At 60.7% G+C, this 55,526-nt stretch carries 58 protein-coding genes (1 of these 58 running past the window's edge); 33 read left to right on the top strand and 25 right to left on the bottom strand.

The genetic code is table 11. From position 1 onward, the window contains the following. From hpsA to NW804_RS04545, 5 genes are all read right to left on the bottom strand, one after another. Positions 1-528: the start of a hormogonium polysaccharide biosynthesis protein HpsA gene (gene hpsA / locus NW804_RS04525; protein ID WP_414422963.1), read on the bottom strand. Its footprint begins 6,903 nt before the window's first position; 528 of the gene's 7,431 nt are visible here — the first part of the coding sequence; it begins with the start codon at positions 526-528; its stop codon lies beyond the left edge, outside the window. Positions 529-629: 101 nt separating this feature from the next. Continuing rightward, positions 630-1,226: a response regulator transcription factor gene (locus NW804_RS04530; protein WP_414419907.1), complete on the bottom strand. Its 597-nt coding sequence runs from the start codon at positions 1,224-1,226 to the stop codon at positions 630-632. 86 nt (positions 1,227-1,312) lie between these two features. Then, positions 1,313-1,909: a pentapeptide repeat-containing protein gene (locus NW804_RS04535; RefSeq protein ID WP_414406267.1), complete on the bottom strand. Its 597-nt coding sequence runs from the start codon at positions 1,907-1,909 to the stop codon at positions 1,313-1,315. Between the two features lie 36 nt (positions 1,910-1,945). Next, positions 1,946-2,779, bottom strand: coding sequence for a DNA-formamidopyrimidine glycosylase (locus tag NW804_RS04540; RefSeq protein WP_414422964.1), 834 nt, complete (start codon positions 2,777-2,779; stop codon positions 1,946-1,948). A 14-nt stretch (positions 2,780-2,793) separates the two neighbouring features. After that, positions 2,794-3,015 carry a photosystem I reaction center subunit IV gene (locus tag NW804_RS04545; RefSeq protein WP_414395781.1) on the bottom strand — a complete coding sequence of 74 codons (222 nt, stop codon included), beginning with the start codon at positions 3,013-3,015 and terminating at the stop codon, positions 2,794-2,796. A 519-nt stretch (positions 3,016-3,534) separates the two neighbouring features. Here NW804_RS04545 and NW804_RS04550 point away from each other — a divergent pair. Continuing rightward, positions 3,535-3,690 carry a chlorophyll a/b-binding protein gene (locus NW804_RS04550; protein ID WP_414395779.1) on the top strand — a complete coding sequence of 52 codons (156 nt, stop codon included), beginning with the start codon at positions 3,535-3,537 and terminating at the stop codon, positions 3,688-3,690. Between the two features lie 56 nt (positions 3,691-3,746). Here NW804_RS04550 and NW804_RS04555 read toward each other — a convergent pair whose 3' ends face one another. After that, positions 3,747-5,417, bottom strand: a complete 1,671-nt coding sequence (locus NW804_RS04555; protein ID WP_414422965.1) for an NAD+ synthase — start codon at positions 5,415-5,417, stop codon at positions 3,747-3,749. A 53-nt stretch (positions 5,418-5,470) separates the two neighbouring features. After that, positions 5,471-7,354, bottom strand: coding sequence for an excinuclease ABC subunit UvrC (gene uvrC / locus NW804_RS04560; protein WP_414422966.1), 1,884 nt, complete (start codon positions 7,352-7,354; stop codon positions 5,471-5,473). Positions 7,355-7,509: 155 nt separating this feature from the next. Between uvrC and NW804_RS04565 the strand changes: the two genes are divergently transcribed. From NW804_RS04565 to NW804_RS04575, 3 genes are read left to right on the top strand one after another with little or no spacing between them, the layout of a single operon-like run. Continuing rightward, complete coding sequence (locus NW804_RS04565; protein ID WP_414422991.1) at positions 7,510-8,610, top strand: quinone-dependent dihydroorotate dehydrogenase; 1,101 nt, start codon at positions 7,510-7,512, stop codon at positions 8,608-8,610. A 22-nt stretch (positions 8,611-8,632) separates the two neighbouring features. Then, positions 8,633-9,523, top strand: coding sequence for a photosystem I biogenesis protein BtpA (gene btpA, locus NW804_RS04570; protein ID WP_414406263.1), 891 nt, complete (start codon positions 8,633-8,635; stop codon positions 9,521-9,523). A gap of 19 nt (positions 9,524-9,542) precedes the next feature. Next, positions 9,543-10,643, top strand: coding sequence for a diguanylate cyclase (locus tag NW804_RS04575; protein ID WP_414422967.1), 1,101 nt, complete (start codon positions 9,543-9,545; stop codon positions 10,641-10,643). A gap of 6 nt (positions 10,644-10,649) precedes the next feature. On the opposite strand, the gene NW804_RS04580 is transcribed toward NW804_RS04575, so the two are convergent. The 6 genes from NW804_RS04580 to NW804_RS04605 all read right to left on the bottom strand — a co-directional run bounded on the left by NW804_RS04580 (position 10,650) and on the right by NW804_RS04605 (position 16,309). After that, the gene (locus NW804_RS04580) at positions 10,650-12,275 is read right to left on the bottom strand and encodes a peptide chain release factor 3 (RefSeq protein WP_414419911.1); all 1,626 of its coding nucleotides are present in this window, start codon (positions 12,273-12,275) and stop codon (positions 10,650-10,652) included. Positions 12,276-12,330: 55 nt separating this feature from the next. Further along, positions 12,331-13,515, bottom strand: a complete 1,185-nt coding sequence (locus NW804_RS04585) for a pyridoxal phosphate-dependent aminotransferase (protein ID WP_414395767.1) — start codon at positions 13,513-13,515, stop codon at positions 12,331-12,333. Between the two features lie 42 nt (positions 13,516-13,557). Continuing rightward, a complete protein-coding gene (locus NW804_RS04590; RefSeq protein WP_414422968.1) occupies positions 13,558-14,118 on the bottom strand; it encodes a hypothetical protein in 561 nt (186 codons plus the stop codon). 88 nt (positions 14,119-14,206) lie between these two features. Further along, the gene (locus tag NW804_RS04595) at positions 14,207-14,866 is read right to left on the bottom strand and encodes a DUF2232 domain-containing protein (protein WP_414406259.1); all 660 of its coding nucleotides are present in this window, start codon (positions 14,864-14,866) and stop codon (positions 14,207-14,209) included. Positions 14,867-14,902: 36 nt separating this feature from the next. Then, positions 14,903-15,187, bottom strand: a complete 285-nt coding sequence (locus tag NW804_RS04600; RefSeq protein WP_414395762.1) for an RNA-binding S4 domain-containing protein — start codon at positions 15,185-15,187, stop codon at positions 14,903-14,905. A 63-nt stretch (positions 15,188-15,250) separates the two neighbouring features. Then, entirely contained in the window at positions 15,251-16,309 is a 1,059-nt protein-coding gene (locus NW804_RS04605) for a serine hydrolase (RefSeq protein ID WP_414422969.1), read from the bottom strand. Between the two features lie 248 nt (positions 16,310-16,557). Between NW804_RS04605 and NW804_RS04610 the strand changes: the two genes are divergently transcribed. From NW804_RS04610 to NW804_RS04620, 3 genes are read left to right on the top strand one after another with little or no spacing between them, the layout of a single operon-like run. Next, a complete protein-coding gene (locus NW804_RS04610) occupies positions 16,558-16,785 on the top strand; it encodes a hypothetical protein (protein WP_414410399.1) in 228 nt (75 codons plus the stop codon). A gap of 1 nt (position 16,786) precedes the next feature. Continuing rightward, the gene (gene mutY, locus NW804_RS04615) at positions 16,787-17,968 is read left to right on the top strand and encodes an A/G-specific adenine glycosylase (protein WP_414422970.1); all 1,182 of its coding nucleotides are present in this window, start codon (positions 16,787-16,789) and stop codon (positions 17,966-17,968) included. A 28-nt stretch (positions 17,969-17,996) separates the two neighbouring features. Next, positions 17,997-18,272 (top strand): hypothetical protein, encoded by a 276-nt coding sequence (locus tag NW804_RS04620; protein ID WP_414410397.1) that lies wholly within the window; start codon positions 17,997-17,999, stop codon positions 18,270-18,272. Positions 18,273-18,297: 25 nt separating this feature from the next. Here NW804_RS04620 and folD read toward each other — a convergent pair whose 3' ends face one another. The 3 genes from folD to xseA all read right to left on the bottom strand — a co-directional run bounded on the left by folD (position 18,298) and on the right by xseA (position 20,783). After that, positions 18,298-19,167 carry a bifunctional methylenetetrahydrofolate dehydrogenase/methenyltetrahydrofolate cyclohydrolase FolD gene (gene folD, locus NW804_RS04625; RefSeq protein WP_414422971.1) on the bottom strand — a complete coding sequence of 290 codons (870 nt, stop codon included), beginning with the start codon at positions 19,165-19,167 and terminating at the stop codon, positions 18,298-18,300. Between the two features lie 106 nt (positions 19,168-19,273). Further along, complete coding sequence (gene xseB / locus NW804_RS04630) at positions 19,274-19,513, bottom strand: exodeoxyribonuclease VII small subunit (RefSeq protein WP_414395752.1); 240 nt, start codon at positions 19,511-19,513, stop codon at positions 19,274-19,276. Then, positions 19,494-20,783: an exodeoxyribonuclease VII large subunit gene (gene xseA / locus NW804_RS04635; RefSeq protein WP_414410395.1), complete on the bottom strand. Its 1,290-nt coding sequence runs from the start codon at positions 20,781-20,783 to the stop codon at positions 19,494-19,496. The genes xseB and xseA overlap by 20 nt, the downstream gene beginning before the upstream one ends. 73 nt (positions 20,784-20,856) lie before the next feature. Here xseA and NW804_RS04640 point away from each other — a divergent pair, with 73 nt between their 5' ends. The 5 genes from NW804_RS04640 (at position 20,857) to mraY (ending at position 27,247) form a co-directional block, all read left to right on the top strand. Beyond that, entirely contained in the window at positions 20,857-22,008 is a 1,152-nt protein-coding gene (locus NW804_RS04640) for an AI-2E family transporter (protein ID WP_414422972.1), read from the top strand. Between the two features lie 88 nt (positions 22,009-22,096). After that, entirely contained in the window at positions 22,097-22,471 is a 375-nt protein-coding gene (locus tag NW804_RS04645; protein ID WP_414395746.1) for a DUF1257 domain-containing protein, read from the top strand. Between the two features lie 18 nt (positions 22,472-22,489). Next, a complete protein-coding gene (locus tag NW804_RS04650) occupies positions 22,490-23,593 on the top strand; it encodes a pentapeptide repeat-containing protein (protein WP_414422973.1) in 1,104 nt (367 codons plus the stop codon). A 99-nt stretch (positions 23,594-23,692) separates the two neighbouring features. Then, entirely contained in the window at positions 23,693-26,068 is a 2,376-nt protein-coding gene (locus NW804_RS04655) for a phosphoketolase (protein ID WP_414422974.1), read from the top strand. Between the two features lie 102 nt (positions 26,069-26,170). After that, on the top strand, positions 26,171-27,247 hold the full coding sequence (gene mraY / locus NW804_RS04660; RefSeq protein WP_414422975.1) for a phospho-N-acetylmuramoyl-pentapeptide-transferase: 1,077 nt from the start codon (positions 26,171-26,173) through the stop codon (positions 27,245-27,247). A gap of 6 nt (positions 27,248-27,253) precedes the next feature. Here mraY and NW804_RS04665 read toward each other — a convergent pair whose 3' ends face one another. The 4 genes from NW804_RS04665 to NW804_RS04680 all read right to left on the bottom strand — a co-directional run bounded on the left by NW804_RS04665 (position 27,254) and on the right by NW804_RS04680 (position 30,553). Then, positions 27,254-27,769 (bottom strand): hypothetical protein, encoded by a 516-nt coding sequence (locus NW804_RS04665; RefSeq protein ID WP_414421244.1) that lies wholly within the window; start codon positions 27,767-27,769, stop codon positions 27,254-27,256. A 143-nt stretch (positions 27,770-27,912) separates the two neighbouring features. Next, on the bottom strand, positions 27,913-28,530 hold the full coding sequence (locus tag NW804_RS04670; protein ID WP_414421243.1) for an Npun_F5749 family FMN-dependent PPOX-type flavoprotein: 618 nt from the start codon (positions 28,528-28,530) through the stop codon (positions 27,913-27,915). Between the two features lie 49 nt (positions 28,531-28,579). After that, a complete protein-coding gene (locus NW804_RS04675) occupies positions 28,580-29,797 on the bottom strand; it encodes a GNAT family N-acetyltransferase (protein ID WP_414422976.1) in 1,218 nt (405 codons plus the stop codon). Between the two features lie 102 nt (positions 29,798-29,899). Then, positions 29,900-30,553 (bottom strand): DUF3386 domain-containing protein, encoded by a 654-nt coding sequence (locus NW804_RS04680; RefSeq protein WP_414395733.1) that lies wholly within the window; start codon positions 30,551-30,553, stop codon positions 29,900-29,902. Between the two features lie 359 nt (positions 30,554-30,912). Here NW804_RS04680 and murA point away from each other — a divergent pair, with 359 nt between their 5' ends. Next, positions 30,913-32,232, top strand: a complete 1,320-nt coding sequence (murA, locus tag NW804_RS04685) for a UDP-N-acetylglucosamine 1-carboxyvinyltransferase (RefSeq protein WP_414395920.1) — start codon at positions 30,913-30,915, stop codon at positions 32,230-32,232. Positions 32,233-32,291: 59 nt separating this feature from the next. After that, entirely contained in the window at positions 32,292-33,422 is a 1,131-nt protein-coding gene (locus tag NW804_RS04690; protein ID WP_414422977.1) for a geranylgeranyl reductase family protein, read from the top strand. Here NW804_RS04690 and NW804_RS04695 read toward each other — a convergent pair. Further along, positions 33,419-33,898, bottom strand: a complete 480-nt coding sequence (locus tag NW804_RS04695; RefSeq protein ID WP_414422978.1) for an ATP-binding protein — start codon at positions 33,896-33,898, stop codon at positions 33,419-33,421. The two genes, NW804_RS04690 and NW804_RS04695, sit on opposite strands and share 4 nt — an antisense overlap. Positions 33,899-34,094: 196 nt before the next feature. On the opposite strand from NW804_RS04695, the gene NW804_RS04700 reads away from it, so the two are divergent. From NW804_RS04700 to NW804_RS04730, 7 genes are all read left to right on the top strand, one after another. Further along, positions 34,095-34,370, top strand: a complete 276-nt coding sequence (locus NW804_RS04700; RefSeq protein ID WP_414422979.1) for a hypothetical protein — start codon at positions 34,095-34,097, stop codon at positions 34,368-34,370. 84 nt (positions 34,371-34,454) lie between these two features. Continuing rightward, complete coding sequence (gene ndhC / locus NW804_RS04705; RefSeq protein ID WP_414405908.1) at positions 34,455-34,817, top strand: photosynthetic/respiratory NAD(P)H-quinone oxidoreductase subunit C; 363 nt, start codon at positions 34,455-34,457, stop codon at positions 34,815-34,817. After that, entirely contained in the window at positions 34,808-35,548 is a 741-nt protein-coding gene (locus tag NW804_RS04710; RefSeq protein WP_414395725.1) for an NADH dehydrogenase subunit K, read from the top strand. Before ndhC ends, NW804_RS04710 begins: the two co-directional genes overlap by 10 nt. A 1-nt stretch (position 35,549) precedes the next feature. Further along, positions 35,550-36,095: an NAD(P)H-quinone oxidoreductase subunit J gene (locus tag NW804_RS04715; protein ID WP_414395724.1), complete on the top strand. Its 546-nt coding sequence runs from the start codon at positions 35,550-35,552 to the stop codon at positions 36,093-36,095. Between the two features lie 244 nt (positions 36,096-36,339). Next, positions 36,340-37,596: a class I SAM-dependent methyltransferase gene (locus NW804_RS04720; RefSeq protein WP_414422980.1), complete on the top strand. Its 1,257-nt coding sequence runs from the start codon at positions 36,340-36,342 to the stop codon at positions 37,594-37,596. A 24-nt stretch (positions 37,597-37,620) separates the two neighbouring features. Beyond that, positions 37,621-38,592, top strand: coding sequence for a LysR family transcriptional regulator (locus NW804_RS04725; RefSeq protein ID WP_414421237.1), 972 nt, complete (start codon positions 37,621-37,623; stop codon positions 38,590-38,592). Continuing rightward, on the top strand, positions 38,589-39,629 hold the full coding sequence (locus NW804_RS04730) for an anthranilate phosphoribosyltransferase family protein (protein ID WP_414422981.1): 1,041 nt from the start codon (positions 38,589-38,591) through the stop codon (positions 39,627-39,629). The genes NW804_RS04725 and NW804_RS04730 overlap by 4 nt, the downstream gene beginning before the upstream one ends. Before the next feature lie 38 nt (positions 39,630-39,667). Here the strand turns inward: NW804_RS04730 and glgP are convergent, their stop codons facing one another. Next, positions 39,668-42,274 carry an alpha-glucan family phosphorylase gene (gene glgP, locus NW804_RS04735; RefSeq protein WP_414422982.1) on the bottom strand — a complete coding sequence of 869 codons (2,607 nt, stop codon included), beginning with the start codon at positions 42,272-42,274 and terminating at the stop codon, positions 39,668-39,670. 135 nt (positions 42,275-42,409) lie between these two features. Here glgP and mnmE point away from each other — a divergent pair, with 135 nt between their 5' ends. The 4 genes from mnmE (at position 42,410) to gpmI (ending at position 46,635) form a co-directional block, all read left to right on the top strand. Continuing rightward, the gene (gene mnmE / locus NW804_RS04740; protein WP_414405913.1) at positions 42,410-43,789 is read left to right on the top strand and encodes a tRNA uridine-5-carboxymethylaminomethyl(34) synthesis GTPase MnmE; all 1,380 of its coding nucleotides are present in this window, start codon (positions 42,410-42,412) and stop codon (positions 43,787-43,789) included. A 106-nt stretch (positions 43,790-43,895) separates the two neighbouring features. Then, positions 43,896-44,396 carry a DNA starvation/stationary phase protection protein Dps gene (gene dps / locus NW804_RS04745; RefSeq protein ID WP_414395712.1) on the top strand — a complete coding sequence of 167 codons (501 nt, stop codon included), beginning with the start codon at positions 43,896-43,898 and terminating at the stop codon, positions 44,394-44,396. A gap of 23 nt (positions 44,397-44,419) precedes the next feature. Further along, a complete protein-coding gene (locus tag NW804_RS04750) occupies positions 44,420-44,944 on the top strand; it encodes a tetratricopeptide repeat protein (RefSeq protein ID WP_414395710.1) in 525 nt (174 codons plus the stop codon). 98 nt (positions 44,945-45,042) lie between these two features. Beyond that, entirely contained in the window at positions 45,043-46,635 is a 1,593-nt protein-coding gene (gene gpmI, locus NW804_RS04755) for a 2,3-bisphosphoglycerate-independent phosphoglycerate mutase (RefSeq protein ID WP_414410380.1), read from the top strand. A 13-nt stretch (positions 46,636-46,648) separates the two neighbouring features. Here the strand turns inward: gpmI and NW804_RS04760 are convergent, their stop codons facing one another. Beyond that, positions 46,649-46,963, bottom strand: coding sequence for a hypothetical protein (locus NW804_RS04760; RefSeq protein WP_414395706.1), 315 nt, complete (start codon positions 46,961-46,963; stop codon positions 46,649-46,651). After that, the gene (locus tag NW804_RS04765; protein WP_414410378.1) at positions 46,960-47,547 is read right to left on the bottom strand and encodes a DUF3177 family protein; all 588 of its coding nucleotides are present in this window, start codon (positions 47,545-47,547) and stop codon (positions 46,960-46,962) included. The genes NW804_RS04760 and NW804_RS04765 overlap by 4 nt, the downstream gene beginning before the upstream one ends. A 319-nt stretch (positions 47,548-47,866) precedes the next feature. Here NW804_RS04765 and NW804_RS04770 point away from each other — a divergent pair, with 319 nt between their 5' ends. From NW804_RS04770 to NW804_RS04805, 8 genes are all read left to right on the top strand, one after another. Next, positions 47,867-48,397, top strand: coding sequence for a hypothetical protein (locus NW804_RS04770; RefSeq protein ID WP_414422983.1), 531 nt, complete (start codon positions 47,867-47,869; stop codon positions 48,395-48,397). A 5-nt stretch (positions 48,398-48,402) separates the two neighbouring features. Beyond that, positions 48,403-49,149, top strand: coding sequence for a F0F1 ATP synthase subunit A (atpB, locus tag NW804_RS04775; protein ID WP_414395700.1), 747 nt, complete (start codon positions 48,403-48,405; stop codon positions 49,147-49,149). A gap of 227 nt (positions 49,150-49,376) precedes the next feature. Beyond that, positions 49,377-49,625 carry an ATP synthase F0 subunit C gene (gene atpE, locus NW804_RS04780; protein ID WP_414395918.1) on the top strand — a complete coding sequence of 83 codons (249 nt, stop codon included), beginning with the start codon at positions 49,377-49,379 and terminating at the stop codon, positions 49,623-49,625. Positions 49,626-49,718: 93 nt separating this feature from the next. After that, complete coding sequence (locus NW804_RS04785; RefSeq protein WP_414405918.1) at positions 49,719-50,192, top strand: F0F1 ATP synthase subunit B'; 474 nt, start codon at positions 49,719-49,721, stop codon at positions 50,190-50,192. A gap of 36 nt (positions 50,193-50,228) precedes the next feature. Beyond that, positions 50,229-50,756 (top strand): F0F1 ATP synthase subunit B, encoded by a 528-nt coding sequence (locus NW804_RS04790; RefSeq protein WP_414421233.1) that lies wholly within the window; start codon positions 50,229-50,231, stop codon positions 50,754-50,756. 25 nt (positions 50,757-50,781) lie between these two features. After that, positions 50,782-51,330 (top strand): ATP synthase F1 subunit delta, encoded by a 549-nt coding sequence (atpH, locus tag NW804_RS04795; protein ID WP_414395695.1) that lies wholly within the window; start codon positions 50,782-50,784, stop codon positions 51,328-51,330. A 32-nt stretch (positions 51,331-51,362) separates the two neighbouring features. Beyond that, the gene (gene atpA / locus NW804_RS04800; protein WP_414421232.1) at positions 51,363-52,883 is read left to right on the top strand and encodes a F0F1 ATP synthase subunit alpha; all 1,521 of its coding nucleotides are present in this window, start codon (positions 51,363-51,365) and stop codon (positions 52,881-52,883) included. 26 nt (positions 52,884-52,909) lie between these two features. Then, positions 52,910-53,854, top strand: coding sequence for a F0F1 ATP synthase subunit gamma (locus NW804_RS04805; protein WP_414410373.1), 945 nt, complete (start codon positions 52,910-52,912; stop codon positions 53,852-53,854). Here the strand turns inward: NW804_RS04805 and NW804_RS04810 are convergent. After that, complete coding sequence (locus tag NW804_RS04810; protein ID WP_414422984.1) at positions 53,851-55,524, bottom strand: ABC transporter permease; 1,674 nt, start codon at positions 55,522-55,524, stop codon at positions 53,851-53,853. The genes NW804_RS04805 and NW804_RS04810 overlap by 4 nt on opposite strands. Between the last annotated feature and the right edge of the window lie 2 nt (positions 55,525-55,526).

Below are 55,526 nucleotides of genomic sequence, written 5' to 3' on the forward strand. Positions count from 1 at the left end.
GGTAACGGAGTCGTCGATCCCGTTGTTGTCGGTATCCACCAAGAACCACCAGACTGGGGCTTGCCGCTGCACTTCAATTCCCCGGCTCTGATCCTGGGGATCCCGAACAAGGGCGCTGTAGTTCAGCAAAAAGCGCCGCTCATCGGGAAGGGTATAGGGATCCGAGGGCTCTGCAGGCACCAATGCGCCATCGTTGAGCAGCGCAGAGGTGAATTGGGCATCGGTGGGGGCACTGTTGGGCAGGCGGCGATCCCGAATCAGGTTGTCGATCTTGGCCCTGGCCCGGTCGATGGCGGCATTCAGTTGTCGGCTAACCGTCTGCTCCGCCCGCTCCACCTGGGTTTGGATGGTGCGCTGGGTAGATCGAGTGAGCAACCCCACCGTTACCAAGCTCAGCACCAGCACGATTAAAATCGCCACTGGCAGCACAAAGCCGCGCTCGCGGATCCTGCCCCGATCCACCGGGATCTTCAGAGAGCTGAGCAAGCGCAGGACAAGTTTGAGCAACAGCGGGGAAGGAGCAGACATGGCTGTATCCCGGAGTATGCGAGTGCCAAGATAGCAACAGTATGCAAGGGATCCCGAGTCTCAGCCATCCCCACCTCTGGGGGGAGGTGCCAGCCTGTTTTTTACAGAATCCCCAGTTGCTGCGCTTTGAGCAGGGCGGTGACGCGGTCGGTGGCGTCCAACTTGCGGTAGACAGCGCTGGCGTACTCTTTCACGGTTTCGACGCTAATGCCAAGGCGGCGAGCAATTTGTTTGTTGGCTAGGCCCTCCTTCATCAGTTGCAGCACGCATAGCTCGCGGGGGGTAAGCCTGGGCAGCTCCTGGGGGGCGGGCAGCCAGTCGTGGTCGGGGTTGGCTAAGATCTGGCGGATAACGCGGGCCAATTCCGCCGGCTCGGTTTCTTTGGAGAGGTAGCCTTTGGCCCCCGCCCGCCGCGCTGCTTCGATTAGGGCCGGCTCGTGAAAAGTCGTCATCATCACCACCACCACCGGCAGGCCCAGCTCGACAATCTGCTGGCAGGCAGCGATCCCGTCCCCACCAGGCATGCGCACATCCAAAAGGGCCACGTCGACGGGGTGGTGGCGGCAGTACTCAACAGCCTGGGATCCGGTCTCGGCCTCGGCTACCACCACAAACCCCTGGGCTTCCAGGGCAAACCTCATCCCTAGCCGAAACAGAGGATGGTCGTCGGCAATGAGCACGCGCACAGGAGAAATCATAGGATCCCGGAGGAAGAGGGCACAACTTAATCTGCCCAAAAGAGGGATCCCCAATAAAGTGCCCTCACCCCCAGCCTGGAGAGGAGCTATTTTACAAAGACCATGCCGCGGGTCTTGGGGTTGAAGGTGGGATCCAGCCGGGTCTGAGCATTGTACAGGGCACCGGTCAGATCGGCTTCTTCCAGAAAAGCTCCCCGCAGGTCGGCCCCGCGCAGATCGGCCTGGCGCAGGTTGGCTCTCGTCAGGTCGGCGCCGGCAAGAACAGCCCCGCGCAAATCGGCTTCGCTGAGGTTAGCTACCTGAAGATTGGCCCCTGTGAGATTGGCCTGCTGCAGGTTGGCTCGGCTGAGATCCGCTTCCCACAAAAAGGCTCCCCCCTGATCCGCGCTGCTCAGGTTGGCGCCGCGCAAGTCGGCCAAGTTGAGGATGGCCTGGGAGAGGTTGGCAGCTTGTAGATTGGCCTGCTTGAGGATGGCTTCTTTCAGGTTGGCCCCCCGCAAATCCACTCCCGCCAGTACGGCTCCCGTCAGATCGCAGGCGGGGCAATCTCGGCCAGGAAGAACGACTTGGGATCGACCCAGTTGGGCCTCAAGCTCCAGTTGGGCAAAAGCTGGAGGTGCCGGGATCCCCATCCCCCACAGGGCGAGGAGACTGAGACTGCCCCAAGACCGAGGCCAGGCCATCTTCTTCACGGGGAACCGTTCACCAGAGGTCTGCCCTCAAGGCGGCTGGCAGTGGGGGCAAAAGTAAGCTGAGCGGCTTGCCAGCTTGATCCGCTGAATCGGGGTGCCACACAGGCGACAGGGATCCCCTTCTCGACCATATACCCACGCCTGACCCTGGTAGTTGCCGTTGAGCCCCCGCAGATCCCGGTAATCGCGCAGGGTGGTGCCCCGCTGCTCCAGCCCCGCTTGCAACACCCGGATCAAGGCTTCTCGCAGGCGGCTCTTGGCAGCGTCGGAAAGCTGCGAGGCAGGTGTCAAGGGGTGGATGCCGCTCAAAAACAGGGCTTCGTCGGCGTAGATGTTGCCCACTCCCGCTAGCAGCGACTGATCCAGCAGGGCGGCTTTGATGGGGCGGCGGCTTTTCCGCAAGGCGGCTTGGAAATAGGTTTCTGAAAAGGCGGGCGAAAACGGCTCCGGCCCCAGCCTCTGCAAAGCCGTGATCACCGCCTCCGGCTCCACCCCGGCAGGCACCAACCACATCTGGCCAAAGGTACGCGGGTCCACAAAGCGCAGCTCCCACCCCTGCTCCAGGCGCAGTCGAACCCGGGTATGGGCTGGCAAAGGCGCGGATCCCTGAACCCAGAGCAACTGCCCCGTCATGCCTAGGTGCACGCCGAGAACCGCTCCGGAGTCCAGGGATCCCAGAAGATACTTGCCCCGACGCCGCCACTGGGTCAAATAGGCGCCAGCCAGCCCCCGCACAAACTCCTCTTGGCCGGGGTAGGCCAAGGTGCGAGGAAGAAGCACTTCTGCCGCCAGGATGCGCAGGCCAAGAGTCAGGCACTGCAGATCCTGCCTGACGGTTTCAACCTCCGGCAGCTCGGGCACGGGAGGGCTTGGGTTTACTTTTTGGAAGCGGCTTTAGGCTTGGGCTCCTCCACCACTTCCAGCTCGTCTTCGCGGAAGTTGTTGGTGTTGATGTTGTAGTAGTTAACCTTGTCAAAGCGGACGATCACCGGGTAGAGAATGCCGCTGGTATCCACCGCCGCAACTGTCCCCACATCCCGATACCAGTAGGATTCTTTCCGCAAGACACGGACTTTGGCACCGCGCTGAATCGCCATAGAGGTTTTCTCCATTACCTGCCCTTCAGATTACCGCTCTGAAAGACTTATACAGCCCCGGGCAAAAGCAGACTTTCGCTCGGCGTTGAGCCTTTCTTCCTGCTTCAGCGACCCATGGCTAGTGGCAGAGCCCACCCCTACCACCCCGCCAGAGGGATCTCCACAGGCGTAACTTCCCCGCGAGCTGCAGGTAGGTGCTCCTTGCCCACATAAGGCACACCGGCTAAAGACGGAGCCAACTTTAGCCTAGGCAAAGTGCCTCCCAGAAAAGATGTACTTGCAAGCCTACTAGCTCAGCCCATCTACGTCAAGGCAGAAGGTTGGTTATGCCACAAAGTGGCCAATTGTCTGGTGAATCAAGGACTAGAGGAGATCCCTAGTCGGCAAGAAGGCTGCGATTTCCGAATTTTTGTAACAGGGAAGGCAAAGCCTAGCCCCTAAGGCGAGAAGCGGCTGAGGTTGCGATCGTGAAGAAATGCAAAGTATACTGAAGGGCAGGTGCCGCTCGTGGAGGTTTCCATGTCCAACCCCAACCTGTCTGAGCCCAAGTTTGGCTTTAACGAGTACGCCGAGCGCCTCAACGGCCGCGCAGCTATGATTGGCTTTGTGCTGGCCATTGTCATCGAAGCGGTAACAGGCCAAGGCGTCGCCTCCTGGCTAGGTCTCATTCAGTGATCCCCCTCAGGCCCTAGCACCAGATCAAGCCTGCCGTGGAGCAGGCTCTTTGTTCTTTAGCTGATCCCTTCTTGGCGCTTGGCAATCGGCATGCGCCAGCCGGTGCCAAAGGCTCGATCGGTAACCCGTAGGCCAGGGGGAGCCTGGTGGCGCTTGAACTCAGCATTCTGCACCAGCCACAGCACCTGCTGCACCGTGTCAGGGTCAAACCCCTGGGCCACCAGCTCAGCGGCCGACTGGTGCTGTTCGATGTGCCGCTGGAGAATAGCGTCCAGCAAGTCGTAGGGAGGCAGGCTGTCGCTATCTTTCTGGCCGGGCCGCAGCTCTGCTGAGGGGGGCTTGGTGAGGATGGGGAGGGGAATCCGTTCCTGGTGGCGGTTGATCCAGCGGGCCAGGCGGTAGACCCAGGTTTTGGGCACATCGGAAATCACGGCCAGGCCGCCGGACATATCCCCGTAGATGGTGCAGTAGCCCACCGCCAGCTCCGACTTGTTGCCCGTGGTCAAGAGCAGCCGGCCAAACTTGTTGGAGAGGGCCATGAGCAGGGTGCCGCGAATGCGCGACTGCAGGTTCTCTTCCGTGATGTCGGGGGGCAGGCCGGCGAAGGGCTCTGCCAGGAGGTGCTGGTAGCTCTCCATAATCGACTGGATGGGCAGCTTCAGGGTAGGGATCCCCAGGTTCTGCGCCAGTTGGTAGGCGTCCGTCAGGCTGCCTGGGCTGGAATAGGGAGAGGGCATGAGCACCCCCAGCACCCGCTCTGGACCTAGGGCGTCTGCGGCAATGACGGCAGTTACCGCTGAGTCAATCCCCCCCGACAGGCCCAGCAACACCTCGCGAAAGCCGCATTTGCTGACGTAGTCGCGGGTGCCCAAGACCAGCGCCTCGTAGAGCTCTGCTTCCGGCTCCGTTGGCCAGCGGGATCCCTGAGCTTCCGGGCCTTCCTTAGGAGGATGAACCAGTGCCTCCACATCCACAATCAGGCAGTCCGGCTGAAAGGCAGCGGCTTGGGCCACCACCCGGCCCCGGCAGTCTAGGGCGCAACTGGCCCCGTCGAAAATGAGGTCGTCGTTGCCCCCCACCTGGTTGACATAGAGGATGGGCAGGGCGTGCTTGCGGGCCAGGGATCCCAGCATTTCCACCCGCAATTTCTGCTTGCCCAGGCTAAAAGGCGAGGCCGACAGATTGATGAGCAAATCGGCGCCGCAGCGGGCCATCTCGTCTACCGGATCCCGGTGGTAGCGGCGGTGCTGCCAGAAGTCGCGGTCGTTCCAGATGTCTTCACAGATGGTGAAACCCAGGCGATAGCCGCCGTACTGGACGGGCTGGGGCTGGGATCCCGGCTCAAAGTAGCGGTCTTCGTCGAAGACATCGTAGGTGGGCAAAAGCGACTTCTGGAACCAGTGGCGGATCTGCCCCCCCTCTAGCCAGGCCGCGGCGTTGTAGAGAGGCCGCCCCTCCGGCAGGGGGTTGGGCTGCACGGATCCCACCACCACCGGAATGCTATCCCGCAGCCGGTCAGCCAACTGCTGCAAAACTTGGCCTGCCCTCTCGACTAGAGCAGGGTAGAGCAGCAGGTCCCGGGGCGGGTACCCCAACAAGGCCAGCTCAGAAGTAATCGCCAGCTCTGCCCCCTTGGCTGCTGCTGCCTCAACCGCCGCACGGATGCGCTCGGCATTGCCGCTGAGATCGCCAACGGTATAGTTAAGTTGCAACAGCGCTACCTTCACTTGGCTCCCTTAGCCGAGAATGGCGGACTCCACGATGATACGCCAGCTCAGACTTAGGTTTGGCTAGAGGCGGGTTGCGCTGTTGCCGGCAACTCGGTTTCGGCGTCTGGGTGGAAGTAGCGGTAAATCTGGCGGGCCAGCTTGGGGCCAATGCCTGGCACCTGGGCCAACTGCTCTTCGGTGGCCACTTGAATGCGGGCAAGGGAGCGAAACGCCTCCATGAGCAGCTTTTGGCGCTGCTTGCCTAGGCCAGGGATCTCCTCCAGAACAGAAGCCTGTTGGCGCAGTTTCCGCTGCTGGCGATGGTAGGCAAGGGCAAAGCGGTGGGCCTCATCCCGTAGGCGCTGCAATAGCAGGCGAGCTGGATCTTGGGGCGGCAGCCGCAGCGGCTCGGGATCCCCAGGCCGAAAGATTTCCTCCTCCCGCTTGGCCAAGGCAATGACCGGCAGGTGATCTAGCCCCAGCTCCGCCAGAACAGCCATCACCGCGGCCAGTTGCCCTTTGCCCCCGTCGATGAGCACCAAGTCCGGCTGATCCTCAGGGGTCATTTTGCTAAAGCGACGCCGCGCCACCTCGGCATGGCTGGCAAAATCGTCGGAGTGGCCAGGACGCACCTCGGGGTTGCGAATCTTGTAGCGGCGGTAGTGCTGCTTGGCTGGCAGGCCGTCGATAAACACCACCTGGCTGCCCACCGCATCGGATCCCTGAATGTGGGAAATATCGTAGGCTTCCAGGCGGCGGGGGGCTGACGGCAGATCCAAAACTTCTGCCAAGCGCTCCAGGGCTGCTGCCTCCCGGTCTGCCAAGCGCTGGCTGCGGGCTAGCTCCAGCTGGGCGTTCCGCTCCACCAGTTCAATCAGCTCGGCTTTACTTTGCCGCTGGGGGGCAATGAGACTGACTTTGCGCCCCTTTTTTTGGCTTAGCCAAGACTCGAGAAAATCGCGATCCGGCAGCTCGTACTGCGTCAAGATTTCCGAGGGAATTTCCACCGGATCGCAGTACTGGTAATGCTCCTGCAAAACCCGCTGCAAAATCAGGGCTGGATCGTCGCCCCGGTTTTCGGCCACAAACCCCAGCCGACCCACCAGCTTGCCCGCTCGCACCTGAAACAACTGAATACAAGCCCGCGAGTCGTCCATCGCCAAGGCCAGAGCATCGCGGCTAACTGTCGAGTTGGGCAAAGACACCTTCTGGGATTCGCCCAACTGTTCTAGGCCGCGGATTTGATCCCGATACCGCGCTGCTGCCTCGTAATTTTCTTGCTCGGCCGCCTGGGCCATTTTCTCCTTCAACTCCCGGATGAGCTCGTCCGTCTGCCCCTGGAAGATCATCGCCACTTGAGCAACGGTCTTGCGATACTCCTCGGGGCTGATCAAGCCCTGACAGACACCAGGGCAACGCCCGATGTCGTAGTTCAAACAGGGGCGGTCTTTGTAAAGTGGCTTGGGACGCTGGCGCAAGGGAAAAATCCGCTTCACTAGCCCAAGGGTGTACCGCAGCAGGCCTACATCGGTATAGGGCCCGTAGTACTTATCTTGATTTCGGTCGAGACGGCGGTGGCGGGTAATGTAAATCTGAGGGTAAGGCTCTGACCATGTAATGCACAAATAGGGGTACTTCTTATCCTCTTTGAGGAGAACATTGTAGGGTGGCTGATAGGTTTTAATCAGATTGTCTTCTAGAGCCAGGGCCTCACTCTCGTTATCAGTTACAATGAACTCGATCTCGCACACCTGGGCTACCATGCGCTGAATGCGAGGGGGGAGATCCCCAAGGCAGCGAAAATAGGATCGCACCCTGGAGCGCAGCTTCTTAGATTTGCCCACATAGAGGATTTGATCGCTGGCATCTCGCATGAGGTAGACACCAGGCTCAGCCGGGATCTCCTTGAGCCGACTCTCCAGAAGCTCTGGGCTTTGGATGAGAGGGATAGTCATAGCGCTAGCCTCAGGGATCCTGGTTTTGCCCCCATCCCCTTTTCCGGCGGAAGGAGGGGAGTCAAAACTGTAACCCCAATCTAGCAACAGCCCTGCACCGCGGAGTGCAAGCGAGCTGGCTCAGGTAATATGGCTTGGCAAAGAGGGGTTTAGGGGTGAATCTGTACCGGGATCTGCTGCAGCCGCTACTGTTTTCCGGGCTAAGGGCTGACCCAGAAACCCTCAAGGTGGCGCTCCTACGCACCTTGGAGTGGCTAGATGTTACCCAGGCCACGGGGATCTTGAGTCTTTTGGAACGCCTCTTCTGCTATCGGGATCCCTGCTTGGAGGTGCGGCTGTGGGGGCTGAGCTTTCCCAATCCCCTGGGTCTCGCTGCAGGCTTGGATAAGGACGGCGTAGCTTTGGGAGTCTGGCCCCACCTGGGCTTTGGCTTTGTGGAGGTGGGCACCGTCACTCCCCAGCCCCAGCCAGGCAATCCAAAGCCGCGCCTATTTCGGCTGCCCCAGGATCGGGCTGCCCTCAATTGCATGGGCTTCAATAACCAGGGAGCAGCAGCTTTGGCCGAACGGCTGCGCCGGCTGCGTCAACGTCTTATCCCCATTGGCGTCAACCTGGGCAAAGGCAAAGCCACGCCGCTGGAAGCCGCCGCCACCGACTACCTGGCCAGCTTTCGGGTGCTGCGGGAGCTGGGGGACTATTTTGTGGTTAACGTCAGCTCCCCTAACACGCCAGGCTTGCGATCCCTGCAGGCTGCCGAGCACCTGGAGCCCATCCTGGCCGCTCTCCAAGAGGAAAACCAAGCCAAGAAGCCTCTTCTGGTCAAGATTGCCCCCGACCTAGACTGGCCAGAGATTGACGCCATTCTGGAGCTAGCTCAAGCCTACGGCCTGGCTGGGATCATCGCCACCAACACCACTCTGCGCCGCGACAACCTGAAAACCCGCTTCCTCCCTGGTCTAGGGCCTTTGACAACAGCAGCCGGCGGCATCAGCGGCGCCCCGCTGCGAGAGCGCTCCACCCAGATCATCCGCTACATCCACCAGGCCACGGGGGGACAGCTGCCCATTATCGGCGTGGGGGGCATCTTTACCCTAGACGACGCCCTGGAGAAGCTTGCTGCCGGCGCCAGTTTGCTCCAGGTCTATACCGGTTGGATCTATGAAGGGCCAAGCCTGGTTCCTCGCCTGCTGCGCGGCCTTGCTGCTAGCCGGCAGGGAGCCTGCTCGATCCCATCCGGGCGTAAGATTGTTGGTTAAGGATCCCCAAGGGAGCCTGCCGGTGAGCCTGCTGCAACACCTTTTCAAAACTTCCCATCCCGTTATCGGAGTGGTCCATCTGTTGCCGCTGCCCACCTCCCCCCGTTGGGGCGGCAACCTGGAGCAGGTTATTGCCCAAGCGGAACAGGCCGCCACGGCCTTGGCTGCAGGGGGCGTTCACGGGATCCTGGTCGAGAACTTCTACGATGCCCCTTTTGCCAAGGATCAGGTAGACGCGGCGGTGGTGAGCGCCATGACGGTAGTTGTCCAGCGGATTAAGACGTTGGTCTCCCTGCCCATCGGGATCAACGTCCTGCGCAACGATGGCTGTAGCGCTCTAGCCATTGCCGCCTGTGTGGGAGCGCAGTTTATCCGCGTCAACATCCTCTGCGGGGCAATGGTGACCGACCAGGGCCTCATCGAGGGGAATGCCTACCGCTTGCTGCGCTACCGCCGCGAGCTAGGGGCCCAAGACATTAAAATCTTCGCCGATGTGCTGGTAAAGCACGCCCAACCTCTCGGCCCCATTAGCCTTGAGGCGGCTATCCTGGATACAGTGGAGCGAGGTCTTGCCGATGCCATCATCGTCTCCGGCGAGGCGACCGGCAAGCCGCCTCTTCTAGAAGATCTAAAGCTAGCCCGCCAAGTTGCTCCTCAGGTACCCCTTCTCATTGGCTCAGGGGCCACCGCTGAGAACATCGGCACCCTCATCCAGCACGCCGATGGAGTGATCGTGGCCAGTTCCCTCAAGCGGCTGGCTCGTTCTGGGGGTATGCTGACAGGCCATGCAGAGCTTTTCCCCCTCATTGACCCCATTCGGGTGCGGGAATTTGTAGAGGCGTTGCAGCAGGCGGTGGGGGAGGGCCCCCCTGCCTCTACCTACTTAGCCACCCCTACTTCTAGTTGTAGCTAGACTTTGGGGGTTTCTCCTCATGCTGCCGTCTGACTACAGGGGCGGGGATTCTTCTAGTCCAGTACTTGAGTCCCTGGAGGAGAAGGCATGGAGCCAGCTTAAGGATCAGGTTCCCCGCCTTTGGGTCGTCGACGACGATTCGGTGACTCGCTGCTTCGTGGGCGGGGTTCTCAAAGCCTGTGGCTACCAGGTGGAAACCTGGGAAGATGGCCAGATGGCCTGGGAGCAGCTGCAGGCGCTCGACGAAAGCCAGTGGCCGGATATGGTGATCTGCGATTGGGTGATGCCCAAGCTGTCAGGGCTGGAGTTCTGTCGCCGTCTCAAGGGATCCACCGCTGGCCAGTTTGTCTACTTCATTTTCCTCACGGCCCGCTCTGAACTCAAGGATTGCCTTCAGGGGTTGGAGGCGGGGGCAGATGAGTTTATCGCCAAGCCGGTGGCTCCTGAGGAACTGCGGGCACGGGTGCAGGCAGGGCTGCGTTTACAGCGGCTTGTCCAAGCTTTGGCTCAGGCCAACCGACAACTGCAAGCCCGCAACGAGCTGTTGGAGTCTCTGGCTTTGACGGATCCCTTGACTGGAGCCTTGAACCGCCGCGCCCTTGACCAGGCACTGCCCCGTTTGCTGCAGCAGGTGGGGCCGCAAGGGAAAGCCCGCTACCGCTACCTCTGCCTATTGATGCTGGATGTGGATCACTTCAAGCAGATCAACGACACCTACGGCCACTTCATCGGCGACTGCGTCCTCCAGGCCATTGTTGAACGGCTGCAGCAGCACCTCCGCCCCTCCAGCCTGCTCTACCGCTACGGCGGGGAGGAATTTGTCTGCGTTACCCCTGGTCTAAGCCCCTCGCGCTGTCAACGGTATGCTGAGTCGCTGCGCCAGGCTATCGCCAGCCGTCCCGTTGAGGTTTCACCCCGTCGCAGACTGCCCGTAACCATCAGCATTGGCGGGGTCGTGATTAGCGAAGATCACCCCCTGCCGCCAGAGGTTGCCCTCCAGCAAGCCGATGAGGCCCTCTACCAAGCCAAACGGGCAGGACGCAACCGGCTGCAGCTTTTCTGGCCACCAGCACCCTTTTCGGGGAATACGTCGGAGGAGGCGGGGAGGGGATTCCTCTGAGGGGCTTTACGGGCTGCTGTTAGCTTCTAGGCTGAGATCGGCAGTGGGAGCAATTTTGCTGAGCTTAATCTTGGGATTGCTACTGACAAATTGCTGCAGAGTCCATTCATTCTTAAAGAGCAGAACCGGCCTATCCTGAACATCCTTGACAATCAGAGTGTTAAACAGACTGGGAAGATCCCGAAGAGCCTCCCAGCCGTTTTCTACCCAGCGAGCCAGCGTGTAGGGCAGCATCTCCAGGCGGGTTTCAACGTTGTATTCATGTTCCAGGCGGTACTGCAGCACCTCAAACTGCAACTGGCCCACCGCGGCCACGATTGGATCCCGTTTGGATTCGTCAAGGGAGTACATAATTTGCACCGCCCCTTCTTCCCGCAGCTCTGACACCCCTTTCTGAAACTGTTTAAATTTGGAGGGGTTGGGATTTTTGAGATAGGCAAAAAGCTCCGGGGAAAAGCTTGGGATCCCGGCGTAGCGCAGCTTTGGGCCAGTGTAGAGCGTATCCCCAATTGTAAAGAGGCCAGGGTTATTTAGGCCAATCACATCCCCAGGGTAAGCTTCGTCAATGGAGATGCGCTCTTGAGCAAACAATTTCTGTGGGTAGGATAGGCGGATGGGGCGGTTGAGGCGGGCATGGTTGACCACCATGTCTTTCTCGAACTTGCCGGAGCAGATGCGCACAAAAGCAATGCGATCCCGGTGGCGGGGATCCATATTGGCCTGCAGCTTAAAGACAAAGCCTGTGAACTCAGGATACTCTGGAGAAATCAGCCCAGCCGTACTTTCGTGGGGCATTGGCGGCAGGGAGTACTCCAAAAACGCATTGAGAAACAGCTCCACCCCAAAATTGGTCATGGCGCTGCCGAAAAAGACAGGAGTTTGTTTCCCAGCATGGACCTGTTTGAGATCCAAACTGGGCATAAGGCCATCCAGGATCTCCAATTCTTCCTTAAATCGGTAGTAGAGATCTTTTTCGATTAGGTCTTCCACTTGGGGATCCCCGAGTTTAATAACTGTATCTTTGACTCGTAGCCGTCCCCCGGAGACTCGCTCAAAGAAGTGAAACTCGTGAGTGCGTCGGTCAAACAAAGCTGTGAAGCGCTCCCCTGAGCCAATGGGCCAGGTAACAGGATAGGGCTTAAGGCCCAGCTCGCTCTCGATTTCGTCCATGAGCTCGAGGGGATCCCGGCTGGGGCGATCCATCTTGTTGATGAAGGTAAAAATCGGCAGCCGCCGCATTTGACAGACTTCAAACAACTTGCGGGTTTGGGGTTCTAGCCCTTTGCCGGCATCTTCTAGCATCACGGCGTTGTCCACTGCCGCCAGGGTTCGGTAGGTGTCTTCGCTAAAGTCCTGGTGGCCGGGGGTATCGAGGAGGTTGAGGCGAAAGTTGCGATAGTCAAATTGGAGCACCGTCGAGGTGATGGAGATACCCCGCTGTCTTTCCAGTTCCATCCAGTCGGAGGTAACCCGCTTTTGAGCGCGGCGGGCCTTCACGGCTCCAGCCTCCTGAATGGCTCCTCCGTACAGCAACAGCTTTTCCGTAAGGGTGGTCTTTCCAGCATCGGGGTGGGAGATGATGGCAAAAGTGCGCCGCTGCTGGATGGCTTTGGCCAGGTCTACTTCCTTCATCGTCAAGAAGCTCCTCTAGGTCAACCAGGGCGCTGGCAGCATCCAGTTTCCCGCCTTAGAGGGAGGAGAGAAAGCGGTGCAGTCGCTCCAGACCTTTTTCCAGGGTGACGCGGTCGGCGGCGTAGGAGAGGCGAATACAGTGATCGGCTCCGAAGGCCACCCCTGGCACGGCAGCTACATGGTGCTCTTTGAGCAGCCGTTGGCAGAACTCCACCGAGCTCAAGCCGGTCTGGCTGATGTTGAGAAAGATGTAAAATGCGCCCTCTGGCTCCGGACAGCTTACCTTTGGCAGGGTGCGGATCCCCTCCAGCATCAGATCCCGCCGCCGCCAGAACTCTTGGCGCATCTTTTCTACCGCTGGCGCTGAAAGGGGGCTGGTGAGGGCCTCTAGGGCGCCGTATTGGGCGAAGGTGCAGACGTTGGAGGTGCTGTGGCTTTGCAGGCTGATGGCCGCCTCGACGATGGGCTTTGGCCCTGCCAAGTAGCCGATGCGCCAGCCGGTCATGGCATAAGCTTTGGCAAAGCCGCTGCTAAGGATAGTGCGCGGCAGCAGCTCTGGAGAGAGGGATCCCAGGCTGAGGTGGCGAGCTTCGCCGTAGACGAGCTTCTCGTAGATCTCGTCGCAGACCACGTAGAGATGGGGAACTGAGAGGATCACCTCCGCCAGCGCCTCCAGCTCGTGCCGGTGATAGACAGCGCCGGTGGGGTTGGCTGGCGAGTTAAGAATGAGCAACTTGCTGCGGGGGGTGAGGGCCTGACGTAGCTGGTCGGCAGTGAGCTTGAAGCCCTGGGCCTCTTGGGTCTGAACCCGCACCACTTGAGCGCCTGCCAGAGCCACCATTTCGGGATAGCTGACCCAGTAGGGGACGGGCAGGATGACCTCATCCCCTGGATCCAGCAGCACCATGGCCAGGTTAAACAGGGTTTGCTTGCCGCCGTTGCTAATCAAGATCTGCTCGGGGCTATAGTCCAGGCCGTTTTCCCGACGCAGCTTGTCGGCTACCGCCTGGCGCAAGGCGGGGATCCCAGCGGTGGGGCCGTAGCGGGTCTTGCCTTCCTGCAGGGCGCGAATGGCAGCCGCCCGAATATGTTCAGGGGTGTCAAAGTCCGGCTCGCCGGCGCTCAGGATACAGACGTCCAGACCCTCTGCCTGCATGGCTTTGGCCAGGGCCGAGATCGACAGCGTTGCCGAAGGGGAAAGGCGGGCAACCCGTTGGGACAAGCCAGCAGCAGACACCATCAGTTAGGGATCCTGGGGTACAGTTGGGCTAGTTCTCAGCACCTAGGCTACGGCTGTCAAGAGGCGGCTGCCATCCACCAGCAGCAGCTTGTGACCTTCCCGCTCCGCCAGCAGATCCCAGAACTCCCCCGCTGTAGCCCCTGGCAAAAACCCTTCCAGGCGTAGCCGCAGGGGGGGAAATTGTTTGCTCCCCTGAGGCTTGCGCCGCACTGCTACCCAGATGTAGCCTTCGTGGGGCTCGACAACGCCGCGAATGTTAAAGCCTTCCTCCGCATCTTCAGGGGCAGGCAAAAAAGGCTCATCTTCTGCCGCTGGGTCTTGCTCCTCCTCTGGCAGAGCCAGGATGCGGATGACGCCTAGGCCCAGAGTGCCCCCCGAGCGCGGCTGGGGCTGCACGTAGTACCAGTAGGTGCGGCCGCTCTCAATACAGTGGGTAAAAGGGCGCAGCAGCCCGGCGCGGCCAGGGGTGGCTGGGTACTCCACGCCATCGCTGGCAACCAGCGTCGCCTGGGCATAGGTCTTCGGGATTGGCTTCAGGGATCCCTTAATCAAGCCCAGCGCGCGGAACTGGTAGGGGTGGGCAGGGGGGGGAATAGGGTTCATAGGGCCTAGGCAACGAAGGCAGAGCCTCTAGGTCTTAATCTAACTTTAATCTTATGGCGATAGCCTCCCCAAGAAGTATAGGAGGCTGCTAGTCCAGCAAAAATTGCACCCACTTTGGCGGCGGTGGCAGCGGACAGCGGAAGTGCTCCATGACCAAGGCTGCCACCAAATGCACAGTAAATGCATAGACAAGGGAGTTAAAGGCAATAAACCCTAGGACCACCACCTGAACCATCCAAGGTTCCGCCACCCAGTACAGGCCGAATCGGCCCAGAGACACGTCCAGCAGCCAGTTGGTCAGGCCAGTGAGCTGGATGGTGAGATAGATCCAGAGGTTTTCTCCCAGCAGCAGCGAGGAGAGCAGCAATTGGAAAACCAGACCAAAAGTGCTGAGGGCAGCGCCGCTGACCACCGAGAGATACCAGGAGAGGCGTTGCCGCCACAGGCAGGCACACCAATAGCCTAGAAGGCCGTAGGGAATGACATAGAGGATACTGCGGGTGGGCCCCATCAGCACCGTCAGCAGCAAGGCGGAGACCCCCAGCGCCATGGCCCCAGTGCGGGGATCCCAGCGCATCACGGCCAGTGCCACCGGGATAGGGAAAAACAGGCGCATAAGCGGGGCCAGCGGCGTGTAGCTCAAGATCCAGATCAAAGCGGCAGTGCTGGCCAAGAAAGCCGTCTCCACCACCCTCAACGCAGGAGAAGGGGGTGGCGAGGGGGGTAAAGGGGGAGAATCACCCTGCACAGGAGGCTCAGCTAGGAAAAGACATCTGTTCCCAGCTTAGGCCAGCAGTGGCCGAGTTGGCGGAGTGGGATCTTGGCGCCAGGCGCAAGCTCTGGCACCCTCCCAGCGCACCTGCCAAACTTGGCCTGCCACCGCCACTGCATCCCCTGGGCGCAACTTGCGCCCCCGCCGGGTTTCCACCTCGCCGTTGACGCGCACCTGCCCCGCCTGGATGAGCTGCTTAGCCCGCCCGCCGGTGGGGACAACTCCCGTGAGCTTGAGAAATTGACCCAGCTTAATGTAGGGATCTCCCCCTCCAGAAGCTCGAGCCGTTGTGGCCATAGCGTTCTTGCTCGTCGGCTAATTCCATTCTCAGGCGCTCTGCTGGCAAGGTGCTGAGATGGCCTAGGGCTGCAAAGCTGAGGTCGCCGGAGCTTCTGCAGTCGACCAGAACTCGTAGGCGGCCTGGGAGAGTTTGGCAATCAGCTCCTCCGCTCTGGGATCGTTGGGGGTTTCCCGCTTCACCCACACCGCTGCTATGTAACGCCGCCCGTTGGGCAGATCGAGGATCCCGGCATCTCCAACCACCGAGCTAAGGGTTCCCGTCTTGTGGGCAATGCGCACTTCTGGGTCTAGGCCAGGGCGAAAGTAGGAGGGCCGCTGCGTGCGCCAGAGGATGTCCAAAAAGCGGTCGCGGCTGCGACGGCTAAGCAGGCGCCCCTGCTCCACTTGGCTGAGCAGCCAGACCATATCGCGCGGGCTACTGGTGTTGGCGCCCTCTAGATCTGGCAGCCATTGAGAAATCTGCGTGTGTTGCAGTCCCCACTGGCGAAACTTTTGGTTAAGGGCTTCTCGACCGCCCAGGCGATCCAGGATCAAGTTGGCGGCGAAGTTATCGCTGACGGTGCTCATGAGGGTGGCTGCCTCAAGAGCAGAGACCTGGGATCCCATAGGACGGGTTTGCAAAAGGCCAGCTCCCCCCCCCTTGAGCTCTTCCCGCAGCGTTAGCTTTTCATCTAGCCGCACCTGCCCAGTGTCCACTGCCTGCAAAAAGGCTAGGAGAATCGGGATCTTGAGGACACTAGCGGCAGGAAAAACCTGATCCGGCCTCACCCCCGCAAAGGCGCCAGTTTCCACCTCCCAAAACAAGGCTCCCACCGTCAGGCCCGGCTGGTCGGCCAGGGCCGCTAAGCGCTCCTGCAAAGCAGGGATTTCCTCTCCTTTGAGGAAGTCTGTGGGCAAGGCAGGGGGGGGATCCCCAGATCCTGCTGCCACCTGCTCTGTCTGGGGAGGGGCGGTGGATTGCAGCAGGCGCGACAGGCCAGCCATCGTCAGACCCAGAATTAGGCTGAAGCCCAAGCCCCTGAGCAGCACCTCCTTAAAAGCCCTGGGCCGGCGTAGGCGAGAGGGACGAGTTGCCCGTTGGCGCACTCGGGCAAGGGCCTTTTGGCGAGAAAGGCGCAAGAGGGATCCCGCAGCAGGTAGCAGACGCTCAGAAGCAAGGTGTTGATGAGGCCCTGCCTGCCGGGATCTTTCTGGAGCTGAGCTGCTGCCTCTTCCCTCCCTTCCTCTAGCCATGCCTGCCCCAACGCCACTCTTTTGGCCAATAATGGCAACTTGCCTCCGGAACCTCAGTTTAACAAAGCACCCCCTGGCCAACCCAGCCATAGCCGGGGGGAACCTGCCCCGGTGTAGAGTCGGAGGGGGGCTAGTTGGCTATCCTGAAAGTAGGCTCTTGGGAAAAACTTTCCAGCTCCTGCGCTTGGTTCCCCACCCCACCGCTGGAGCTGGGGGAGGCGACGATGGCTAACTACAACCGCGGCATTATGCAGTTCAAGGGGGCGGATAGCCCCATTGTGGTGCTGATCTCGGCCAGCGTTGTGGCGGGGGTCGTCTCGGCCTTGATCTGGTGGGCCCTGCACTTTGCCTACGCAGCTTGAGATGCCATCTCTGCAACCCGGGGAGGTGGAGGTAGAGGCGGCAACCGTCGACGGGCAACGGCTGGGCTGGGAAGAGGCAGTTCAGCAGCGCCTGAGGCGTTCTTTGCTGCAGTGGTACCGCAAGGAAGGCCGGGATCTGCCCTGGCGGCGCACCCGAGATCCCTACGCCATCTGGGTAGCGGAAGTGATGCTGCAACAGACCCAGGTGGCTACCGTGATCCCCTACTTTCAGCGCTGGATGGAGGCTTTGCCCGGGATCCCCGACTTGGCGGCAGCCTCCCAAGAGCAGGTGCTGAAATTGTGGGAAGGCCTGGGCTACTACCGGCGGGCGCTAAATCTGCACAAAGCCGCTCAAATCCTGATGCGGGAACATGAAGGGCAGTTTCCCCGCGATCTGCAGCAGGTGCTGGCGCTGCCAGGGATCGGGCGCACGACAGCTGGGGGCATTCTCAGCGCTGCCTTTGACCTACCCCTGCCGATTTTGGAGGGGAACGTCAAGCGGGTGTTGGCTCGCCTGGTGGCTTTGCCCCAGCCACCAAGTCGCTGCCTGCCTCTCTTGTGGCGGCTTTCGCAGCAATTACTGGATCCCGAGCAGCCGCGCACCTTTAACCAGGCTCTGATGGACTTGGGCGCTACTGTCTGCCGGCCCAGGCGGCCTCGCTGTGGTCAGTGCCCTTGGCAGGCCGATTGCGCCGCTTACCATCGAGGTCAACAGCACCACCTGCCTATGGCTGAACCCCGTCCCTTGCGCCCTCACAAACAGATTGCGGTGGCCATTGTCCTGCGGGAGAACGAGATCCTCATCGATCGGCGCCCGGAAAGCTCGATGCTCAGCGGCCTGTGGGAGTTCCCCGGTGGCAAGATCGAGCCGGGAGAAACCCCTGCGGAGTGTGTGGTGCGGGAAGTGAAAGAGGAAGTGGGCATTGACATCGCCGTGGTAGCGCCGCTAGCCACCGTTGAGCATGCCTACACCCATTTCACCATCACCCTCATGGCTTTTATCTGCCGCTATTTGGGCGGAGAAGCTCAGCCTTTACAATGCAGTGAAGTCCGCTGGGTCAAACCGGCAGAGCTGTCGCAGTTTCCTTTTCCAGCAGCTAACCAAAAGCTATTTCCCTACCTGTACACTTGGCTAGAAGAACACGGGCTTTGCCAGGAGCCCAAAAGATCTTTGCCAGGATGATACCTAATCGCTGCAGTGAGGCGCGGATATGCTGGTCACTTTGGAGAAAGCAGGGGAGATTCTCGCCAAGGGATCCCATACGGCCATTCCGACCACCGATGGCAAGGTTGCTCTGGTGCCCAAGGGAAAAGAAGACCTCAAGCTAACAGCTGCCGAAGCCATTAACTTGATGTTCTATGTCGTTCGCTCCACTGACCCTCCGGAAAAGGTGATGGTGCAACTGCAGGAAGCTGTGGCCAAAGCACAAGCCCCCGATCCCGCCGAAGAGCGCGCCAGAAGATATCGGGAAATTCGCGGCGTCTAGCCGGAGGGGGCGCACGCATTTTGGCCTAGAGGCGGCTGCGCAGTTTGTAGCTCTCTAGAGTGTTGGCCAGCAGCATGGTTACCGTCATCGGCCCCACGCCACCCGGTACGGGTGTGATGGCGGCAGCCCGCTCTTTGACTGCCTCGTAGTCCACATCTCCCACCAACTGCTCCGACCCGTCAGGGCCTTGGATGCGGTTAATGCCTACATCGACGACCACGGCCCCTGGCTTTACCATTTCTGCCTTGAGCAGGCGGGGACGCCCCACCGCCATGACCACAATGTCGGCACTGCGGGTTACTTCGGCCAAGTTGGGTGTGCGGGAGTGGGCCACGGTAACTGTGGCGTCGGCGGCCAACAGCATCAAGCTCAAGGGCTTGCCCACCAGAAGGCTGCGGCCGACCACCACCGCTTTTCGTCCGGCAACCGGGATCCCTTCTGCCTCCAGCAGGCGCATCACGCCTAATGGGGTACAACTGCGCAGGCCGGGCTCGCCGCGCACCAGCCGGCCCAGGTTGAGGGGGTGGAGGCCGTCCACGTCCTTGGCAGGATCGATGGCTAGAAGAGGCGGGATGGGATCCCAGCCAGGGGGCAGCGGCAGTTGCACCAGGATGCCATCGACGCGCTCGTCCCGGTTGAGTTGGGCAATGGTGTCGAGCAGATGGGCGGGGGAGTCCTGGGCGGAAAAATGGCGACCAAAGGAGGCGATGCCCACCCGCTCACAGGCCCGCTCTTTGCCGCGCACGTAGGCAGCACTGGCAGGATCCTCTCCAACTCGCAGCACTGCCAACCCTGGGGGGCGCCCCACCCGCGGGAGCCAAGCTTGCACTTGGGCAGCCATCTCGGCTTGCAGGCGAGCAGCTAAGGCTTTGCCATCCAAGATCTTGGCAGCCATGGAGGGCGCCCCACGAGGTCTTGACAACTTGACTATCTTCAGGAGCTCGGCTCCCTTCGTCAAGCCTTGCTGCCGTCGAGAACCAGCAGCACGGGCATTTATGTCCCTAGAACTCGCGCAGCTCTTCTTCGTCGTCGGGTCCTAGCTGCTCAATGATGATCTCCACTTGCTGCCGTTTTTCCTCCAAAAACTCGGCGCAGCGCTTTAGGGTTTGGGCGGCCTGCTGGAAGCGCTCCACCACCTCCTCCAGATCCAGCTCCCCCGATTCAATCTGGGCAATCAAACTTTCTACTTCGGCAATGGCTGCCTCGTAGCGCCAGGGATCCTCACGTTTGCGGCGGCTCATGGCTCTCCTCCACTCGAACCCAGAAGCTTCCCCCGGCCAGCTCTATGCACAGGCGAGTCTGAGGCGGCAGGCAGGGGTTGCGGACGAGAGATCCCCGCTCGTCGCGCACGAGGGCGTAGCCCCGCCGGAGGACGGCCGCGGGATCGAGGGCTTGGAGGTGCTGCTGGAGAGCTTGGTGGCGCTGTTGTTGCTCTTGAAGGCGATGGCGCACGGCCTGAACTAGGCGCTGTTGCCGTTGCAGCAGGTGCTTCTGGGCCTGGTGCAGCAGCCGCTCGGGATGAATTTGGAGCAGACGGTGGTGGGCATGGTGCAGGCGCTCCTGGGCCTTCTCCAAAACCTGCAGGGTGCAGGTGACCAGCCGCTGCCGGAGCTGGGATCCCTGGCGCTGCAATTCCCGCAGATCCGGCACAACCCGTTCGGCTGCCGCTGTGGGGGTGTGGGCCGCATAGTCAGCGGCGTAGTCCGCCAAGGTCTCATCCCGCTGGTGGCCGATCCCAGTTACCACCGGAATGCGGCATTCGGCAATGGCCCGCACCACCCGTTCATCGTTAAAGCAGGCCAAATCCTCGCCGGCTCCGCCTCCTCGGGCAATCAGCAGCACCTCCGCCCGCCCATCCCGTTCCACCCGGCGAATGGCCCGCACAATGGACTCGGGGGCCGCTTCCCCTTGCACTTGAGCTGGCGAAAACAGCACCCGCAGCCCCGGGTAGCGCTGGTTGAGGGTGCGGCGGATATCTCCCCAGCCGGCGGCGTCGGGAGAGCTGACGACAGCAATGCACTGAGGGTGGGTGGGCAGAGGCCGCTGGTTGTCGAACAGGCCTTCGGCGGCCAGGCGGGCCTTGAGCTGCTGGAAGCGCCACGCCAGGAGGCCTTCCCCTGCTGGCAGCAGTTGCCAGATGACCAGGCGGTAGTAGCTGCCGCCGCTGTAGATGCCAACTTGCCCCAGCGCCAGCACCTGTTGACCCACTTTTGGCCAGAAGCTGAGCCGGGCCGTCTGACTTTGCCACACAACCCCCCTGAGGACGTCGCCGCTTTCTGGATCCACCAGGGTCAGGAACAGGTGGCCCGTGTGGTTGCGCTGACAACTGGAGACTTCTCCAACCACCCACAGCCGGGTCAAATAGGGATCCCCGCCCAGCAGCGACTTGAGGTAGCGGGACACTCCCCCAACCGAGAGGAGGGGAACTTCCTCGCCCAGCAGGGACTCTATCACCTCCTCCAGGTTACTGCGGTTAGCCAGAGCCCTTGCTTGTGGATCGGGATTCGGCATACGCAGCTCCCGAATACCGCTGGGAATGTCCGAGACCCCATCTAGAATAGGCGACGACAAACCAAGGGAGGAGGTGGCTACGGTGACTTTTGCCCATTGGCTGGGGCTGGGGGCGCTGCTGGGCCTGTTGGCGCTGCTCTGGCAGATTCGACAGATCCTGCTGCTGGTGTTTGCAGCCATCGTCCTGGCAGTAGCCTTGGATACTCTAGCCCAGATTCCCCAGCGCTACGGCTTTCGCCGCGGCCCCTCCCTTCTCATCACGGGCTTGACGGTTTTGGTGGGCGCGGTCTTGGTGGGGCTCATCGTGGTGCCGCCTCTACTGGAGCAGTTGCGCCGGCTGTTGACCGACGTGGTGCCTGCGGGGATTGTGCAGGCGCAGCGGCTGTTTGAGAGCCTAATCCTCTTGCTGCCGACCGACCTTGAGCTGCCGACGCTGCGGGAGTTGGCCAATAGTCTTGTGCCCCAGGCCACCGAATTGGTGCGCCAGGTGCGCGACTTTTTCTCCCAGTCCTTCACTGCTTTCTTTGCCACCCTGCTCAACTTCTTGTTTGTGATCATCCTCACCATCTTGCTGTTGTTAGATCCCCCGGCCTACAGCCGCGCCTTTGTTTCCGTTTTCCCGGCCTTCTACCGCCCCCGCGTTCGCTACATCCTCAAGCGCTGCGAGCTGGTGCTGCGGGGCTGGCTGGTGGGGATCTTGTTTACCAGCACCTTGGTGATGGTGCTAAGCGGCATTGGCCTCTGGATTTTGGGTGTGCCCCTGATCCTAGCCAACGCGGTGCTAGCGGGCCTGTTTAACTTCATCCCCAACATTGGCCCCACCCTGAGCGTGGTCGCCCCAATGCTGGTGGCCCTCACCGACGCCCCCTGGAAGTCCCTAGCAGTGCTAGGGCTGTACATCTTCATCCAGCAGCTTGAAAGCAGCGTCTTTACCCCGCTTGTCATGTCGCGCCAGGTGTCGCTTTTGCCCGCCTTGACGCTGATAGCTCAAATCACCTCGGCCTTTTTCTTCGGGGTGCTGGGCCTATTCTTGGCCGTGCCCTTGGCGGCCATCCTGCAGGTGTGGATCCAGGAGGTGCTGATTCGAGATGTGCTGGATCCCTGGCGAGGCCCGCGAGCCCGCCCCTTGCTCCTGTCTGAGCTGGAAAGGGATGGGAGCTCGCCCTCCCGGCAGCCGGAGAGAACAGATCCCAGGCTGCTCCCCCCCTCGGGCAGAGAGGTTTAAAGCGTCAAGCTCCTTAACATTTGTCCTAGAACCGCAAAAGCGCTCCTATAGTGAGGATCCCCCTCTCCGTGTTGGGATGGGAAGCGCCATGTCCCACTTCACCACCCTGCAAGTGCAGATTAAAGATGCCGAGCTGCTGGAAGAAACCCTGAAGGAATTGGGCTACAGCGTGGAGCGGAACGCCAGCCTGCGGGGCTACCTCTGGAACCGCACCCACGCCGACTTGGTGATCCGGCAAAAGAACGGCTTCGACATTGGCTTTCGCCGCAAGGGGGATCACTACGAGCTGGTGGCCGATCTCTGGGGAGCCGGCATCGATCCCCAGACGTTCCTAGCGCCGATTTTGCAGCGCTACGCCTACAAAAGCCTGCTGCGCTCGGCCCAGCAACAGGGCTATGCCATCGAGGCGGAAGAGCGCCTGGAAGATGGCACTATCCGCGTGGTGGTGGGGCGCTGGGTGTAACTGAGCCCACCTCCGCCGATGAACAGCAATCCTCAGCCAGCGGTGGGGTCTAGCCCTCGCCCTTGGGATCTGGTGTTGGGAGGACAAGCTGCCGCCAGCGGTGCCCCGCCTTACGCCTTGGTCTTAGGGGGTCTTGAGGGGGCGCGGCGGCGGCTCACTCGGGGTGAGGAGGCGGTGCGTCTAGCCACCTTGCCCCAGTTGCTGCAGTACGGGCCGGCAGGTCTAGCGGAGCTAGTAGCAGCCCTGGCCGGCAACAGCTCCTGGGCGGTGCGCTTGGCGGCGTGGCGGCTGCTCTCCCAGCTCGAGCAACCCGAGGCAGAGGAAGCGTGTCGGACCTACAGCCCCTTTCGGCCGGTGGGAGGAGCACAGGGGGTAATCGTGGCCTATCGGCGCGGGGAGCGAGACTTTGCCTACGCCGACTTGGAGGGAGTGGATCTGCAGGAGGCACGGCTGGGGGGTGCCAACTTCTACGAAGCCAATTTGAGAAAGGCTAACCTGCGCCTTTGCAACTTCAACGGCGCCCACCTGCGCCAAGCGGATCTGCGCCAGGCCAATTTGCAAGGGGCTAAGCTCAGTGGCGCCCTCCTAGAAGGAGCGGATCTGCGGGGGGCCGACCTGAGGGGGGTAAAAGTCAGTGGCACCAGCCTGCGCGGATCCCAGCTTTCAGACGCCACCCACTTGGAGGAGCGGCTGCGTCACATCTGGCAGTTGCAAAACTGGGGGGGAGAGGGGCAGGATCTGGCCGGCCAAGACCTCAGCAAAGCTGACCTGCGGGGGCTGGTGCTGCGGCAAATTTGTCTAAGGGGAGCCAACCTCAAGGGGGCGGATCTGCGCGGATCCAACCTGGAGGAAGCGGATCTGCGGGGGGCCAATTTGCAGCGGGCAGATCTCCGGGGGGCCAACTTGCAGAATGCCGACCTAGAGGGGGCTGATCTCCGCGGCGCCGAGCTGCGCCAGGCCCAGTTGCAGGGAGCTAACTTGCGCCGCGCCGACCTCAGCGGGGCTAATTTGGAGCAAGCCAACCTAGAAGGCGCCCAGATCGAGGGCCTCAAGCACAGCGGCGCCCGGATTGCTGGCCTGATCTTCCCCGACGGCACCCCCCTCAAGCCTTGGTGGTGGTAGGCCGACCCTTCCTCCCAAATCCAAAGGAATCCCAAGATCCCCTCGCCCTTCTCCAAACCTAGCTCACCATGGGAGTAGAGATACCTAGGGGGTGGAGCTATGGTTTTGGCAGAACAGCTCTCGAGAAAACCGCTCACCGACGAGGAACTGCGCAAGATCGACGCCTACTGGCGGGCTGCCAACTACTTGTCAGTGGGGCAGATCTACTTGATGGACAATCCGCTGCTGCGGGAGCCCTTGAAGCCAGAACACGTGAAGCCGCGCCTACTAGGGCACTGGGGCACTACTCCAGGGCTGAACTTTATTTACGTGCACCTCAACCGCATCATCAAGCGGGAAAACCTCAACGTCCTCTACATCACCGGCCCCGGCCACGGCGGCCCTGCCCTAGTGGCCAACACCTACTTGGAAGGCACCTACAGCGAGGTGTACCCCAACATCACCCAGGATGTCGAAGGTCTGCGCAAGCTCTTTAAGCAGTTCTCCTTCCCCGGCGGCGTGCCCAGCCATGCGGCTCCGGAAACCCCCGGCTCCATCCATGAGGGGGGGGAACTGGGCTATGCCCTAGCCCACGCCTTTGGGGCAGCCTTTGACAACCCCGATCTGCTGGTGGCCTGTGTGGTAGGGGATGGAGAAGCGGAAACCGGCCCTCTAGCTGCCTCCTGGCACTCCAACAAGTTTCTCAACCCCATCCGCGACGGGGCGGTGCTGCCCATTCTCCACCTCAACGGCTACAAGATTGCCAACCCCACCATCCTGGGCCGCCTCAGCCGCGAAGAGCTGCAAAGCCTGTTTGTGGGCTACGGCTACAAGCCTTACTTCGTGGAGGGCTCCGAGCCGGCAGAAATGCACCAGTTGATGGCCGCCACCCTCGACACCGTTATCCATGAAATCCAAGAAATCCAGCACTATGCCCGCAGCAAGGGGGATCCTACCCGTCCGCAGTGGCCGATGCTCATCCTGCGCACCCCCAAAGGTTGGACTGGCCCCAAAGAGGTGGACGGCAAAAAGGTAGAGGACTTCTGGCGCTCCCACCAGGTACCGCTGGCGGATCTGGCCCAAAAGCCGGAGCACCTCAAGATCCTGGAAGAATGGCTGCGCAGCTACAGGCCAGAAGAGCTCTTCGACGAAAACGGCCGCCTGCTCCCCGAGCTGCAGGAGCTAGCTCCCAAGGGGGAAAAGCGCATGGGCGCCACTCCCTATGCCAACGGCGGCTTGCTGACGCGGGAGCTGAGGATGCCAGATTTCCGCCGCTACGCCGTAGACGTCCCGCGCCCTGGCACCACGGAAGCCGAGGCCACCAAGGTGCTGGGGCAATTCTTGCGGGATGTGATGAAGCTCAACCCCCACAACTTCCGCCTCTTTGGCCCTGACGAGACCGCTTCCAACCGGCTGGATGCCGTGTTTGAGGCCAGTGACCGCACCTGGGTGGCCCCTACCTACGACTACGACGAGTACCTCTCCCCCGATGGGCGGGTTATGGAGATCCTGAGCGAGCACGTCTGTCAGGGCTGGCTGGAGGGCTACCTGTTGACCGGTCGCCACGGCTTCTTCTCCTGCTACGAGGCCTTCATTCACCTGGTGGACTCGATGTTTAACCAACATGCCAAGTGGCTGAAAACCTCCCGGCACATCCCCTGGCGGCGGCCCATCCCTTCCCTCAACTACCTGCTGACTTCCCACGTGTGGCGGCAGGATCACAACGGCTTCAGCCACCAGGATCCCGGCTTTCTGGATCACGTGGTCAACAAGAAAGCCGATGTTATCCGCGTCTACCTGCCCCCCGATGCCAACACCCTGCTCTCAGTGGCGGATCACTGCCTGCGCAGCCGCCACTACGTCAATGTCATCGTGGCGGGGAAACAGCCGGCTCTGCAGTACCTGGACATGGACGCCGCCATCAAGCACTGCACCCAGGGCTTGGGGATCTGGGAGTGGGCCAGCAACGACCAGGGCTCGGAGCCGGATGTGGTCATGGCCTGCTGCGGCGATGTGCCGACGATGGAGACCCTGGCGGCGGTGGACTTCTTGCGGCAGCACCTGCCGGACATCAAGATCCGGGTGGTGAACGTGGTAAACCTGATGAAGCTGCAGCCGCCCAGCGAACACCCCCACGGCATCAGCGACAAGGAGTTTGTCAGCATCTTCACCCCCGACAAGCCCATCGTGTTTGCCTTCCACGGCTATCCTTGGCTGATTCACCGCCTCACCTACCGCCGCCCCAACCACCACAACCTCCACGTGCGCGGCTACAAGGAGGAAGGCACCACCACCACTCCCTTCGACATGTGCGTCCTCAACCAGGTGGATCGCTTTAACCTGGCCAACGATGTATTGGAGCGGGTGGAGCGCTTCAAATACCGACGGGATCACCTCCAGCAGTTGATTCGGGACAAGCTGGTGGAGCACAAACACTACATCCGCGAGCATGGAGAAGATCTGCCGGAGGTGCGCAACTGGAAGTGGCCCTACTAGGGGATCCCCCTCTGAGCCGCGGGCAAGCTAGAGTTTTCTTGGGCTCTGCCTGCTAGAGTTTTCCCAAGCTTGGAGATTGAGGGTGTGAGGGGTTTAGAAAAGATGGAGGGGGACACCCTTTCCCGGCTGGAAGTGGAAGAGGCGGACTGGGGCGGGGCGGCACTTACCCTAGTTCTGGGCCTAGCGCTCTCGGCCTTGGTGATGGGAAGCCGGCCCCAGGTGCTTCTTCCCTTTGGGCTGAGCGTGCTGGGATCGGCGGTGCTGGGATCCCTGCTTCTTCCGCTCTTGCGGCGCTGGAAGGCAGGGCAGGTCATCCGCGAGGAGGGACCCCAGTCCCACTACAAAAAAGCGGGCACGCCAACCATGGGCGGCCTTAGCTTTTTGCCAGTGGGGCTGCTGGTAGCCGGGAGCTGGAGCGACTGGGATCCCCAGTGGCTGGCGGTGGCCCTCCTGACCCTGGCCTACACCTTGGTTGGCTGGCTGGACGATTGGCTGGTCATCCGGCAGCGCTCCAACAAGGGGTTGCCCCCCCAATCGAAGCTTTTGCTCCAGGTGGGGATTGGCCTGGTTTTCTGTGGCTACCTGGCTTGGCAAGGGATCCCAACGGTTCTCACGCTTCCGGGAATAGGCTCCCTCTCCCTAGGCGGGCTGTTTTGGCCGCTGGCTTTGTTTGTGCTGGTGGGCACCAACAACGCCGTCAACCTTGCCGACGGCATGGACGGCCTGGCCGCAGGGGTGGTGGCCCTTGTCCTGGCAGGGCTGGGGCTGACGGCAGCGGATCCCGTTTTGGCGCTCGTGGCCTTTGCCTTGAGCGGCGCCTGTCTGGGCTTTCTGGTGCACAACCACCATCGGGCCCGCCTGTTTATGGGAGATACCGGCTCCCTAGGCCTGGGGGGCGCTCTGGCGGGGCTGGCGCTGCTGGGAGATCAGCTCTGGGCTCTGGCCTGGATGGGCGGGATATTGGTGGCGGAGGCGCTGTCGGTCATCCTACAGGTGGGCTACTTCCAATACACCAAACGCAAGACCGGCCAAGGCCAACGGCTGCTGCGCATGTCTCCTCTCCACCACCACCTGGAGTTGGGGGGCTGGTCGGAGGTGCAGGTGGTGGGGTGCTTCTACGGGCTAACAGCGCTATTGGTGGGGGTGGGCTGGCTCTGCTGGCAGGGGTCTGGAGGGTGAGCCTCTCTAGGGCTGCAAGATCATCGACCAGGAGCCGCTTGCCTCATCCCAAAAAGGCGCCAGCGACTCTCCCACCACATTTGGGCCCCAGTAGCGGCGGGTTCCATCTAGGGTAAAAGCCACCACAACATCGCCGGGGCCAATCTGCAGCGGCTCCTCCCCTAAGCTCAACAGCAAACCCTGGCTGCCTCCTTCGCCAGGGGCAAAATCCCAGTGAGCCGTTTCGGGGTTGGTCAGCCGACTGCTGCTGCGCAACAAGATCACTAAGCGAATGGGGTGGGGAGTGCGGTTGCCAACCCGAAAGGGGCCGGTGCGAACCGATTTCGAGGTTAGGACAGAGGTCCCCCCCTGCCTAGACGAACTGGGCGGGGATGTGGCAATTAGGGGAGCTGCAATCCCCCTAGGAACAGCCAGACTCCAAACCAGGGCAGCAGCCAAGCCCAAGGATCCCCGCCGTACGCTAGCCGGCAATGACCTGCCGGTCACTTGGGCAAAGGGCTTTGAGAGGGCGGGAATGGCCATCAGAATTCCTGCCAGCAGGAAGGCTAGGTGTCGGATGGAGAGCGCTACCTCCCCAACTGCTCTCGGGCGGCGTTGCCCTAGGGGGTAGCACGTCTATTCTCTTCATATTCTCTCGGAAAGCGAGAGGAAAAACAGCTCCCCTGCTAGGGATTGACCGCTCGACATTGCCATCCCTGCGGGCTGCGCTCATAGAGGGTTCGCCGTTGGGGGTAGATTGCATCCCCCCTGAGCTGCAGGTGATCCACCTCCGTTGGATCCAACAGCAGGAGGACAAAAGTGGGCGGCGGCGAAGATGCCTTTTCGGGGGTTAGCTCGGTAACAAAGGCCTCTGGTGGAGCAAGAGGACCTTTGGGTTCTGGCCAAAACCAGAGCAGCCGTCCTTCTTCTGGAATTTGTTGCCACAACTGTTGCCGCTGCTGCTGCGCTTGCGGATCCGGATGGCCAGCGGTGATGGCTTCCAGGGTGCCGGCGATGCGGAATTGCTCGCGCGTTTTGGCAAAGTACCAGCAGATCTGGGCCAGGGGACAGTGGGCAATCTGGTGGATCTTCTCGCTGCGGCTGTCCACCGCCAACTGGATGCGGTCGGTCTCGCCCAAGAACCCCCGGAAGACCACTGTGCGGTTGCGCGGCCGCCCGCAGGGATCCACCGTGGCCAACTGCAAATAGCGTGCAGCCGGGTCGCTGCGGTTGCGGTGCAAGGCCGCTTGGAGCTTTGCTCGCCAGGAGGGATCCCCGGCTGGGCTATCCTTCAACTTGTCCATAGAGGTTCGCAGATGCCCGCCAAGCAAGACTTAACCGCCAGGGGGGAGCCTACCCTTGCGGATCCCTGGACTGCCCTGGCCCGGCGTTGGGATCCAGCGCAGGGGGATGAAAGCGGTGCTCCAGCCAGCTCTCCGCTGCCCCCTCAAACCGCTCTGGCACCGGCTGTTTCATGGGCAGTTTCTGGAACACTAGACTGAGATACTCGCTGTACCACGGCGAGCGGACTTCCCGCACCTTGTACCACACCGAGCGTGACATCAACAGCGTCCGCTCCACCTCCTGGGCTCCCAGCTTAAGCAAGAACTCTTCCCGTTCCGGCTGGTAATCGGTGGAGGCCAACGCCAAAGCCTGCGGCGGATAGGCTTGGGTGAGCTGGGCCATCTTGGCCATGAGCTCTGGGTAGAGCCAGGTGTAGGCGGGGTGAACCGTAAGCTTGGCCACGTGCGGCTGCTGCCCCGTCCGATCCAGCTTGAGGTTGAAATAGCCGATGGCGGTTCTCCGCTCGGGCTCGTAGACACACATCTCCAGCCGTTCGGTTTGGCTGACGGCACACCTGGCCTGCTCCAGAAGCCACTCCAGGGGGCTAGTGCGGAAGTCGCCCACGTTGCGGTCGTACACCTGGCGCACCGTGGCCGGCATGGATCCCGTATCCAGTTGGTAGATGGCGTAGGCATCTCGGTTAGTCACCGGCACCAGGTTGGGCAGCTTGGGCTCGTGTTGGCTGAGGGCGGCCAGGATCTCGGGCGGGATCGACCAGTAGGTAATCTGGGCTAGGGGCTGGAAGCCATTGTGCCGGTAGAGGGCTATCGCCCCCTTGTTGTGGATGTTCACCTCCAGAATCCAGGTGCGGGCCTCGCGAAAGTGCTCCATGCAGTGTTTGAGCAACTTAGACCCAATTCCCTGACGCTGGGCCGAAGGCGCCACCGCAATGTGATCCACCCGCCAGGTGCTGCGGGAATGGTTAAAGGGAGAAACCTGAATAACTCCCTGGATTTTGCCCTCCAGCTCCGCCACATGCACGGTAAACATGTGCTGGAAGCGGCTGGGAAACAGGCTTAGGGCTCTTAGAAGCCCGTACCACTGGCGCAGCCTCCGCAGTTGGCGACGAATGTCTACCGAGCGACTGCCATACTCTTCTTCAAAAGCTTGCGCCAAAATCTCCTCCACCGCCTCCAGATCCCCCAGTTGGGCCGGGCGGAGAATCAGCTTGGGAGCCTCGCTGGGGGCTTCGGAATCTGGAGTAGGTTTTACCGTTGTCCTGTCCATGTTAAAGTTCCGGGGGGAACATTCAAAGCATAGCCCAGAATCCTCCTTCTTCTAGGGAGGTTGTTGCGGCCCCGAAAAAATTTTGTGTGGTCGCTTGGCCAGTTAGGCGCTGGCATCGAGCAACGCAAAGTTGCTGAAGCTAAAGCGCTTCTCAACAACACCAGCTTCCGTCTCGGTTTGAATGCGCCGCTCGGAGAGGATGTAGTACTTGCCCACTTTGGTGTAGAGGTCTTCAAATTGGCTGCGCCCACCCTTTTGCTCACCGGTCTTGGCGTCGTGGTAGACAGAGTCGTAGCGGTGGGAGAGGTAGCCTTCGCCGGTGTCGTGGCTGCTGAAGGTGTGAATGGTAACCACCACGCCGTGAATGTGCCGATGCACCATGGTAATTTGGTTGTCGCGCACGTGGTAGCGATCCCCCTCGGCTTTGCCTCCCACGAGGATCTCCACCGAGCCATCGGGCAGGATTTGGCCGTAGCGAAACGTGTTTTGGCCGTGGGCTTCGGCAAAGCTGCGGCGCACCCGGTGGACAGAAATCTCCCACATCTGCTCTTGGATGGCTTTCCGAGCTTCCTCATCTTCCACACCGGTTACCGTGGCTTTCAGGTCTGCCCCCAGGCGCACCTGACCCACAAACATGCGCTCTCCATCCCAGTAGGTGACCTCTGCGCTATAGCCCGGAAAGTCGGGATCCCAGGTGTAGCGATTTTCGTAGGCAGCCCGAAACAGTTCTTCGGCAGAAACGCGAGTTGCGGTCATCAGGGATCTCCTTCTTGCAAGAGATTCTCATCACTCTCCATTGTACCGCTCTCCCCTGTTGGGCTAAACCCAGCCGCCCGCGCTGGGAGCCTGCATTCAGGGAAGTGGCTGAGCGAATCCTCCTTTGCCACTATAGGGTAGAAGCAGGGCTGTAGGAACTTCTCTTCCTTCCTCACTCCCGGTTTGGGCCTGCTAGTTTAGCCGCTGCTGTGATCCCCAGGGTATTCTCTGAAGTGCCTACCCTTTCTTTTGTGTGAGGAGGAAGATTGAAAGATTTTGACAATCGCGGCAACAGAGCGTCCTCTCGCATTGACCCGGCGGGGCTCTTGGAGCCTGAGCTGTGGCCGACCCCCACAGGGATGGCAGCCTCGTCAGAGATAGCAGGGCCGGTTCTAAAAATTGTTGGCAAGCAGACCCTAAGCGGCCACGTTCCCATCGGGGGATCGAAAAACTCAGCTTTGGCTCTCATGGCCGGATCCCTCTTGGCCCCTGCCGCTTGTCGAATTCACAACGTGCCGCGCCTGCTGGACATCGAACGCATGGGGCAGATCCTGGCCACCCTGGGGGTTAAGGTGTCCCATGTCGGCAATACCCTTGACCTAGACGCCAGCTCCCTGAGGACTTGCCAGGCTCCCTATGAATTGGTCAGCCAGTTACGGGCCAGTTTCCTTATCATCGGACCGTTGGTGGCGCGGCTGGGAGTGGCCAGGGTGCCCCTACCGGGCGGCTGCGCCATTGGCTCGCGTCCCGTGGATCTGCATGTGCGGGGTTTGCAGGCGTTGGGGGCAACGGTTCAGATTGAGCACGGGGTGGTCCACGCCTATGCCCGTAAGCTGGTGGGAACCCGCATCTACCTCGACTATCCCAGCGTTGGTGCTACGGAAACTCTGATGATGGCTGCTACGCTGGCCGAAGGGGAAACGGTGATTGAAAATGCCGCCCAAGAGCCAGAGGTAGCGGACCTGGCCCGTTTTTGTCAGGCGATGGGAGCCCGCATCCGTGGCGTAGGCACCAATACCGTTGTGGTGGTGGGGGTGCCGCGTCTGCATGGCACAGAGTACACCGTCATTCCCGATCGCATCGAGGCCAGTACCTATCTCATCGCTGGAGCGATTACCCGCTCTGAGCTCACCGTGGGGCCGGTGATTCCGGATCACCTGCGGGCGGTGATTGCCAAGCTGCGGGACATGGGGCTGCGGGTGGAGGAAGAAGGCCCCAACCGTCTGCGCATTGCCCCGGCTCAACTCAGCTCAGGCTGGATTTGTCAGGCCACCGATATCCAAACCCTGCCCTACCCGGGTTTTCCCACCGATGTGCAGGCGCCAATCATGGCTTTGGCTGCTCTCAGCGAGGGCAGTTGCACCATCGAGGAGACAGTGTTTGAAAACCGAATGCACCACATCCCGGAGCTTAACCGCATGGGCGCGGACATTCGTCTCAAGAACCGGGTGGCCATCGTCCGGGGGGTGCCGTCTCTGTCAGGGGCGCCGGTGGTGGCTACGGACTTGCGGGCGGGGGCGGCCTTGGTGTTGGCTGGCCTGGCGGCCGAGGGCTGCTCCACCATCTACGGGCTCCACTACATCGACCGCGGCTACGAAGCCATCGACGAAAAGTTGCGCAATGTCGGGGCCAAGGTGTATCGCTGTAACAACCCGGCAGAAGACCCGACTACGGCCTAGAGTCAGCCAGGGATAACCCCTTCCCGGCTTCAGCGTTCCCTGAATGTAGGTGTCAAGCCATGTCCTACGTGTATGACTGTGTCATCGTCGGCGCTGGCCCTGCCGGCGGAGCTGCCGCCTACCACCTAGCCAAGCGCGGGCGCTCGGTGCTGGTCCTGGAAAAGGATCCCTTGCCCCGCTACAAGCCCTGCGGGGGCGGCGTCTCCCCCATGGTGGCGGCCTGGTTTGACTTTGACTTCAGCCCCGCCATCTCGCTGAAGATTCGGCAAATTCGCTACACCTGGCGGGGTGGGGATCCAGTGGTGGTCGAGTTGGATCTGAAAGAGCCAGTGTGGATGGTGCGACGGGAGGTTTTCGACGCCTACCTAATCCAGCAGGCCCAGAAGCAGGGGGCCACCCTCTGGGCTGGGTGTGCTGCCGCCGGCCTTGAGTGGCAAAGTGACCGCTGGCAGGTGATGACTCCTGCTGGCCCGGTCTGGGGCCGGTACGTGATTGGGGCTGATGGGGCCAAGGGGTCGATGGCGAAGTGGCTGGGCTTCCGCAGTCGCCAGTGCCGCCTGGCCGCTGCCCTAGAGGCGGAAGTAGCTGGCTTGGAACCGCAAACTGCCGCTGCTCACTTTGACTTCGGCAGTGTTAGCAATGGCTACATTTGGAACTTCCCCAAGGCGGACGGCTACTCGATTGGAGCTGGCACCTTTCGGGGTGGCCAGAAACAAAACCTGCGAGAAATAGCCAGCCAGTATGCCCACAACTTTGGCATCGACCTCAAGTCGGTTAAGTCCTTTGGCCATCCCCTCTGCCTTTGGGACGGGGATCAACCCCTGCACAGCCAAAATGCGCTCCTGGTGGGAGATGCCGCCTGTGTTGTCGACCCGTTTACCGCCGAAGGGATCCGTCCCTCCCTCCTCACTGGCATGCTGGCGGCGCAGGCCATCGACCAAGCCCTGGCAGGGGATCCCGAAGCCCTGGCCAACTACTCCGCCCGCGTCCAACAGGAGTGGGGCGCAGAGATGCGCTGGGCCAAGCGGATTGCGGCTCTGTTCTACCGCTTTCCCGGCGTGGGCTACCGAGTTGGCGTCAAGCGACCGGGAGCCACCCGGCGTATGGGCCAAATCCTAGCTGGCGAGCTGCGCTATAGCGATGTGGCCAGCGCCGCTATTCGCCAGTTGAGTGCTGGTCTCTTGGCCTAGACAGCTTGCTGGGAACTGCAGCCAGGATCGTCAAAGCGCCGGCTAATCAACAGACAGTTGCGGCCATCGGCCTGGCGAGTGTAGCTCAGGTGAGTGGAGAGGGCTTTCATCAGCAAAATGCCCCGTCCTCCCTCGGATTCGGCGTCGGGGAGAGGGTTGGCTGCTAGGTTTTGGGCAAAGCCCTCCAAGTCAAACTCCTGACCCTGATCCCAGATGCGTAGCTCTAGCCCCTGCGGTGTCAGCGTCAGCTGGATATCGATAGGCGTACTGGCGGGCAGGGCGCGATGGGCATGGCGGACGGCATTGGTAAACCCTTCCGCTAGAACTAACTGGCACTCCAACCAGATGGGATCTGGAATACCCGCGTTGCGAAAGGACTCAAACCAAGTCAAAACTTCACCTAGGGCATCCAAAGTCGTGTCAACCCTCAGCGCAAAGGCTCGTTTTTCCTCTGCCGGAATCTCTGCCTCACTCAAATTGCGCCCTACTCCGAAGTTCTCCCTCAGCAGGAATGACCCGATCAAATTCTAAACCAACCTGCTTCAGCCGCTTACCCCCCCTTTTAGGAGGCACTGAGGCTTGCTGTAGCCGCGCCTTCAACTTCCCAAGGGAATGAGAAGCTGCCCAGGAAGAAGCTAAGGGGAAGGGTCTGGGCAGTAGGGGTTAGGATCTGTGAAGATTTGGCCTGTTCTGGCTATGAGTCTCTCTACCTGGAAGCGCTGGTTGGACTCTTTTCTCATTGCCCTGGCCCTTCTGATGTTTGCCGGCTTTGTCTGGTTTGTTTTCTCGGTAACAGCAGCCTTCTTCGGGATTACCCTAGGCTACAAGCTCTGGCTGCGGCTGTGGCTACCTTTGTTTCAGCCGTTGCTGGGGATCCTGACAGCCGGCGCTTTGCTAAGCGGCGTGTGGAGTTGGCTCTCCCGCAATCGAGACCCTCAGCAGCCCTAAAGATCCGCCGGCGCCAAGAGGCCACGGACTGGCTCTATACTGAAAACGTATCTAAATGTTGAGCACCTGAGGCAGTCTGGCGTCGTGTTTGTCCTATCTGGCTACGAGTACCTGCTGGCTTTCCTCATTGTCTGCGCCCTGCTGCCAGTTTTGGCCCTAGGGGCCTCAGCCCGTTTGTCTCCCAAACGGCAGGGAGCCCTGCGAGTCAGCACCTATGAGTCGGGGATGGAGCCGTTTGGGCAGGCCTGGATTCAGTTCAACATCCGCTACTACATGTTCGCGCTTGCCTTCGTCATTTTCGATGTGGAGACTGTGTTCCTCTACCCTTGGGCAGTAGCTTTTCACCGCCTGGGGCTGCTGGCTTTTGTGGAGGCTTTGATTTTCATTGCCATCCTCGTGGTGGGTCTTGTCTACGCTTGGAGAAAAGGAGCGCTGGAATGGTCATGACCTCTAAGGAGCCGGAAGTTTTGTTTCCGGCCTCTCCTCCGCAAGTTACTACGGATCTTTCCAACAATGTTATTCTCACAACGGTAAACGACCTCTACAACTGGGCCAAGATGTCCAGCCTCTGGCCGCTGCTCTATGGCACCGCCTGCTGCTTTATCGAGTTTGCGGCGATGCTGGGATCCCGCTTTGACTTCGACCGCTTTGGCCTGTTGCCTCGGACTTCGCCGCGCACCGCTGATTTGCTCATCACAGCGGGAACGGTAACCATGAAGATGGCGCCGGCACTGGTTAAGCTCTACCAACAGATGCCCGAGCCCAAGTACGTCATTGCCATGGGAGCTTGCACCATCAGCGGCGGCATGTTCAGCTCTGATTCCTACACCGCTGTGCGAGGGGTGGATAAGCTCATCCCCGTGGACGTGTACATTCCCGGCTGCCCACCCCGCCCTGAGGCCATCATGGACGCCATTGTCAAGCTGCGCAAGAAGATTGCCGCTGAGGACATGCGGGAGCGGGGCCGTCTGCAGCAAACCCACCGCTACTACACCGTCAAGCACAACCTTAGACCTGTGCCCGAAGTCATCACTGGCAAGTACTTGGAGAGCGAAACCCGCCAGGCTCCGCCGCCGGAGCTAGCTGCCGCCATTGGCCTGCCCGTGCCGCCGGCCCTGCAGACTGCCGACTTCAAGCGGGTAGAGCAACAGCTCAAAGCCTTGCAAGGAGGGGCCTGAGATGACGGATCCCAAAACGCCGGAAAGTCCGCCTCCTGCCTCTGAGCCAGCCGAGTCGCTGGCAACGCGGGAGCGAGGTCCAGTTTCTCAGTTTCTTGCTGACAACGGCTTTGACCACCAGTATCTGGGCAGGGATGCGGCTGGAGTAGAGCTACTGGAGGTGGAGCGGGACTTTCTCCTGCCCGTATGCACCGCTCTCTACGCCTATGGCTTTAACTATCTTGCCTGCCAGTGCGGCTATGACCTAGGGGCAGGCCAGCCGTTGGTTAGCCTCTACCACTTGATTAAGCTGACGGACGGAGCGGATCGCCCGCCGGAGGTGCGCGTCCAGGTGAAACTGCCCCGCGACGATCCGCGGGTGCCCTCGGTGTACTGGATCTGGAAGTCGGCTGACTGGCAGGAGCGGGAGACCTACGACATGTACGGCATTATCTTTGAAGGTCACCCTAACCTAAAGCGGATCCTGATGCCAGAAGACTGGATTGGCTGGCCGCTGCGCAAGGACTATATTACGCCTGACTTTTATGAGTTGCAGGATGCCTACTAAAAGGGCTCCCTCAACCACCTGGCTGGCGTTTGCAGGATAAGCGAAAATGTGGCCGTTTTTGCTCTTGGCAATCTACGCAGGAGGGGTTTGGTACTCGCTCCGCAAGGCAGATCGCCTCTACTCGGGATCGGGAAAATGGCTGGTCTCAGCTCTCTGGCCAGTCCTGCTTTTCACAAACCGTCGGTTTCGCCAAAATTGGCGCCGCCCCTTGCAGAGATGAGTCTCCTAGCCTATAGGCACCTTGTTGCACCCCCAGACGGACCAACAACTTCGGGATCTCATCGCTAGCCGCATCCGCGCCCAAGGGCCAGTGACTTTTGCCCAGTTCATGGAGTGGGCCCTCTACGAGCCGGAGCTGGGCTACTACGAGCGGGGCTACCCCATTGGCCCTGACTACTTAACGGCTCCCCACCTGGCGCCCGACTTTGCTCACCTGTTAGCGGAGCAGATTCACCAGTTCTGGCAAGTTCTAGGCTCCCCTTCTGCTTTTGCGGTCGTTGAGATGGGGGCAGGCAGCGGTCGCCTGGCTGAAGATTGGTTAACCTACGTGCGCTCGGCTTACCCTGCGTTTTGGCAGGCTCTAGAGTACGGGATCCTGGAGCGCTCTGCCTCTTTGCGGCGGCTGCAGCGGGAGCGCTTGGCGGGCTTTGGGGAGAAGGTGCGCTGGCTGGCGTGGGACGAAATCCCGGAGGAATCGGTAACTGGCTGTTTTTTCTCCAATGAGCTGGTGGATGCCTTTCCGGTCCATCGGGTGCAGGTGCAGGGGGGGTCTTTGCGGGAAATCTACGTGGATTGGACAGAGGGAGGGTTTCAAGAGGTGCTGGGGGATCCCTCGACCCCCGCGCTAGAAGCGTACTTTGCCCGGCTGGGGATCCCAATTACCACCTACCCCTCTGGCTACCAAACCGAGGTCAACCTCAAGGCCCTCGAGTGGCTGCAGCTCCTGGCCCGTAAGCTGCGGCGGGGCTACGTGCTGACCATCGACTACGGCTATCCTGCCCAGCGCTACTACAGCCCCCAGCGCTCCCAGGGCACGCTCCTAGCTTACCGCCGACACGCCACCTCTGCGGATCCCTATAGTCGGGTGGGGTGCCAAGATCTCACGGCCCATGTGGACTTTACAACCCTGGAACAGGTGGGGGAATCCCTGGGACTCAAGCGACTGGGCTTCACGCAGCAAAGCTATTTTCTGGTAAACCTGGGGTTGGCGGAACGGCTGGCCGCCCTCAGCCAAACAAGCGATGGGGGCGTGGGCCAGGTGCTGCAGCGGCGCTTTGCGCTCCAAGCGCTGATCGATCCGCTGGGGCTAGGTAGCTTTGGGGTGCTGCTGCAGGCCAAGGGCTTGAGTGAGTTGGAATCTACCCAGCGGCTGCGGGGCTTTGCCGAGCCGGAGCTAATGCCTATGGGCGGGGCGGGCTTGAAAGTGAACCCTACGGCAGGGTTTGGTAGCGGCACTTACAGCAGTTCGAGAGATCCCTGGCTAAAATCCCGCGGCAGCTAGGCCGTAACTCCTGAGAGGTTCTCGGTGCGCTTGGAGCTGTTACAGGCTTTTCTAAACGTCGTCGAAAGTGGCAGCTTTTTGGCTGCAGCCCGCCGCAGTGGCCTAAGCCAGTCTACCATCAGCCGCCAAATTCAGGCCTTGGAGGAAGAGGTGGGCGCCCCGCTACTGCACCGCAAGAGCCCAGTGGCCCTGACGGTGGCGGGGGAACGGCTCCTACCCCATGCCCGGCGCATCTGTCAGGAGTGGCAGCAAGCCCAAGCCAGCATTCGGGAATGGCTGCAGGGCGGGCAAAGCGAGCTCTGCGTTGCCGGGATCCACTCCCTGACTGCCTATCGACTGCCGCCGGTGCTGCAGGAGTTCTGCCGAGAGTACCCGCAGGTGCAGTTGCGGGTTACAGCTCTAGGCAGCGACCGCGCCTTGAAGGTGCTCAAGGATGGGTTGGTGGATGTGGCTTTGGTGATGGAAAATCCCTGGCTAAGGCGGGGGGACGAACTGGTAGTGGAGCCCCTGTATTCCGAGCCCATCCAGGTGTTGATGGCCACCAGCCATCCCCTCAGCCGCTACGAGCGGATCCCTTGGCCGGTGTTGGCCGAGTACCCCCAGGTCGTGTTTAAAGATGGCTATGCCATGCGCACTTGCGTGGAGTCCCACCTGGCCCGCCAGGGGTTAACTCTCAAGGCAGCGCTGGAGCTGAACACGCTGGAGGCCTTTCGCGGTGTCGTTCGCCAGGGGCAGTTGATTGCTCTCCTGCCAGAATCGGCTCTAGTGGACTGTCACGCCGACCCAGGGTTGCAGGTGCGGCCCACCGACCCCCCCTTGTTGCAGCGACAGGTAGTGGCAGTAACCACCCGTGATCGCTATCAGATCCCGCCCATTCGCCGGTTTTTGCAGTTAGCAGCCCAGTTGCTCCGCCAGCCTGCTTCCGACGCCAAGGCAGATAGGGATGCCTCCTGGGTTTCTGCCAAGTTCGCTCGCCCTAGACTGCCAAAGCTATGAGCCACGAGTTTCGCGAGCTTTTGAAGAAAATCAGCAGCGGCACCCACACTCACGAGGATCTCACCCGCGGCGAAGCCGCCCAGGCCACTCGGCTGCTCCTTGCGGGCAAAGCCACCCCGGCCCAGATTGGGGCCTTTTTGATTGCCCACCGCATCAAGCGCCCCACCGCCGAAGAGCTGGCTGGTATGTTGGATGCCTATGCCGAGTACGGCCCTCGCCTTCCCCAACGAGATCTGCCCCATCCCTTGGTTATCTTTGGCCACCCCTACGACGGCCGCTCGCGAACAGCGCCGCTGGGGGTGTTAGTGGCTTTGGTATTGGCGGCAGCAGGAGCAGCTGTTTTGCTCCATGGTTCCGGCTGTTGCCCTCCCAAGTATGGTCTACCCTTGGAGGTGGTTTGGCGAGGCTTGGGGGTGGACTGGCGAGGATGGTCGCTGGAGCAGGTGGGCCGATGCCTGGAGCAAACTGGCTTGGGATTTTTGTACTTGCCAGACTGCTTCCCCCAAGCGCAAGCTCTGATGGAGTACCGGGATCAAATCGGCAAGCGCCCTCCCCTGGCTACGCTGGAGCTGGTCTGGGCACCCTATGAGGGCCCCTTCCACCTGGTGGCCGGCTATGTGCATCCGCCCACCGAGGCCACAATGCTGGAGTTGTTTGCCCTGCAAGGGATCCAAAACTTTACCACGGTCAAGGGACTAGAAGGCAGCAGCGACCTGCCGCGGGAGCGGACAGCTATCCTCAACCACCGCGGGGAACGGCTGCTGCTTAAAGCCCGCGACTATCACCTGGCCGGCCCGGAGATCCCGCTGGCGGAGGAGAAAGAGTTGCTGCGGCAGATGCACCAGCTCCTCAACGGGGATCCCTCCCCCCTTGCCCCAGCGGTACTCTGGAATGGCGGCAGCTACCTCTGGCTGCTGGGCTATGCTCAATCTCTCAGCGAGGGGATCCAGCAAGCAGAGGAATTGCTCCGCTCTGGCCGAGTGAGGGAAAAGCTGCAACAGCTCCAACACCTAGCTTGCCTGGCCCAGCCTTCCTAAAAAGCAATTGGCCCAGCTCTTGAGGAGGGCCTGACCGGCTAGGCCCAGAGCATCAGCCGCAGCTCATAGGGATCGGGCATATCGGGGTGAAAGGGCAATAGGCGGATGGCCAACCCCTGCAAGCCGCTGCTCTCGTAGCGAACTTGGCCACAAAAGATGGCGCGATCCCCCACTGTCTCCACGTAGCGCAAGGGGGTTGCCCGGCCGTTTTGGATCTGGCCCTTGTCGTCCACCGACCCCTGGTAGGCTTGAACAATCACATCCTGCGGCTGCAGGGATCCCAGCTGCACCTCCACCGTTACGGTGAGGGGTTCCCCGGCCATCACCACCTCCTGGACCTGAGTATCCCGGCCGGCAGAAGGCTTGCCAGTGGGCTGTCTTGGGTTTTCAATCCGGACGTCGAGAACCCGGAGGTTGTACCAGTTCTCCTGCAGATGGTTTCGCCAACGGGTAAACTGGCGGGCCGCCTGGAAGTTGTTGCGCCGCATGCGGTCAAAGGAGTTGCTCAACGGAATGTAGGCTCGCTCGGCATACTCCCGAACCATGCGCTGGGTGCTGAAGCGAGGGCAGTTGAGGCGGATTGCCTGCTTCATGCGCTGAATCCAGGCATGGGGCAGGCCGTCGCTGCCGCGTTGGTAGAAAAGAGGAGCTACTTCCTTTTCCAGGAGATCGTAGAGGGCGTTGGCCTCCACCTCGTCCTGGTAGGCGCGATCCTCAAACTCCTCGCCGCGGCCAATGGGCCAGCCAGTCTGGTAGTAATCTGCCTCATCCCACCAGCCGTCCAAGATGCTCAGGTGCAGTCCGCCGTTAGCCGCTGCCTTCATGCCGCTAGTACCGCTGGCCTCGCGGGGGCGCAGGGGGGTGTTCAGCCACACGTCCACCCCGGCCACCATTAAGCTAGCGATGTACATGTCATAGTCTTCGATAAACACCAGCCGCTGGCGGAACTCTGGCTGGCGCGACACCTGGACAATCTGGCGGATCAACTCCTTGCCCGCTGTATCGCGAGGGTGGGCCTTGCCGGCAAAGATAAACTGCATCGGGTACTGGGGATGGTTGATCAAGGCTTTGAGCCGCTCCAGGTTGTGGAGCAAGAGAGTGGCCCGCTTGTAGGTGGCAAAGCGGCGGGCAAACCCAATGGTAAGCACCTCTGGGTTGAGGGCTTCTGAGGCCCGTTGGATCTCAGCCGTCGAGGCTGCCCGCTTTTGCAGCTGCTCCACCAGGCGCTGGCGGGTGAAGTCAATGAGGCGAGCGCGGCTGTGCTCGTGCGCCCGCCACAGTTCCGCATCCGGGATCCGATCCACCTTCTGCCAGAGAGGATCCGAGGGAGGAGCCTCCGCCCAATCCGGCCCCAGGTAGCGGTCGTAGAGAGCTTGGTTTTCCTCCCCCACCCAGGTGCGGACATGCACGCCATTGGTGATGGAGGTAATCGGCACCTCCTCTTGCGGGATCCCAGGCCAGAGGGGGCCAAACATCTTGCGGGCGACCGCCCCATGGAGCTTGCTGACGCCGTTAACAAACGAGGCCATGTTGATGGCCAGCACCGCCATGCTGAAAGGGGACTGGAAGTCGCCTGGATTTTCTCGACCCAGGGCCAAAAAGTGCTCCCGACTTAGGCCCATCTGGCGGTAGTAGGAGCCCAGGTAGTAGTCGATTTTGTCTGGCGGGAACAGGTCGATCCCCGCAGGCACTGGCGTGTGGGTGGTAAACAGCTGGCTCGACTTAGCCACCTGCCAGGCCTCCTCAAAGCTCAGCCCTTGCTCCACCATCAACAGGCGGATCCGCTCCACTGCCAAAAAGGCAGAGTGCCCCTCGTTCATGTGGTAGACAGTGGGGTGGATCCCAAGGGCGCGCAGAGCCCGTACACCACCGATCCCCAGCATCATCTCCTGGTGGATGCGCACATCCTGGTCGCCCCCGTAGAGCTCATCGGTGATGTCCTGGTCGTACTGGCTGTTGGGCTCGATGTTGGTGTCGAGAAGGTATAGGGGCACTCGCCCCACCATGGCTTTCCAGATGCGGGCAAATACCTTGCGGTTGGGGTAGTCCACCTCAATGCGAATCTCGCGGCCCTCCGCGTCTCTTTGCAGCTCCAGCGGCATGTTAAAGAAATCGTTGATGGGGTAGCGCTCCTGCTGCCAGCCATCGGGGCTGAGGTACTGGCGGAAATACCCCTTCTGGTAGAGTAGGCCCACACCCACGAGCGGCAGGCCCAAGTCGCTGGCTGCCTTGAGGTGATCCCCGGCCAACACCCCCAAACCCCCTGAGTAAAGAGGCAGACAGTCGGCCAAGCCAAACTCCGCGGAAAAATAGGCGTAGCATTCCCCTTCCACCGCATGGGATAAGCGGTACCGACGGTACCACGTGTCTCGTTGGAGATAGCTATTTAGTTGCTGGCTAGCTCGCTCCAGTTGGGCTAAGAACCCCGGATCCTCTGCCAATTCATCCAGGCGTTCCTGCCGGATCTGGCCCAAAAGAGCCACAGGGTTGTGCCCGCAGGCATCCCACAGATCTGGATCCATGCGCCGGAACAGGGTGCGGGTTTCTACGTTCCAACTAAAATGCAGGTTGTAGGCCAAAAAGCGCAGGCTCTCCAAGGCAGGCGGCAGGTAAGGGATTACCCTAAACGTGCGTAACGGCTTCATATTTTGTTAGGACAAGTGCAGGTCGCCACTGCCAAGCTACCCTGACCTCGGCGGGAGAGCTTAGCTTTTTACAGCTTCTTTCGAGTTAAGGCCGGGCTCCTGCCTACAGGGAACTAAGGCATAGCCCATTCACCTATGGATCCCACTACACCCCTGGCCGACACCATTGCTGCCATTGCCACCGCCGTGGTGCCCGAGCAGGGCAGCATTGGCATTGTGCGCCTTTCCGGCTCGCGGGCTCTGTCCATTGCCCAGGCGATCTTTACTCCCGCCCGCCGCAATGCCACCTGGGAGAGCCATCGCCTTCTCTATGGCTGGATCCATGACGAGAAGGGCCACCCACTGGACGAAGCTCTGGCTGTGTGGATGCAGGCCCCCCGCTCCTACACCCGCGAGGATGTAGTGGAGTTCCATTGCCACGGCGGCATTATGGTGGTTCAGGCTACCCTGCAGCAGTGCCTGCGCCAGGGAGCCCGGCTAGCGCAGCCAGGGGAGTTTAGCCTGCGCGCTTTCCTAAACGGTCGCATCGATCTAACCCAGGCCGAAAGTGTGGCTGATCTGGTGGCAGCCCGCTCTCCGCAGGCAGCTCAAATGGCGCTGGCGGGTCTGCAGGGCAAACTGGGACAGTCTATCCGCGCCCTGCGCCAGGCGCTCCTGGGCTTATTGGCCGAGATCGAGGCGCGAATTGACTTTGAAGAGGATCTGCCCCCTCTGGATGTCCCGGCTTGGCAGGCCCGGCTGCAAGACATTCAGGCTCAGATGCAGGCCCTGCTGGCCACTGCCGAACGGGGGCAACTGCTGCGCACTGGGGTGAAAGTGGCCATTGTCGGGCGGCCCAATGTGGGCAAGTCCAGCCTGCTCAACGCCTGGTCAGGGCAGGATCGCGCTATTGTCACGGATCTACCTGGCACCACTCGGGATGTGGTGGAGTCCCAGTTGGTGGTGAGAGGGATCCCCGTCCAGCTCCTGGATACCGCCGGCATTCGCGCCACTGACGATCCGGTGGAGCGGCTGGGGGTGGAGCGCTCCCAACGGCTGGCCCAGACCGCCGATGTGCTGGTGCTGGTCATCGATGCTCAGGCGGGCTGGACGGAGGCTGATGCGGCTATCTATGCCTCCATCCGCCACCGCCCCCTGATTCTAGTGATCAACAAAACTGACCTCGCCTCCCCCAACGGCATTTCTCTCCCCCCCGAAATCACCTACCGTGTCCCTGCTGTTGCCGCCCAGGGCAAGGGGATCCCAGAGCTGGAAGAAGCCCTGGAGCAGCTTGTTACCCAGGGGCGACCCCAGCCCAACTTGGAGGTCAGCCTCAACCAGCGCCAGGCCGCCGCCCTCCGCCAGGCCCAAGCCAGCCTAGAACAAGTGGCCCAGGCCATGCGGGAACAGCTCCCCCTCGATTTCTGGACCATCGACCTGCGGGGGGCGCTGCACGCCCTTGGCCAGATCACCGGCGAGGAGATCTCCGAGGCAGTCTTGGATCAGATCTTTAGCCGCTTTTGCATTGGCAAGTAACCGCTTGCTAACTCATACTCATTCTGAGTTTGTGTTAGTATAGGCCCAGTTGGGAGCTGACAGACTGATGGCCCCAGCGGATTCCACAACAATTGGGAGGTTGGCTATGGTTAGCGCCGAAAAAACCCGTCTCTACCCCACTCAGCTCGACCTGCCGGCCGAGGCCCGCGCGCAACTGGTGGAGCTGCTCAACCAGTCTTTAGCGGACACCCTGGATTTGAAGACTCAGGTGAAGCAGGCCCACTGGAACGTCAAAGGCATGAACTTCATCGCCCTGCACGAGATGTTTGACACCTTTGCCAGCACCCTGGAAAACTACGTGGACATGCTGGCCGAACGGGTTACGGCCCTGGGGGGCATTGCCCGCGGCACGGCCCGCATTGTCGCCCAAACCTCGAGCTTGCCTGAATACGACCTGACGGCTGAAGACGGTCGGGCTCACCTGCAGGCTTTGGCGGCCCGCTACGGTCAGTATGCCGCTGCCGTTCGGCGCAACATTGACCGCGCCACCGAGCTGGGGGACGCCGACACTGCCGACCTGTTTACCGAGATCTCGCGGCAAATCGATAAAGATCTCTGGTTTATCGAGGCCCACCTGCAGGCTTAAAGAGCTAATTGTGGGGTAACAAAATGGTTGCCAGTGCTTCTCTCCTTTACTTGGCAGCTTTGGCAGGCATCCTGGGGGTGGTGGGTTTCTTTGTCTTGCGTGGGGTGCTACGCCTATGGGCGCAGGAAAAAGTCATTCGCGAGCTCCAGCCCCGCCTAAGCAAGGGCAAGGGATCCCCCCAGGAGCACTACGAGTTGGGCAGCGTCTACCTGCAAAAGGGTCTCTACGAGCAGGCCATCGTCCAGCTCAAAAAAGCCCTGGAAGTGGCTGGGGAAAACATTCCCCCGGTTTGCAACGCTCTTGGCTTTGCCTACTTTAGCCAGGGGCAATACGATCTGGCCATTCGCTACTACAAAGATGCGGTGGCGGCAGATCCGGCCTATGTAACTGCCTGGAATAACCTGGGCCATGCCTACGAGAAAAAAAATCTCTACGGCCCTGGCCTGGAAGCCTACGAGACCGTGTTGAAGCTGGATCCCCAAAATGCCATTGCCAAGCGCCGCGCCGAGTCCCTGCGCAAGCGTCTGCAGCCCAGCTCCCGCGGCTAATTGACAATTGCTGGCCTTAAAAGAAAGTGGAGGTTAGGGATCCGGTACCGTATTGCCGGGGCTGGTATCATGTTTTGGAAAACGCGAGAGACCGCTTCATGAATGCACAGTCGGTGGCACCGGTAGTTTTGGTCATTCTAGATGGCTGGGGTTATCGCGAGGCCGCGGAGGGCAACGCCGTGCTGGCTGCCCGAACCCCCGTCATGGATAGCCTATGGGCTACCTATCCCCATACCCTGCTGCAAGCTTCGGGGCGGGCCGTGGGTTTGCCAGAAGGGCAGATGGGCAACTCCGAGGTGGGCCACCTAACTCTGGGAGCAGGGCGGGTAGTGCCGCAGGAGTTGGTGCGCATTAGCGATGCCATTGAGACGGGATCCCTTTTTCAAGAGCCTCTTTTGGTGGAAGTTTGTCGTCAACTCAAGGGGCGGGGAGGCCGGTTTCATTTCATCGGGCTCTGCTCTGCAGGAGGGGTTCACTCCCACATTGACCACCTCTACGGCCTGCTGAAACTGGCAGCGCAGGTGGGGATCCCTGCCTACGTTCATGCCATTACCGATGGCCGCGATACTCCCCCTTGTGAAGGGGCAACAGTTCTGGCCGCCCTCCAAAAAGAGCTGCAATGGCTGGGCAACGGCGTCATCGCCACCCTGAGCGGCCGCTACTACGCCATGGATCGGGATCGCCGTTGGGAGCGCACCCAGAAGGCCTACGAGGTTATGACGGAAGATGGCCCTGGCTGTGGCCGCAGCGCTGCTGAGGTGATGGCAGACTTTTACGCCCAGGATATTACCGACGAGTTCATTCCCCCCACCCGTTTGGCGCCGGGAGCAGTAAGGCCGGGAGATGCAGTCATCTTCTTCAACTTCCGCCCGGATCGGGCCCGCCAGCTTACCCAAGCTTTCGTCTGCCCCGACTTTTCCGGTTTCCAGCGCTGCCTTATTCCGGACCTCACCTTCATCACCATGACACAGTACGATCCCACCTTGCCGGTGCAGGTGCTCTTTAAGCCGCAGAACCTGGATCACCTGGTAGGGCAGGTGGTAAGCGAGGCTGGCCTTAAGCAATTGCGCATTGCCGAAACGGAAAAATACGCCCACGTCACCTACTTCTTCAACGGCGGCCTCGAGCAGCCCTTCCCTGGGGAAGATCGCATCTTGGTTCAAAGCCCGCTGGTGGCCACCTACGACCAAGTGCCGGAGATGTCGGCGAGGAAAGTCACCGACAAGGCTATCGAAGCCATTGCCCGCGGCGAGTACAGCCTGGTGGTGCTGAACTACGCCAACCCTGACATGGTGGGCCACACCGGCAACTTTGAGGCCACGGTGCGGGCTCTGGAAACGGTAGACCACTGCCTAGGTCGCCTGCTGGCGGCAGTGGTAGACGTAGGGGGCACCACCCTCATCGTTGCGGATCACGGCAATGCCGAGCTGATGTGGGACGACCAGGGCAACCCCTGGACCGCTCACACCACCAACCCCGTGCCCTGCATTCTGGTGGAGGGCGAAAAGCGCAAGATCCCGGGCCGCGGTGGCGACGCCAGGCTGCGTTCCGGCGGCACCTTGGCTGATGTCGGACCCACCCTGCTCGAGATCTTGGGCTTGCCGCAGCCCCCTGAGATGACGGGGCAGTCCCTCCTGCAGCCGGCAGAATACACCCTCCTGCAGCGGCAGCCGGCGCCTGTGGGGCGCTAAAACCCGCCCTCCCCTACTCGGCTACTGGGATCCCTTCTTGGATTAGCCAAGCCCTCAACTCCTCCCAGCTGCGGTAGAGAGCTAAAACCTGGGAGTGCTCAGGGTGGTAAGGGGCTCTGAGGCGCTCTAACTGTAAGAAGCGAGCCTGAGGAGGGATCACCGGCACCTCTGGATCGGGGGGAGTGGGCCGGCGCAGGGAGCTGCTATAGCCGCGGTAGATTAGCACCAAATCCGTTTCCCCCTCGCTTTCCACCTCTACCCGCAGCACCTCCTGGGGGTGGGCTTGGCTGTAGCGCTCTAGAGCCAGCGGCCAGGGCAGGGCGCTCATGCTGCCAACTCCCTTTTCTCGGTAGGGGGCCGCAGCCGCCAGACGAAATAGACGCTGTAGAGTAGGTAAACTACCAAGCCCCAGGCCCCTAGGCTCCCGAGCAGCTCGGGGGATACATTGGGATGGAAGATCTCTCGAAAGCCCAGCGGCGGCTCAAACCAGGCTCGACACTGGAGCGACAAAGAAGCCTGGAAGGCGCAGGGCACAAAGGCTCCTGAAAAGAAGAACCCGACCCCCATATAGCCAGTCAGGATCCACCGCCAGAGCAAGAAAGCCCGCGCTGCCCAGCTTCTCGACTGCTCGAGGGCGGTGCTCCAATCCCGCCAGAACCAAAGGCTGAGCGGGATCAAAAGCCGTGCCATTGCCCCGCTCAAGAAACTGATGGGCAGGCCGCCAATCATGAGATATACGGTTACCGCCAACAGGCTAGACACCCGCCAGTAGGCAATCAGAAGCTGGATCAGGGGCCCCAGCCCCACCGCAAAAGCCCAAACCAAGAGAGCTAGCGGCACCACCACGGTCAGCGCCACAGCTAGGCTGTAGTCCGCCCAAATGGCTTTCAGCAGCCACTCCTGTGGGATCATCCTCTCCTTCTCTCCTTCCTGACCCTAGTATGCTGGGATCCGCAGCGAGATTCCCCAGGGTTACAGGATATTACAAGTTCCTAACTACCCCTCCCCAAGACTTTACGCCGCAGGCCTTTGGAAAGTTTTCCAATTCTTGACATTGCCCATCCAGGAAGGTGGTAGATTCTTAAAGGAACACCTCGTGGGCCAGCCGTCTTTCTGGAGGGCAGATGGGAGTTTCCTAGGGCCTTGGTTTGGCCTGGTGTGTTAAGTATTGTTACTCAGCCATGGTATTTTGGGTTAAGGCCGACCCCTAAGAGGTAGGAATCCCGCTTCCATGTCCCCTTCTTTCAGACTTCTCTCTCACAGTCCCAGCCGCTGGAAGGCAGCCCAGTGGAAGCCCAGGCCCTTGCCTCCCCTAGAGGACGTGCCCCTTTCTCAAAACGATGAGGAAGAGAGGGGTTGCCAAGCTTCGCTGCAGCCAGAGCCAACCTCTCGCGAGGGGACAGTGGGCAGAAGCTATGCGGCACTGCAGTTATGGCTGGCGCGAGTTACCCTTAGCGTGAGCCTGGCCATTGCCCTGGGGTTAGCTTTGGTTTACTCGCCAGGGGTTGCAGGCAACTACTTGCTAGGGGCAATGGTCGGCGTAGTCTATCTGCGCATGCTGGGCCGCAGCGTGGCAGAGCTGGGCAAAACTCGCAGCCGCTTAGGGGTGACGCGCCTAGCTCTGTTTGTTGGGCTGATGGTTTTGGCTGCGAAGGTAAAGTCCCTACAGATTTTGCCCATCTTCTTTGGGTTTATGACGTATAAGGTCACCCTGCTCATCTACCTCGTCCAGACGTTGAGCCGTTTATCTTCCTCTTCCTGATGCTTATGAGCCCGTCCTTCTCCTCGCCTTTTCTCCTAGCAGAGCTTGAGGTTGGCCATCACCTCTACTGGCACCTGGGCAAGTTTACGGTCCACGGCCAGGTTCTGATTACCAGTTGGATTGCCATTGCCCTAATTTTGACGGTGGTGCTGCTGGGCACTCGTCAACTGCAGCGGGAGCCCGCTGGCTTGCAGAACTTTGTTGAGTATGTTTTGGAATTTGTGCAAAGCATTGCCCGTGCCCAGATTGGCGAGAAAAACTTCCGGCCCTGGGTGCCCTATGTTGGCACCTTGTTTCTGTTTATTTTTGTCTCCAACTGGATGGGGAATCTTTTCCCCTGGAAGTTGATCCCCTTGCCGGAAGGGGAGCTGGCTTCTCCCACCAACGACATCAACACCACTGCCGGCTTGGCGCTGCTTACCAGTATCATGTATTTCGTGGCCGGCATCAGCAAGCGGGGGCTGTCCTACTTTAAAAAGTACATCGAGCCCACGCCGGTTCTGTTGCCCATCAACGTTCTAGAAGATTTCACCAAGCCCCTCTCCCTAAGCTTCCGTCTGTTTGGCAACATCTTGGCCGAGGAGCTGGTGATTGCGGTGTTGGTGTTGCTGGTGCCCTTGTTGATCCCGGTGCCGGTGATGATCCTGTTCCTGTTTACCGGAGCCATTCAGGCTTTAATCTTCGCAACCCTCTCGGCGGCTTACATTGGAGAGGCGCTGGAAGGCCATGGGGGTGGGGATCACCACGATTGAGCTGCCGAGGAGTCGGCGAGGGCTGGGGCGCTCAGCTCTCCCCACCTCTTCCGGGGGTTGTTGCCGGGGCTTGGTAAGGTTTGTTGGGGCCGAGGGCCTGTGCCCAGAGGTCGCCGACAAGGGGGCGATCGGCTCGGATACTCCAGCCAGATCACCTCAAACCAAAGGCGCTGTTGCAGTCGTGCCTACTTCTGTTCTGTAACGACGAGGAGAATCTCACGATGGCTATGGATTCGTTAACCTCTGCTGCCTCTGTTTTGTCTGCTGCTCTGGCTATTGGTTTGGGATCCCTGGGTCCAGGGCTGGGCCAAGGGAATGCTGCTGCTGCGGCCATGGAGGGGCTGGCCCGCCAGCCAGAGGCGGAAGATAAGATCCGCGGCAGCCTGTTGATCAGCCTGGCCTTCATGGAAGCTCTGACCATCTACGGCTTGGTGGTGGCGCTGGTGCTTTTGTTTGCTAACCCCTTCGCCTCCTAGTGCTGTCGTCTTGGGGGCAGTCTGGACAGTCCCTGCCGGCTTGCCCCCTAGTCTTGCTTCAGCTCAGAATCCCGTTTTTGTCCCTGAGGCCCCATGCTCTCCTCAGCCCTTTTGGCCGTCGAGGCCGCCGAGAAAAATGGTCTCTTCGACTTGGATGCCACCCTGCCCATCATCGCCATTCAATTTCTGTTGTTGGTAGCTGTGCTTAACTCTCTCTTCTACGAGCCGGTTACTCGGGTTATTGACAGCCGCAACGACTACATCCGCTCCACCCAGGCGGAAGCCCAGGAGCGGTTGGAGAAGGCAACGGCCCTGGCCCAAGAGTACGAGGCGGAGATTAGCCGAGCTCGCCTACAGGCGCAGGCCGTGATTGCCGAGGCGGAAGCGGCTGCTGCTCGCATCCGTTTAGAGAAGCTGGCGGCAGCTCAGGCAGAGATCCAAGCCAAGCTGGAAGCGGCGCGGCGGCAGGTTGAGCAGGAAAAGCAAGCAGCCCTTGAACAGCTGCAGCAGCAAGTGGAGGCCATCGCCGCCCAGATTACCGAGAAGTTGCTAGGTAGCGTCCGTTGAGTGGCTGGTTAAACGTTCCTTGGGGAGTAGCTTGTGATGCTGGGGTTTAGCTGGATGCCCGCTTGGCTTTTGGCCGTGGCTGAGCCAGGGATCCTCGAGGCGGTTCTAGAAAGCAACCTCATCAACATCGCCATTATCCTAACTTTGCTGTACCTCTTGGGTCGCCGAGTGGTGGGGGAAGCGCTGGCCAAGCGGCGGGAAAGCATCCTCGAAGAGCTGCGGCAGGCGGAGCAGCGCAAGCAGGAAGCCCTCGAGAGGCTGGCGGAGGAACAGCAAAAGCTGGCACAGGCCCAGCAGGAAGCAGAGCGCATTCGCCGTCAGGCGGAAGCTAGCGCAGAGGCCCGCCGTCAGGAGCTGTTGCAGCAGGTGGAGCAGGAGATCGAACGGCTGCGCGCCAAAGCGGCAAGGGATCTTGCCGCCGAGCAGGAGCAAATTCTCCAAGAGCTGCGCCGCCAAATTGTTCGCCAAGCGCTGCGCAAGGTGGAACAGGAGCTGCCGCAACACCTCAATGAGCAGATTCACCATCGCCTCATTGAGCAAGGGATCCAGATGCTTGCCCGCTAGGTGAGTTCAGGAGAAACGGAAACCCATGCTGAACCGGAAAATGGCTCTTAGGGTAGTGGATCCCTACGCCGAGGCCTTGGTTTCTCTGGCTTCTGGACAGGGGTTGCTGGACACCTTTACCGCCGATGTGCGCTTTATTGCCGCTGTTTTGCAGGCCACGCCGGAGCTGGGCCAGTTTCTGGCTAGCCCCCTGGTGAAGACGGAAGCCAAGAAAAACCTTCTGCAGCAGGTGTTTGCCGATCAGATCCACCCGCTGCTGCTCAACGCCCTTCAGCTGTTGACCGACCGCCGCCGCATCATGTTCCTTGGGGCTCTCTGTCAGCGTTTCTTGGAGCTGCAGCGGAAACTGCAAAACATTGTTCTTGCGGAGGTAACCGCCGCAGTGCCCTTGACTGAAGCCCAGCAGCAATCCATCCGGGAGCGGGTGAAGGACTTCACGCAAGCTAGCAGCGTGGAGCTGCAGATTAGCCAAGATCCCACGGTGCTAGGCGGAGTGATCCTCAAGATTGGCTCCCAGGTCATTGACCTCAGCTTGCGCGGCCAGTTGCGCCGGCTGGCGCTGCAGCTAGCTTAAGTTTTGAGATCCCCTTTCCTGAGAGGACTGCCATGCCTACCATTCGCCCAGATGAGATTAGCACCATCATCAAGCAGCAGATCGAGCAGTACAACCGGGAGATGCAGGTCTCCAATGTCGGCACGGTTCTGCAAGTAGGAGACGGCATTGCCCGCATCTATGGCTTGGAGAAGGTGATGGCCAGTGAGCTGCTGGAGTTTGAGGATGGCACGCTGGGCATTGCTCTCAACCTCGAGGAAGACAACGTTGGCGCCGTGCTGATTGGCGACGGCCGTAACATCCAAGAAGGCTCTACCGTCAAGGCCACAGGCAGAATTGCCAGCATTCCCGTAGGGGAAGCCCTGCTGGGCCGCGTGGTCGATCCCTTGTGCAATCCCCTCGACGGCAAAGGGCCGATTCACTGCACCGAGACTCGCCTCATTGAGTCCCCAGCTCCCAGCATCATTGACCGCCGCTCGGTGTATGAGCCGCTCCAGACTGGCATCACGGCCATCGACGCCTTGATCCCCATTGGGCGGGGACAGCGGGAGCTCATTATCGGCGACCGCCAAACGGGTAAGACCACCCTTGCGGTCGACACCATCCTCAACCAAAAAGGACAGGACGTCATTTGCATCTATGTGGCCATCGGCCAGAAGCAAAGCAACATCGCCCAGGTGGTGAACATCCTAACCGAGCGGGGGGCAATGGACTATAGCATCGTGGTGGCTGCTGGCGCCGACAGCCCGGCTCCCCTACAGTGGCTAGCTCCTTACTGCGGGGCCACCATTGCCGAATACTTCATGTACCAAGGCAAGCACACCCTGGTGGTCTACGACGACCTGTCCAAGCAGGCAGTAGCCTACCGCCAGATGTCGCTGCTGTTGCGCCGTCCCCCTGGCCGGGAAGCCTATCCGGGCGATGTGTTCTACCTGCACTCGCGGCTACTGGAACGGGCGGCCAAGCTCAACAGCCAATTGGGCGAGGGATCCATGACCGCCCTGCCGATTGTGGAAACCCAGGCCAATGACGTGTCGGCCTACATTCCCACCAACGTTATCTCCATTACCGACGGCCAGATCTTCCTGGAGTCGGATCTGTTCAACGCTGGCATTCGCCCAGCCATCAACATTGGCATTTCCGTTAGCCGCGTTGGCTCGGCGGCGCAAACCAAGGCTATGAAGAAGGTCGCTGGCTCCCTGAAGGTGGAACTGGCGCAGTATCGGGATCTGGAAGCCTTTGCCCAGTTTGCCTCCGACTTGGATGAGGCCACCCAAAAGCAACTGGCCCGCGGCCAACGGCTGCAGGAGATCCTCAAGCAGCCCCAATATTCGCCCCTGTCTTTGGACCAGCAAGTAGCCATTATCTATGCGGGAACGCAGGGCTACCTGGACGACATCCCGCTAGAGAAGGTCTCCAGCTTCAAGCAGGGCCTGCTGTCCTACTTGAGCACCGCCCATCCCAAATATGGCGAAATCGTCCTCTCCACCAAGCAGCTTACCGAGGAGGCGGAAGAGATCCTAAAAACCGCCATTGCAGAGTTCAAGCAAAGCTTTGTAGCTCAGGCAGGCTAAGGGCAGATCCAACAAGGGAGAGGGTTATGGCCAAGCTAAAGCCAATTCGGGATCGCATTAAGGCAGTGAAGAACACCCGTAAAATCACGGAGGCCATGCGCCTGGTGGCGGCAGCGCGGGTGCGGCGGGCTCAGGAGCAGGTGATGGCTACTCGTCCCTTTGCCAATCGCCTGGCCCAGGTTTTCTATCGGCTGCAGACGCGGCTGCGGCTGGAAAATGTCGAGCTGCCCTTGCTAAAGCAGCGCCCTGTGGCAACAGTGGGCCTGCTAGTGGTGGCCGGGGATCGGGGTCTGTGTGGCCCCTACAACGCCAACGTTATCAAGCGTACTGAAGAGCGAGTGGGCGAGCTGCAGGAAACAGGGCAGCAGGTGCAGCTTTACCTGGTAGGCCGCAAGGCGGTGCAGTATTTTCAGCGGCGCTCTGCCCCTATCGCCAAGACCTACGTGAATCTGCCGCAGATCCCCACTGCCGCTGAAGCCGCTCAAATTGGGGATGAGCTGCTCTCCGCTTTCCTCTCCGAGAAGGTGGATAAGGTGGAGCTCATCTACACCCGCTTTGTCTCCCTGATTAGCTCGCGGCCAGTGGTGCAATCCCTGCTGCCTCTAGACCCTACGCGCCTGGCTGCTCGCGACGACGAGATCTTTAACCTGCTGGTGCGGGGGGGAGAGTTTACCGTCGAGCGCAGCAAGATCGTTGCTCCTGTCTCAGCCCCGCCGCCGGACATGATCTTCGAGCAGGATCCCGTGCAAATCCTGGATGCGCTCCTGCCTCTGTACCTGAACAATCAATTGCTGCGGGCTCTGCAGGAGGCAGCAGCCAGCGAGCTGGCGGCCCGGATGACAGCTATGAGCAATGCCAGCGACAACGCCACTGAGCTTATCCGTACCCTCACCCTTGCCTACAACAAAGCTCGGCAAGCGGCCATTACCCAGGAGATCCTCGAGGTGGTGGCAGGTGCCGAGGCCCTCTAGGTCTCTTCCCGTCCGGAAGAGTACAAGTTACGCTGCCGGGCCATTTGGGAGTTGAGCAGGATGACAGGCAAGAGCCCCACCAAGACAATTGCCAAAGCAGGGGCACCGGCCTCGGCCAGGCGTTCGTCGGCAGCCATGCGGTAGGTGTAAACGGCCAGGGTATCAAAGTTAAAAGGCCGCAGCACCATCGTGGCTGGCAGCTCCTTCATGACATCCACAAACACCAGCAGCATTGCCCCCAAGATCCCGCCTCCCATCAGCGGCAGGTGCACTCGCCACAGGGTGCCCAGGGATCCCTGCCCCAGGCTGCGGGCTGCCTCGTCCAGGCTGGGAGGAATGCGTAGCAGGGTTGCCTCGACGGTGGCTAGAGCCACTGCCAAAAAGCGCACCAAATAGCCAAATACCAGGGCGGCGATGGTGCCGCTCAGAACCAAACCGGGTGGCTGCTGAAAGAGCACCTGCCGCAAGTAGCTCAGCAGTTGATCCAGTCGCCCCAGGGGAAGCAGAACTCCCACGGCAATCACCATACCTGGCAGCGCGTAGCCTAAAGAAGACAAGCGCACTGCCAGCCGCAGGCTCCAGGTGGATCCCCGCTGCAGCCGCAGCCCATACAGCACCACCACCGACACCGAAACGGCAATCACCGCTGTGATGGTGGCTAGTAGAAGGCTATTCCGGGCGTAGCTCCAAAAGTGGCGGCCCACCGCTCCCTGGCGCAGGGTCATCTGGAGCAGGATAAGGGCGGGGACGACAAAGCCTAGCCCAACCGGGATCCCACAGGCTAGCCACGCTCCCACCGCTCGGATCCCCTGCAGACGGTAGCGGGCTAGAGCTGGCCTAAGCCCTTGGCGATAGTAGCGCGCCCGCCGGCGCAGGAATTGCTCCAAGCCCATCAGCAGCAACACCCACAGCAACAGCAGCGCCGAGAGCTGAGCTGCTGCCACCGGATTGCCGAGGGCCGTCCAAGTGCGGTAGATGCCGGTGGTAAAGGTATCGACCCCGAAGTAGCTGACGGTGCCGAAATCGTTCAGGGTTTCCATCAACGCTAGGAGGCAGCCAGCCACGATCCCTGGCCGCGCCAGAGGCAAAGCCACCCGGAAAAAGCTAGCCCAGGGCCCGTAGCCTAGGGAACGGCTCACCTCCAAACAGGCCACCGACTGTTCCTGGAAAGCTAGCCGCGCCGAGAGATACACATAGGGGTAAAGAGTCAGCGTCATCAGCAGGATTGCCCCCCCCAGCGAGCGAATGTTGGGGAACCAGTAGTCGCCGATCCCCCAGCCGGTGACCCGCCGTAGCCAGATCTGGAAGCCCCCAGTTACTTGCAAAAAATCGGTGTAGGCATAGGCCAACACATAGGTAGGGGCCGCCAGGGGCAACACCAGCATCCACTCCAGCCAGGCCCGCCCCCAAAACTCGCACATCGTCACCAGCCAGGCGGTGCCGCTGCCCACCAGGATGACTCCCAGCGCCACCCCCGCCATTATCAGCAGGCTGTTGCGCACATATAGCCCCAAGACCGTGTCAACCAGGTGCCCCCAAACCTGCCGCTCGTCGGCAAGGAGGCTGAGCAGCACTGTTAGCGTGGGAATCAAAATTAAGCCCGTCAAGGCTACGGTCAGCAACGTCCAGCCGCTGAACCATCGCCTCCAAGCGCTCTTGAATTTAGCCAAGC

This window comes from Synechococcus sp. WC10meta (assembly GCF_047461475.1).

Coding starts and splice junctions, on each gene's coding strand:
- glgP (WP_414422982.1), bottom strand. CDS start 42,274: ATGAAGCCGTTACGCACGTTTAGGGTAATCCCTTACCTGCCGCCTGCC.
- NW804_RS04770 (WP_414422983.1), top strand. CDS start 47,867: ATGTCCCCTTCTTTCAGACTTCTCTCTCACAGTCCCAGCCGCTGGAAG.
- NW804_RS04765 (WP_414410378.1), bottom strand. CDS start 47,547: ATGATCCCACAGGAGTGGCTGCTGAAAGCCATTTGGGCGGACTACAGC.
- atpB (WP_414395700.1), top strand. CDS start 48,403: ATGAGCCCGTCCTTCTCCTCGCCTTTTCTCCTAGCAGAGCTTGAGGTT.
- dps (WP_414395712.1), top strand. CDS start 43,896: ATGGTTAGCGCCGAAAAAACCCGTCTCTACCCCACTCAGCTCGACCTG.
- NW804_RS04580 (WP_414419911.1), bottom strand. CDS start 12,275: ATGAAGGAAGTAGACCTGGCCAAAGCCATCCAGCAGCGGCGCACTTTT.
- NW804_RS04730 (WP_414422981.1), top strand. CDS start 38,589: ATGAGCCACGAGTTTCGCGAGCTTTTGAAGAAAATCAGCAGCGGCACC.
- xseB (WP_414395752.1), bottom strand. CDS start 19,513: ATGAGCCGCCGCAAACGTGAGGATCCCTGGCGCTACGAGGCAGCCATT.
- folD (WP_414422971.1), bottom strand. CDS start 19,167: ATGGCTGCCAAGATCTTGGATGGCAAAGCCTTAGCTGCTCGCCTGCAA.
- NW804_RS04750 (WP_414395710.1), top strand. CDS start 44,420: ATGGTTGCCAGTGCTTCTCTCCTTTACTTGGCAGCTTTGGCAGGCATC.
- NW804_RS04585 (WP_414395767.1), bottom strand. CDS start 13,515: ATGGTGTCTGCTGCTGGCTTGTCCCAACGGGTTGCCCGCCTTTCCCCT.
- NW804_RS04545 (WP_414395781.1), bottom strand. CDS start 3,015: ATGGCGATTCAGCGCGGTGCCAAAGTCCGTGTCTTGCGGAAAGAATCC.
- mnmE (WP_414405913.1), top strand. CDS start 42,410: ATGGATCCCACTACACCCCTGGCCGACACCATTGCTGCCATTGCCACC.
- NW804_RS04665 (WP_414421244.1), bottom strand. CDS start 27,769: ATGGCCATTCCCGCCCTCTCAAAGCCCTTTGCCCAAGTGACCGGCAGG.
- NW804_RS04600 (WP_414395762.1), bottom strand. CDS start 15,187: ATGGCCACAACGGCTCGAGCTTCTGGAGGGGGAGATCCCTACATTAAG.
- NW804_RS04805 (WP_414410373.1), top strand. CDS start 52,910: ATGGCCAAGCTAAAGCCAATTCGGGATCGCATTAAGGCAGTGAAGAAC.
- NW804_RS04535 (WP_414406267.1), bottom strand. CDS start 1,909: ATGGCCTGGCCTCGGTCTTGGGGCAGTCTCAGTCTCCTCGCCCTGTGG.
- NW804_RS04620 (WP_414410397.1), top strand. CDS start 17,997: ATGCTGGTCACTTTGGAGAAAGCAGGGGAGATTCTCGCCAAGGGATCC.
- NW804_RS04710 (WP_414395725.1), top strand. CDS start 34,808: ATGGTCATGACCTCTAAGGAGCCGGAAGTTTTGTTTCCGGCCTCTCCT.
- NW804_RS04590 (WP_414422968.1), bottom strand. CDS start 14,118: ATGAACCCTATTCCCCCCCCTGCCCACCCCTACCAGTTCCGCGCGCTG.
- NW804_RS04650 (WP_414422973.1), top strand. CDS start 22,490: ATGAACAGCAATCCTCAGCCAGCGGTGGGGTCTAGCCCTCGCCCTTGG.
- NW804_RS04790 (WP_414421233.1), top strand. CDS start 50,229: ATGCTGGGGTTTAGCTGGATGCCCGCTTGGCTTTTGGCCGTGGCTGAG.
- mraY (WP_414422975.1), top strand. CDS start 26,171: ATGGAGGGGGACACCCTTTCCCGGCTGGAAGTGGAAGAGGCGGACTGG.
- atpA (WP_414421232.1), top strand. CDS start 51,363: ATGCCTACCATTCGCCCAGATGAGATTAGCACCATCATCAAGCAGCAG.
- NW804_RS04550 (WP_414395779.1), top strand. CDS start 3,535: ATGTCCAACCCCAACCTGTCTGAGCCCAAGTTTGGCTTTAACGAGTAC.
- uvrC (WP_414422966.1), bottom strand. CDS start 7,354: ATGACTATCCCTCTCATCCAAAGCCCAGAGCTTCTGGAGAGTCGGCTC.
- NW804_RS04785 (WP_414405918.1), top strand. CDS start 49,719: ATGCTCTCCTCAGCCCTTTTGGCCGTCGAGGCCGCCGAGAAAAATGGT.
- NW804_RS04690 (WP_414422977.1), top strand. CDS start 32,292: ATGTCCTACGTGTATGACTGTGTCATCGTCGGCGCTGGCCCTGCCGGC.
- mutY (WP_414422970.1), top strand. CDS start 16,787: ATGCCATCTCTGCAACCCGGGGAGGTGGAGGTAGAGGCGGCAACCGTC.
- NW804_RS04530 (WP_414419907.1), bottom strand. CDS start 1,226: ATGATTTCTCCTGTGCGCGTGCTCATTGCCGACGACCATCCTCTGTTT.
- NW804_RS04675 (WP_414422976.1), bottom strand. CDS start 29,797: ATGGACAGGACAACGGTAAAACCTACTCCAGATTCCGAAGCCCCCAGC.
- atpH (WP_414395695.1), top strand. CDS start 50,782: ATGCTGAACCGGAAAATGGCTCTTAGGGTAGTGGATCCCTACGCCGAG.
- NW804_RS04715 (WP_414395724.1), top strand. CDS start 35,550: ATGACGGATCCCAAAACGCCGGAAAGTCCGCCTCCTGCCTCTGAGCCA.
- NW804_RS04655 (WP_414422974.1), top strand. CDS start 23,693: ATGGTTTTGGCAGAACAGCTCTCGAGAAAACCGCTCACCGACGAGGAA.
- NW804_RS04680 (WP_414395733.1), bottom strand. CDS start 30,553: ATGACCGCAACTCGCGTTTCTGCCGAAGAACTGTTTCGGGCTGCCTAC.
- NW804_RS04670 (WP_414421243.1), bottom strand. CDS start 28,530: ATGGACAAGTTGAAGGATAGCCCAGCCGGGGATCCCTCCTGGCGAGCA.
- NW804_RS04645 (WP_414395746.1), top strand. CDS start 22,097: ATGTCCCACTTCACCACCCTGCAAGTGCAGATTAAAGATGCCGAGCTG.
- xseA (WP_414410395.1), bottom strand. CDS start 20,783: ATGCCGAATCCCGATCCACAAGCAAGGGCTCTGGCTAACCGCAGTAAC.
- NW804_RS04575 (WP_414422967.1), top strand. CDS start 9,543: ATGCTGCCGTCTGACTACAGGGGCGGGGATTCTTCTAGTCCAGTACTT.
- NW804_RS04760 (WP_414395706.1), bottom strand. CDS start 46,963: ATGAGCGCCCTGCCCTGGCCGCTGGCTCTAGAGCGCTACAGCCAAGCC.
- atpE (WP_414395918.1), top strand. CDS start 49,377: ATGGATTCGTTAACCTCTGCTGCCTCTGTTTTGTCTGCTGCTCTGGCT.
- murA (WP_414395920.1), top strand. CDS start 30,913: ATGGCAGCCTCGTCAGAGATAGCAGGGCCGGTTCTAAAAATTGTTGGC.
- gpmI (WP_414410380.1), top strand. CDS start 45,043: ATGAATGCACAGTCGGTGGCACCGGTAGTTTTGGTCATTCTAGATGGC.